Annotated in this window: 49 protein-coding genes, 1 tRNA gene, 2 pseudogenes and 1 riboswitch (2 of these 53 only partly in view); of the genes and pseudogenes, 13 read left to right on the plus strand and 39 right to left on the minus strand. The window is 64.9% G+C overall.

Annotated elements, in window-relative coordinates; genetic code table 11:
- From N6L26_RS09525 to N6L26_RS09535, 3 genes are all read right to left on the minus strand, one after another.
- A protein-coding gene (locus N6L26_RS09525) for an alpha/beta hydrolase (protein WP_263605348.1) crosses the window boundary here: on the minus strand, window positions 1–705 show its 5' portion. It extends 213 nt beyond the left edge of the window; 705 of the gene's 918 nt are visible here — the first part of the coding sequence; the start codon lies at window positions 703–705; its stop codon lies off the left edge, out of view.
- 13 nt (window positions 706–718) lie between these two features.
- Window positions 719–1,168, minus strand: coding sequence for a PaaI family thioesterase (locus tag N6L26_RS09530; protein WP_263605349.1), 450 nt, complete (start codon window positions 1,166–1,168; stop codon window positions 719–721).
- Window positions 1,169–1,349: 181 nt separating this feature from the next.
- Window positions 1,350–1,928, minus strand: coding sequence for a fasciclin domain-containing protein (locus N6L26_RS09535; protein WP_263605350.1), 579 nt, complete (start codon window positions 1,926–1,928; stop codon window positions 1,350–1,352).
- Between the two features lie 245 nt (window positions 1,929–2,173).
- Here N6L26_RS09535 and N6L26_RS09540 point away from each other — a divergent pair, with 245 nt between their 5' ends.
- Window positions 2,174–2,413, plus strand: coding sequence for a DUF2061 domain-containing protein (locus tag N6L26_RS09540; protein ID WP_263605351.1), 240 nt, complete (start codon window positions 2,174–2,176; stop codon window positions 2,411–2,413).
- A 15-nt stretch (window positions 2,414–2,428) separates the two neighbouring features.
- Here the strand turns inward: N6L26_RS09540 and N6L26_RS09545 are convergent, their stop codons facing one another.
- Window positions 2,429–2,773 (minus strand): HPF/RaiA family ribosome-associated protein, encoded by a 345-nt coding sequence (locus tag N6L26_RS09545; protein WP_263605352.1) that lies wholly within the window; start codon window positions 2,771–2,773, stop codon window positions 2,429–2,431.
- A 197-nt stretch (window positions 2,774–2,970) separates the two neighbouring features.
- Between N6L26_RS09545 and N6L26_RS09550 the strand changes: the two genes are divergently transcribed.
- Window positions 2,971–3,447 carry a YaiI/YqxD family protein gene (locus N6L26_RS09550; protein WP_263605353.1) on the plus strand — a complete coding sequence of 159 codons (477 nt, stop codon included), beginning with the start codon at window positions 2,971–2,973 and terminating at the stop codon, window positions 3,445–3,447.
- 43 nt (window positions 3,448–3,490) lie between these two features.
- On the opposite strand, the gene N6L26_RS09555 is transcribed toward N6L26_RS09550, so the two are convergent.
- The gene (locus N6L26_RS09555; protein ID WP_263605354.1) at window positions 3,491–3,643 is read right to left on the minus strand and encodes a hypothetical protein; all 153 of its coding nucleotides are present in this window, start codon (window positions 3,641–3,643) and stop codon (window positions 3,491–3,493) included.
- A 470-nt stretch (window positions 3,644–4,113) separates the two neighbouring features.
- Here N6L26_RS09555 and N6L26_RS09560 point away from each other — a divergent pair.
- Window positions 4,114–4,366, plus strand: a pseudogene (locus N6L26_RS09560) (DUF188 domain-containing protein); the annotation flags it as partial.
- A 257-nt stretch (window positions 4,367–4,623) separates the two neighbouring features.
- Here N6L26_RS09560 and N6L26_RS09565 read toward each other — a convergent pair.
- The 7 genes and pseudogenes from N6L26_RS09565 to N6L26_RS09595 form a co-directional block, all read right to left on the minus strand.
- The gene (locus tag N6L26_RS09565; protein WP_263605355.1) at window positions 4,624–5,373 is read right to left on the minus strand and encodes a hypothetical protein; all 750 of its coding nucleotides are present in this window, start codon (window positions 5,371–5,373) and stop codon (window positions 4,624–4,626) included.
- Between the two features lie 454 nt (window positions 5,374–5,827).
- Window positions 5,828–6,412, minus strand: coding sequence for a hypothetical protein (locus tag N6L26_RS09570; RefSeq protein WP_263605356.1), 585 nt, complete (start codon window positions 6,410–6,412; stop codon window positions 5,828–5,830).
- 3 nt (window positions 6,413–6,415) lie between these two features.
- Window positions 6,416–6,583: pseudogene (locus N6L26_RS09575) on the minus strand (hypothetical protein); the annotation flags it as partial.
- A gap of 7 nt (window positions 6,584–6,590) precedes the next feature.
- A complete protein-coding gene (locus N6L26_RS09580) occupies window positions 6,591–7,076 on the minus strand; it encodes a Rid family hydrolase (protein WP_263605358.1) in 486 nt (161 codons plus the stop codon).
- 199 nt (window positions 7,077–7,275) lie between these two features.
- Window positions 7,276–7,806 (minus strand): hypothetical protein, encoded by a 531-nt coding sequence (locus tag N6L26_RS09585; protein ID WP_263605359.1) that lies wholly within the window; start codon window positions 7,804–7,806, stop codon window positions 7,276–7,278.
- Window positions 7,806–9,695, minus strand: a complete 1,890-nt coding sequence (gene thiC, locus N6L26_RS09590) for a phosphomethylpyrimidine synthase ThiC (protein WP_263605360.1) — start codon at window positions 9,693–9,695, stop codon at window positions 7,806–7,808. The genes N6L26_RS09585 and thiC overlap by 1 nt, the downstream gene beginning before the upstream one ends.
- Window positions 9,696–9,728: 33 nt before the next feature.
- Window positions 9,729–10,127, minus strand: a complete 399-nt coding sequence (locus tag N6L26_RS09595; protein ID WP_263605361.1) for a hypothetical protein — start codon at window positions 10,125–10,127, stop codon at window positions 9,729–9,731.
- Between the two features lie 38 nt (window positions 10,128–10,165).
- Window positions 10,166–10,274: riboswitch (TPP riboswitch) on the minus strand.
- A 143-nt stretch (window positions 10,275–10,417) separates the two neighbouring features.
- On the opposite strand from N6L26_RS09595, the gene N6L26_RS09600 reads away from it, so the two are divergent.
- The 4 genes from N6L26_RS09600 to N6L26_RS09615 are packed head-to-tail and all read left to right on the plus strand — an operon-like array spanning window position 10,418 to window position 16,518.
- Window positions 10,418–12,523: a TonB-dependent siderophore receptor gene (locus tag N6L26_RS09600; RefSeq protein ID WP_263605362.1), complete on the plus strand. Its 2,106-nt coding sequence runs from the start codon at window positions 10,418–10,420 to the stop codon at window positions 12,521–12,523.
- On the plus strand, window positions 12,523–13,098 hold the full coding sequence (locus tag N6L26_RS09605) for a hypothetical protein (protein ID WP_263605363.1): 576 nt from the start codon (window positions 12,523–12,525) through the stop codon (window positions 13,096–13,098). Before N6L26_RS09600 ends, N6L26_RS09605 begins: the two co-directional genes overlap by 1 nt.
- On the plus strand, window positions 13,095–14,411 hold the full coding sequence (locus N6L26_RS09610) for a PepSY-associated TM helix domain-containing protein (RefSeq protein ID WP_263605364.1): 1,317 nt from the start codon (window positions 13,095–13,097) through the stop codon (window positions 14,409–14,411). Before N6L26_RS09605 ends, N6L26_RS09610 begins: the two co-directional genes overlap by 4 nt.
- A 52-nt stretch (window positions 14,412–14,463) precedes the next feature.
- The gene (locus N6L26_RS09615) at window positions 14,464–16,518 is read left to right on the plus strand and encodes a S9 family peptidase (protein ID WP_263605365.1); all 2,055 of its coding nucleotides are present in this window, start codon (window positions 14,464–14,466) and stop codon (window positions 16,516–16,518) included.
- Between the two features lie 71 nt (window positions 16,519–16,589).
- Here the strand turns inward: N6L26_RS09615 and N6L26_RS09620 are convergent, their stop codons facing one another.
- From N6L26_RS09620 to N6L26_RS09635, 4 genes are all read right to left on the minus strand, one after another.
- Window positions 16,590–18,362 carry a DUF885 domain-containing protein gene (locus N6L26_RS09620; RefSeq protein ID WP_263605366.1) on the minus strand — a complete coding sequence of 591 codons (1,773 nt, stop codon included), beginning with the start codon at window positions 18,360–18,362 and terminating at the stop codon, window positions 16,590–16,592.
- Between the two features lie 10 nt (window positions 18,363–18,372).
- Window positions 18,373–20,148, minus strand: a complete 1,776-nt coding sequence (locus N6L26_RS09625; RefSeq protein ID WP_263605367.1) for a DUF885 domain-containing protein — start codon at window positions 20,146–20,148, stop codon at window positions 18,373–18,375.
- 101 nt (window positions 20,149–20,249) lie between these two features.
- Window positions 20,250–22,052, minus strand: a complete 1,803-nt coding sequence (locus N6L26_RS09630) for a flavin-containing monooxygenase (RefSeq protein WP_263605368.1) — start codon at window positions 22,050–22,052, stop codon at window positions 20,250–20,252.
- A gap of 160 nt (window positions 22,053–22,212) precedes the next feature.
- Window positions 22,213–22,299: transfer RNA gene (locus tag N6L26_RS09635), tRNA-Leu, on the minus strand.
- 172 nt (window positions 22,300–22,471) lie between these two features.
- On the opposite strand from N6L26_RS09635, the gene N6L26_RS09640 reads away from it, so the two are divergent.
- Complete coding sequence (locus tag N6L26_RS09640; RefSeq protein ID WP_263605369.1) at window positions 22,472–23,422, plus strand: complex I NDUFA9 subunit family protein; 951 nt, start codon at window positions 22,472–22,474, stop codon at window positions 23,420–23,422.
- A 13-nt stretch (window positions 23,423–23,435) separates the two neighbouring features.
- On the opposite strand, the gene N6L26_RS09645 is transcribed toward N6L26_RS09640, so the two are convergent.
- The 3 genes from N6L26_RS09645 to N6L26_RS09655 form a co-directional block, all read right to left on the minus strand.
- Window positions 23,436–23,897 carry an NfeD family protein gene (locus N6L26_RS09645; RefSeq protein ID WP_263605370.1) on the minus strand — a complete coding sequence of 154 codons (462 nt, stop codon included), beginning with the start codon at window positions 23,895–23,897 and terminating at the stop codon, window positions 23,436–23,438.
- 11 nt (window positions 23,898–23,908) lie between these two features.
- The gene (locus tag N6L26_RS09650; protein WP_263605371.1) at window positions 23,909–24,916 is read right to left on the minus strand and encodes an SPFH domain-containing protein; all 1,008 of its coding nucleotides are present in this window, start codon (window positions 24,914–24,916) and stop codon (window positions 23,909–23,911) included.
- A 62-nt stretch (window positions 24,917–24,978) separates the two neighbouring features.
- Window positions 24,979–25,848, minus strand: coding sequence for a dienelactone hydrolase family protein (locus N6L26_RS09655; RefSeq protein WP_263605372.1), 870 nt, complete (start codon window positions 25,846–25,848; stop codon window positions 24,979–24,981).
- Between the two features lie 126 nt (window positions 25,849–25,974).
- Here N6L26_RS09655 and N6L26_RS09660 point away from each other — a divergent pair, with 126 nt between their 5' ends.
- Window positions 25,975–28,146: a PQQ-dependent dehydrogenase, methanol/ethanol family gene (locus tag N6L26_RS09660; RefSeq protein ID WP_263605373.1), complete on the plus strand. Its 2,172-nt coding sequence runs from the start codon at window positions 25,975–25,977 to the stop codon at window positions 28,144–28,146.
- Here the strand turns inward: N6L26_RS09660 and purU are convergent, their stop codons facing one another.
- From purU to N6L26_RS09680, 4 genes are all read right to left on the minus strand, one after another.
- Entirely contained in the window at window positions 28,147–29,001 is an 855-nt protein-coding gene (purU, locus tag N6L26_RS09665; RefSeq protein ID WP_263605374.1) for a formyltetrahydrofolate deformylase, read from the minus strand.
- Window positions 29,002–29,073: 72 nt separating this feature from the next.
- Entirely contained in the window at window positions 29,074–29,400 is a 327-nt protein-coding gene (locus N6L26_RS09670) for a hypothetical protein (protein ID WP_263605375.1), read from the minus strand.
- 1 nt (window position 29,401) lies between these two features.
- On the minus strand, window positions 29,402–30,418 hold the full coding sequence (locus tag N6L26_RS09675) for an NAD(P)H-dependent flavin oxidoreductase (RefSeq protein WP_263605376.1): 1,017 nt from the start codon (window positions 30,416–30,418) through the stop codon (window positions 29,402–29,404).
- Window positions 30,419–30,459: 41 nt separating this feature from the next.
- Window positions 30,460–31,257: a LytTR family DNA-binding domain-containing protein gene (locus N6L26_RS09680; protein WP_263605377.1), complete on the minus strand. Its 798-nt coding sequence runs from the start codon at window positions 31,255–31,257 to the stop codon at window positions 30,460–30,462.
- A gap of 160 nt (window positions 31,258–31,417) precedes the next feature.
- On the opposite strand from N6L26_RS09680, the gene N6L26_RS09685 reads away from it, so the two are divergent.
- The gene (locus N6L26_RS09685; RefSeq protein WP_263605378.1) at window positions 31,418–31,954 is read left to right on the plus strand and encodes a DUF2306 domain-containing protein; all 537 of its coding nucleotides are present in this window, start codon (window positions 31,418–31,420) and stop codon (window positions 31,952–31,954) included.
- Between the two features lie 6 nt (window positions 31,955–31,960).
- On the opposite strand, the gene purT is transcribed toward N6L26_RS09685, so the two are convergent.
- Both purT and N6L26_RS09695 read right to left on the minus strand, forming a co-directional pair.
- Window positions 31,961–33,121 carry a formate-dependent phosphoribosylglycinamide formyltransferase gene (gene purT, locus N6L26_RS09690; RefSeq protein ID WP_263605379.1) on the minus strand — a complete coding sequence of 387 codons (1,161 nt, stop codon included), beginning with the start codon at window positions 33,119–33,121 and terminating at the stop codon, window positions 31,961–31,963.
- On the minus strand, window positions 33,118–34,398 hold the full coding sequence (locus N6L26_RS09695; RefSeq protein WP_263605380.1) for an aspartate kinase: 1,281 nt from the start codon (window positions 34,396–34,398) through the stop codon (window positions 33,118–33,120). The genes purT and N6L26_RS09695 overlap by 4 nt, the downstream gene beginning before the upstream one ends.
- A 53-nt stretch (window positions 34,399–34,451) precedes the next feature.
- On the opposite strand from N6L26_RS09695, the gene ubiG reads away from it, so the two are divergent.
- Entirely contained in the window at window positions 34,452–35,210 is a 759-nt protein-coding gene (gene ubiG / locus N6L26_RS09700; protein WP_263605381.1) for a bifunctional 2-polyprenyl-6-hydroxyphenol methylase/3-demethylubiquinol 3-O-methyltransferase UbiG, read from the plus strand.
- Here the strand turns inward: ubiG and N6L26_RS09705 are convergent.
- From N6L26_RS09705 to N6L26_RS09725, 5 genes are all read right to left on the minus strand, one after another.
- Complete coding sequence (locus N6L26_RS09705) at window positions 35,191–36,225, minus strand: glycerophosphodiester phosphodiesterase family protein (RefSeq protein ID WP_263605382.1); 1,035 nt, start codon at window positions 36,223–36,225, stop codon at window positions 35,191–35,193. The genes ubiG and N6L26_RS09705 overlap by 20 nt on opposite strands.
- Complete coding sequence (locus N6L26_RS09710; RefSeq protein WP_263605383.1) at window positions 36,204–36,554, minus strand: ArsC family reductase; 351 nt, start codon at window positions 36,552–36,554, stop codon at window positions 36,204–36,206. The genes N6L26_RS09705 and N6L26_RS09710 overlap by 22 nt, the downstream gene beginning before the upstream one ends.
- 95 nt (window positions 36,555–36,649) lie before the next feature.
- A complete protein-coding gene (locus tag N6L26_RS09715; RefSeq protein WP_263605384.1) occupies window positions 36,650–38,977 on the minus strand; it encodes a TonB-dependent receptor in 2,328 nt (775 codons plus the stop codon).
- A gap of 155 nt (window positions 38,978–39,132) precedes the next feature.
- Complete coding sequence (ruvC, locus tag N6L26_RS09720) at window positions 39,133–39,600, minus strand: crossover junction endodeoxyribonuclease RuvC (RefSeq protein WP_263605385.1); 468 nt, start codon at window positions 39,598–39,600, stop codon at window positions 39,133–39,135.
- Between the two features lie 52 nt (window positions 39,601–39,652).
- The gene (locus N6L26_RS09725) at window positions 39,653–40,399 is read right to left on the minus strand and encodes a YebC/PmpR family DNA-binding transcriptional regulator (protein WP_263605386.1); all 747 of its coding nucleotides are present in this window, start codon (window positions 40,397–40,399) and stop codon (window positions 39,653–39,655) included.
- Between the two features lie 140 nt (window positions 40,400–40,539).
- Here N6L26_RS09725 and N6L26_RS09730 point away from each other — a divergent pair, with 140 nt between their 5' ends.
- The gene (locus N6L26_RS09730) at window positions 40,540–41,187 is read left to right on the plus strand and encodes a type II CAAX prenyl endopeptidase Rce1 family protein (RefSeq protein ID WP_263605387.1); all 648 of its coding nucleotides are present in this window, start codon (window positions 40,540–40,542) and stop codon (window positions 41,185–41,187) included.
- 1 nt (window position 41,188) lies between these two features.
- Here N6L26_RS09730 and N6L26_RS09735 read toward each other — a convergent pair whose 3' ends face one another.
- From N6L26_RS09735 to N6L26_RS09745, 3 genes are all read right to left on the minus strand, one after another.
- A complete protein-coding gene (locus N6L26_RS09735; protein ID WP_263605388.1) occupies window positions 41,189–41,536 on the minus strand; it encodes a heavy metal-binding domain-containing protein in 348 nt (115 codons plus the stop codon).
- Window positions 41,537–41,588: 52 nt separating this feature from the next.
- Window positions 41,589–41,825, minus strand: a complete 237-nt coding sequence (locus N6L26_RS09740; protein WP_050601763.1) for a DUF2312 domain-containing protein — start codon at window positions 41,823–41,825, stop codon at window positions 41,589–41,591.
- Between the two features lie 81 nt (window positions 41,826–41,906).
- Window positions 41,907–42,221 (minus strand): DUF1244 domain-containing protein, encoded by a 315-nt coding sequence (locus N6L26_RS09745; protein ID WP_263607286.1) that lies wholly within the window; start codon window positions 42,219–42,221, stop codon window positions 41,907–41,909.
- Between the two features lie 49 nt (window positions 42,222–42,270).
- Here N6L26_RS09745 and pyk point away from each other — a divergent pair, with 49 nt between their 5' ends.
- Complete coding sequence (gene pyk / locus N6L26_RS09750) at window positions 42,271–43,737, plus strand: pyruvate kinase (RefSeq protein ID WP_263605389.1); 1,467 nt, start codon at window positions 42,271–42,273, stop codon at window positions 43,735–43,737.
- A 43-nt stretch (window positions 43,738–43,780) separates the two neighbouring features.
- On the opposite strand, the gene N6L26_RS09755 is transcribed toward pyk, so the two are convergent.
- From N6L26_RS09755 to rpoB, 6 genes are all read right to left on the minus strand, one after another.
- Window positions 43,781–44,080, minus strand: coding sequence for a hypothetical protein (locus N6L26_RS09755; RefSeq protein WP_263605390.1), 300 nt, complete (start codon window positions 44,078–44,080; stop codon window positions 43,781–43,783).
- A 449-nt stretch (window positions 44,081–44,529) separates the two neighbouring features.
- Window positions 44,530–45,825, minus strand: coding sequence for an NADH:flavin oxidoreductase/NADH oxidase family protein (locus tag N6L26_RS09760; protein WP_263605391.1), 1,296 nt, complete (start codon window positions 45,823–45,825; stop codon window positions 44,530–44,532).
- A gap of 13 nt (window positions 45,826–45,838) precedes the next feature.
- Window positions 45,839–47,188 carry a glutamate--tRNA ligase gene (gltX, locus tag N6L26_RS09765; RefSeq protein WP_263605392.1) on the minus strand — a complete coding sequence of 450 codons (1,350 nt, stop codon included), beginning with the start codon at window positions 47,186–47,188 and terminating at the stop codon, window positions 45,839–45,841.
- Between the two features lie 40 nt (window positions 47,189–47,228).
- On the minus strand, window positions 47,229–49,595 hold the full coding sequence (locus N6L26_RS09770; RefSeq protein WP_263605393.1) for a putative bifunctional diguanylate cyclase/phosphodiesterase: 2,367 nt from the start codon (window positions 49,593–49,595) through the stop codon (window positions 47,229–47,231).
- 191 nt (window positions 49,596–49,786) lie between these two features.
- Window positions 49,787–54,115 (minus strand): DNA-directed RNA polymerase subunit beta', encoded by a 4,329-nt coding sequence (rpoC, locus tag N6L26_RS09775; protein WP_263605394.1) that lies wholly within the window; start codon window positions 54,113–54,115, stop codon window positions 49,787–49,789.
- 59 nt (window positions 54,116–54,174) lie between these two features.
- Window positions 54,175–56,052 carry the 3' end of a DNA-directed RNA polymerase subunit beta gene (gene rpoB / locus N6L26_RS09780; protein ID WP_263605395.1) on the minus strand. It continues 2,343 nt past the right edge of the window, so 1,878 of the gene's 4,221 nt are visible here — the last part of the coding sequence; its start codon lies off the right edge, out of view; the stop codon is at window positions 54,175–54,177.

The following is a 56,052-nucleotide window of genomic DNA, read 5'->3' on the forward strand; positions in this document are numbered from 1 at the left end:
CAATCCCTCCAGCGGTCCGAACAGCGGGCTGACGCGCGGATCGTCGATTGCCAAATCGCCGCGATACATATCGCCGCAGGCCTTGAGCCCGCTGACCGCCAGCATCCCGTCGCGTGGTTCGATTTCGCGCTGCCCTTCGGCGGTGGCGGTCGCATCGAGCCAAGGCGAATAAAGCACGAGGCTGCCGGGCAGCGGCTGGTCCGCAGACTTGAGCATCTGCGCCAGCGCCAGTGTCATGCCGCCGCCCGCGCTGTCCCCCATCACCGTGACCCGATCCGCGCCATAGCGCTCGGCCACTTCGAGATAGAGCGACCGCATGGCCTCCAGCGTCTCATCCGCCTTATGTTCGGGCGCCAGCGGGTAAAGCGGCACCGTCGCCGAAGCGCCCAGCCGCTCGCACAGATCCGCGACCGCATCCCAATGCACGCCGGCGATGTCCATCACATAGCCGCCGCCATGCAGATACAGCAGATGCGGCGCGCCGCGCTGGGCCCCGCCCTTGGGCTCGAGCGTGACCACCGGAAACCCGCGACTGGCATGTTCGCGAATATCGAAGCGCTTGCTCCACTTCGCACGCGGGCGGATCGGCTTGGCCGCTCGCAGCTTGGCGATCCGTTCGTCGAACTTGTCGGGCTGCGAGAAGAACCGCTTGATGCCGAGCAGCGGCAGCGCGAGTTTGACAAGGCGGGCGCGAATACTGGTCATATGACTCTTTCCTTCAGGTCCGACCGGACCAGTCGTGGCTCAGCAGCTTGACCGTGACGCGGCCCGTGGCGACCAGCGCGCCATCGGCATCGTGCATCGGCACATCGGCGGTGTAGCCCGCGCTGCCCTTGCGCTCGAGATCGGCCTCCAGCGCGGCGATATCGCTATCGGTCAGCTCGTATTCGCCGGTGACGTCGCTGGCGGCCATGCGATGAAAGTCCACCGCGATATCCTTGATGATCGGAAAATGGCGCGCAGTGTCGAGGATCGAGATCCCCGGCCCTGCCGCAATCGCTTCGGCGAGCACGCAGAACGCGCCGAGATACATCACGTCGACATGGTTGGCATTGCCGTCGAGCGGCATCAGCAGTTTCGAATATCCGCGCCGCTCCTCGATCCGGCGCATCCCGGTGCGCTCGACAAAGGGTACGCTGTAAACCGGTTTCTCGGCGGCTACGCCCATCGCTGTTCTCCTCTCGCCCGCGCAAGACGCTAGCGCGCCGCGCCGCAGGTGCAAGCTTCGAAGCATGGAGTTCGCCGATCTCCCCGTTTTGTATGACGCATTGGGGACGCTGCAGGACAGCGCCTACGAAAAAGGCGGCCCCCTGAAGGAGCCGCCTTTCGCGAGTAACAGTGCGATCGCCTTACTGCGGCATCAGCACGGTATCGATGACGTGGATCACGCCGTTCGAGGCGGTGACGTCGGTTGCGGTGACGGTGGCGGTACCGCCAGCGGCATCGGTCAGCACGACATTGCCATCGACCACGGTCGCGGTCAGCGTGCCGCCATTGACGGTCGTGATGGTGTAACCCGCATCGCCTGCATCGGTGATCGCCTGCGTCAGCGTCGCTGCATCCACGTTGCCTTCGACCACGTGGTAGGTGAGGATGTTGCCGAGCGTTTCGGTGTCATTGGTGGTCAGCTCGGTCAGCGTCGCCTCGGGGATCTTGGCGAAAGCGTCATTGGTCGGCGCGAAGACGGTGAACGGGCCGTCACCCGACAGCGTGTCTCCCAGACCGGCGGCGGTCACCGCGCTGACGAGCGTCGAGAAAGTCTCGTCGCCCTGCGCGACGTCGACCACGGTGCCGATCTCGGCTTCGGCATTGACCATCTGGTCGGCGGCGGCGGTGTCTTCATAGGCAGCGGTTTCTGCGGGTTCTTCGGCGCAGGCGGCGATGGCCAGCGATGCGGCCGAGGCGAGCGCGATGGTAAGCTTGTTCATATCCATTCCCTTTGTTCGGTAGTCCTGGGTATTGTCGCAGCCGACGGTATCCGACTGCTGCTTCAAGATACGAACGTCGGGGCGATCCGGATGTTTCGAATTTGGGCAAGAATGTGGCAGGGCGACTGGCGCGTGCGACGGATGGAGTGTCCAGCAGCGGCAGAGCGTTAGTTTCTCGCAAAGCTGATCACTCTAAGCGCTTATCATCGCTTCAATCGATCAAAGGCCGCGCCTATCTGCGGTGAATGAAACGCAACCTGTCCAAGACGCTGAGCTTTCTCGTCCTCCACCTGCTGGTCGGGTTCACGGTCGCCTATCTGTTTACCGGGTCGGTGATGGTTGCAGGCGGGATCGCGCTGGTCGAACCGCTGGTGAACGCGGTGGTGTTCTTCTTCCACGAACGCGCCTGGGAACAGAAGGACCGCCCCGCGCTGCTCGACGTGATGCTGCATCGCCATGGCGCCGAGGAGCGCTCGACGCCCTGACGAGGCCGCACCGCCTTACATGACCTTGTCGGGCCGCGGGTCGTGGCTGTGCTTGGCTTCCTTGCCGAAATGCCGTTCGAGCCGCTGGCTGAGCGTGGCCGCCGCCTTGCGTGCGGCATCGTCGACGGTGGCGGCATGTTCGGTCACGCCGATCGCCTTGCCGCCGCGCGGGCGCGCCTCGATCGTGCAGCCCTTGTCATCCGCCCCGCCCTTGGCGCCGTTCTCGTCGCGCACGTGGATCTCGATCCGGGTAAGCCGCTCTTCGAACCGCGCGAGCTTCTCGCGCACGCTCGCCTCGATGCGTTCGGCGACGTTTTCCGTGCCCATGACCGAAGAGTCGGAATTGAACTGGACCTGCATAGCGGAAGGCTCCTCTCGTTGGTTTCTTGCCTGACCTCGAGATGGGTATCCGCGCGCGTGTTTCCAGCGGTTTGATGGAACAGGTGGAATATGCTCCCGCGACAGGATCTGCCGATGGTCACCGAGCGCCGGGCCCATTGATCCCTCCGCCGATCACAGGGCTGGTTCACGCGGGCGCCGATGGCTAGGCAGGCGCGATGCCCAGCGCCAGCCCCACAGCCACCCCCGTCACGATCCTGGTCGATGCCGACGCCTGCCCGGTGAAGGAGGAGATCTACCGCGTGGCCGAGCGTTTCGGCGCGCAGGTGCGCGTGGTCAGCAACAGCCCCTTCCGCGTGCCGGTGAGCGCGCGGGTCCAGCGCGTGGTGGTGAGCGACGGCTTCGATGCCGCCGACGACTGGATCGCCGAACATGCGGACGCCCGCAGCGTGGTCATCACCGCCGACATCTTGCTTGCCGAGCGCTGCCTGGAAGCGGGCGCGCGCGTGCTCAAGCACGACGGGCGCGCCTTCGATGCCGCGAGCATCGGCAGCGCGGTGGCCACCCGCGCGATCATGGAAGATTTGCGCGCCGGGATGGACGGTGCGCAGGGCGGCCCCCCGCCCTTCAGCAAGGCCGACCGCTCCAACTTCCTGCAAGCGCTCGACCGGGTGATGGTGCAACTGCGCCGCTAGCGCGCGGCGTCCACCCGCAAGGGCGCTGCCGGAAAGCGGCGCGCTAGGCCTTCTTCGCCTTATGCGCAGCAATCGCCTCGTCGATCGCGATAATCCGCTGCCGCTCGGGCGTACCCTTGGCCAGCCCCTTGAGACGGCAGGTCGCCCACAACTGGCGGCGTTCGGATTCGAGGTTCTTGAGATAGAGATCGGCCATGCGCGGCCATATGGGCGTGTTGGGGACCGGTGGCTAGGGGGCGCGAGGTTGCGCGTACTGTCCCCCGAATTGCGGAAACGCTGCAGGCGCTGGCCCGCGTGCCGGTGAAGCGCGCACGCGCGCAGGCGGCATGTAGGACATATGGAGGATTTCCCCCCTGCCAGTCCCATCACATGGACCGCATGGACCACAGTCCATTGCGAAAAAAGTGCGGGAGCGCGCGCGGGTGCCTGGCGGAGGGGTTTCGCGAGGGGCCGGAGCGCGTGCATGGCCCGCAGCAAGACAGGTTTGGGCGGAGTAGGAAAGCCCTCAGCCGAGGTGTCGGCGGAACCAGTCGGCGAGTTTTTCCTTGGCGCGGTCGGTCATCCCGTCATCCCAGCGCAAGCTGGGATCTGGTGCGGTCGCGCGAAACGATGGCGATCCCAGCTTTCGCTGGGATGACGAATACGGGTCAATTCGCCATTCTGCGAAGCGTGGTGATCACCGCCGAAATCCTGCTTGCCGAACGCTGCCTCAAAGCTGGCGCTGCGGTTCTCGCGCACAACGGCAAGGCTTTTAACGCCGCCAGCATCGGCAGTGCCATCGCCACCCGCGATTATGGCCGACCTGCGCGCCGGGATGGACGGAGTGGGAGGCCCGTCGCCGATCAGCAAGGCGGATCGGTCACGGTTCTTGCAGGGGCTGGACCGGGTGTCGGTCCGGATGGGGCGGGGGTACAGTTAAATAGCAAGCACGTAGAAGGGGAACCCAATATTTCGGACCCATCTACGTGGGTGACCCGACTGATTCCGGTTCGGGTACGACGCCAGTTCCGCCGCAGTGCTCACACTCGATTTTCTTGCCTTCTGGCAGTGACATCGCAGGAATAATGTCCTCCGCCTCGTATCGATAACCCATGCCCCAACAAGCAGTGCAGCGCTCTCTGATCTTATCCATACTAGCTCCTGTCGAAGGCTCGGCGCGATGGCTGAGTGCCCTCGTTAGTCCACAATCTCTTCGTCGTCAGGCAAGAGAATGGCGAGAGCCTCTAGCTTCTGGATGAATGCCTTGAGTTCCGATGCAGAGTTCGTAGCACCGGTCACGGCCAAGCCTGCTGACGAGAGGTTGAAATCTAGATCGTCTTTATTCCAAAAGACCGCTGCGCCGATTGCTGTCCTGCCGCCCGTTTCCTGCTCATTTCGTGATGGTTCCACAGTTTCCTTCTCCTGAGTATCCGAGTCAGGAGTGGAAGCTGAGGCAGCGGAGACCTCACTTCCATAACTTTCGGCAACGCCATTCATCTCTAGATAACGGTTAGTGGCCAAAAAATTCTTGAGTGCTTTTTCCGCACCGTCGTTCGTAAAGCCGCTCTGTATCAGGAAAGACCGGACGGCATTCTCTCCGGGTATTGCGCCCTCAAAGCGATCAAACACAGCTTGGAACAAGGCTGGGGCGTGCCCTGCCTTGTGGAGAGCCTCTTTCTTCTTCTCTTCAGGTATGCCGTGCAAGATGTCCTCGGCGATCTGGGTTACCCTGCACTCCCCCTTGGATGTATTCTCTAACAAGTCGTATTGTACTAGCGCGCCGAGAACCTGCATCGAGCGACCTGTGAGACCTGTGTATCCGATGTCCTTGGCCGCATCCTCGCGCATGATGACTGCTTTTCGATTCTTGCCATAGATCGATTCTACAGCCTTGACTGCATCTTCCAACGTCATCGCAGGAAAGTTCGGGCTTCGCATCCGCGCCATAGCGTTTCTCCTAACTGAAGAGAGGTTGTAGAGCCTGCAACACTCTTGTCAACCGCTAACCGCCAGTTAGCAGTTGACGGGTTTCTCGAAGTGTGCTGAAAGGCTGTTGCCGAGTCCCGCAGAAGGACAAGCAGAAAGGCGGTGCATGCGATGAGAGATGGTTAGACGAGACCGGTAACGATAGCCGGAAACAAAAAGGCCCGACCTAGTGGCCGGGCCTCTGGCTCCTCGGGCGGCGGCCGCCTCGATTTACTCTCTGTGGAAAGAAGTAGGTCGCATCTTCGCCGCCCCAACGCAAGGAAAATGCGATGACTTGGGTTATGGCCTACGTCCGTTTCCGCTTTGGCCAGTGGGAGCACGTTCGTGCTCACTGGCGCTCGCTGCCGTAGAGCAGTGAGCTGCGCCGTATAGCCAAGGCTTCGCCTTGGCTTTTTCTCACCACTTCGCCCCGCAGTTATTCTGCGGGGCTTTTTGTTTCAGGCTCGATCTTTTGAAGCAGTCCGTCCAAAACGAGTTGGCTGATCTTTCGGGGCAGTTGAGGCACACCCTTTTTGCTCGTCACGCCTTGCAGCTTTCCGAATGGTCGGAAGCCGGCTTTTGTGAAGAATTCCGTGTTGAGATATTCAGCATACTCGAGACACTTGAGTATTGCCTCTTGGATTTCCGCTTCGGTCTTATCTCGGCCGTGCATGATAGCATCACGCACGAACTCCGCCGGGGCGATCAGTTCACGCCCAGTCTTACTAAGCTTTTTCCCCGAGATTTTTTGAAAGAGGAGCGGGAAGTTCCTCCTTGTAATGTCGATTCGATCTACTGCATTCCAAGTCAATTCACTGTCTGTACGGTACTCGCGCATTATTAGCGCATAAAGGCCCATACGCTGGCCACTCTCGATCAATTGAAAGCTATATGCCAAGGCGGGGCTTGCGGTTGATACACCATCCAATACCTCGGGCAGCACACTGAAATACCACTTCAGCCCATCGTCCTGTTTGGCAAGGTTGGTGTCAATCTTATCTCGGGCCGATTTTCGAGCCATTACTCAACTCCCCTCTGGCAAATACAACCTCTCGCCCTTCTCACGGTACACTTCGCTCATCTTCTCCATGCCCGCGCGCGCTTCCTCGGCCTCTTCGGCACTCGTCTCGCGCTTGATGTTCTCGCTCGCGAGGTAGCTGTCCGAGTTCGGCTTGGCGGCGAAGTCGCGCACCCCCGCGCTACTCCTCGCCCGCAGACGGATTTCGGACGGTGAGCCGGATCTCGACCAGCGCGGTCGGCTCGTAGAGTTCGGTCACGCCCACCGCGGTCCAGGCGGGAAAGGGTGCCTTGATGTAGCGGTTCTTGACCGGCACCAGCGCGTCGAGCTGCGGGCCCATCGGCCCTTGGTGGAAGGTATCGAACACCAGCACATCGTCCCATGTCGCGCCAAGCCGTTCGAGCGTGCGGGTCAAATGGTCGAACACGCGGGTGAAGGCGGGCTCCATCCCCTCCTCGCCTTCGAGCGGGCCCGCGACCACGCCCGAAAGATAGATGGTGTCGCCGTGGATGACCGCTTCGGAATAGCCGACCTCCTCCTGGAAGGCGCGCGGGCCTGCATCTTCGGGCATCAGCACCTGCTTGGGCGGTGCCTCGCGCGCGCCCGCGCCGGTGGCCGCCAACGCCGCCAGCGTGAGCCCCGCAGCAATGTTAAAGCCGGTCTGCATCGTTCTTCCCCCTGTCCCGCAAAGGAGGGGAGACTGCGCCAGCGCGCGCGATCTAGCAAGGGCGGAGGCGGATAGGCCCGGTCAGTCGGCCCCACCCTCCGGCTGATACAGCTTCTCGCCCTTCTTGCGGTAAACCTCGCTCATCTTCTCCATCCCCTCGCGCGCTTCCTCGATGGGCAGCTACCGCGTGGTCCGAGAGCTACTCGGCGACGGCCTCCGCCTCGCTCACCTCGATATGCACCGGGTGGGTCGCGGTTACGCCGCCGATCTCATCGGTGAGCGCAAGTTCGACGGTGTAGGTTCCCAACTGTTCGCCATCCTCGATCGTCAGTCCGATCGACTGCGGAGCGAGGCCGATCGATCCGGGTGGCGCACTGGGTCCAAGTGGGAGCGCTTCGAACATCATCGGTTCGCCATATGCGGTACCATCCGGCGCGGTGATCGTAACATGGGCGGTGAGGTGACACCGCCCCAGATCATCGCGGCTGCAATTCGCATAGAGGATGAACTGATGGATTGGCTCGTTTCGCCGCGCCTCGGTGGTCACCCTCAGATTCGGAGGAGTCGGCTGCGACCAGGCTTCCATCATCGCTTCCGGATCGGTGGTCCAGACATGGATCAGCCGCAACTCGCCCGCCGCAGCCTCATACGGTGTGGGGGGCTCGGCGAAGCCGGATACAGGCGCAATCGCAAATGCCAGCGCAGCGGCTGTGGAAGCTCGACGCAGCATTATTCGGCCTCGCCTTCGGGCAGATACAACCTCTCACCCTTCTCGCGGTAGACCTCGCTCATCTTTTCCATGCCCTCGCGCGCTTCCTCGGCCTCTTCGGCGCTCGTCTCGCGCTTGATGTTCTCGCTCGCGAGATAGCTGTCCGAGTTCTGCTTCGCCGCGAATTCGCGGACTTCCTGCGTGATCTTCATGCTGCAGAACTTGGGGCCGCACATCGAGCAGAAATGCGCGGTCTTGGCGCCTTCTGCGGGGAGCGTCTGGTCGTGGTACTGCTCGGCGGTTTCGGGGTCGAGGCTGAGGTTGAACTGGTCGCGCCAGCGGAAGTCGAAGCGGGCTTTGCTCAGCGCGTCATCGCGGACCTTGGCGGCCGGGTGGCCCTTGGCGAGGTCGGCGGCGTGCGCGGCGAGCTTGTAGGTTACCACGCCGACCTTCACATCGTCGCGGTCGGGCAAGCCGAGGTGTTCCTTGGGCGTGACGTAGCAGAGCATGGCGGTGCCGTACCAGCCGATCTGCGCCGCGCCGATGCCGCTGGTGATGTGGTCGTAGCCGGGCGCGATATCGGTGACGAGGGGCCCCAATGTGTAGAAGGGCGCTTCGCCGCAGGCCTCGAGCTGCTTGTCCATGTTCTCCTTGATCTTGTGCATCGGCACGTGGCCGGGGCCCTCGATCATCACCTGCACGTCCTGCTCCCACGCGCGCTTGGTCAGTTCGCCCAGCGTGTAGAGCTCGGCGAACTGCGCTTCGTCATTGGCGTCGGCGATACTGCCGGGGCGCAGGCCGTCGCCGAGGCTGTAAGCGATGTCATAGGCTTTCATGATCTCGGTGATCTCGTCGAAGCGCTCGTAGAGGAAGCTCTCCTTGTGATGCGCAAGGCACCATTTCGCCATGATCGAGCCGCCGCGGCTGACGATGCCGGTGACGCGCTTGGCGGTCATCGGGACATAGGGCAGGCGCACGCCGGCGTGGATGGTGAAATAGTCGACGCCCTGTTCGGCCTGTTCGATCAGCGTGTCGCGGAACACTTCCCAGGTGAGGTCCTCGGCAATGCCGCCGACCTTTTCGAGCGCCTGGTAGATCGGCACGGTGCCGATGGGGACGGGGCTGTTGCGGATGATCCATTCGCGCGTGTCGTGGATGTTGCGGCCTGTGCTGAGGTCCATCACCGTGTCGGCGCCCCAGCGGATCGACCAGACCATCTTGTCGACCTCGGCAGCGACATCGGATGCGACCGCGCTGTTGCCGATATTGGCGTTGATCTTGACGAGGAAGTTGCGCCCGATCGCCATCGGTTCGGTTTCGGGGTGGTTGATGTTGTTGGGAATGATCGCGCGGCCGCGGGCGATCTCGTCGCGGACGAATTCGGGAGTGACATATTCGGGGATCTCGGCGCCCCATGAATTGCCGTCGAGCTCGCGCGCGACCTGTTCGCGGCCCAAGTTCTCGCGCTCGGCGACATATTCCATCTCGGGGGTGATGATGCCCTGCCTTGCATAGTGCATCTGGCTGACATTGGCGCCGGGCTTGGCGCGCAGCACCGTCTTGGCGACATTGGGGAAGGCGGGGACGCCGCCCGACCGGTCGGGGCCGAGCTGGCCGTTATCCTCGGGCTTCACTTCGCGCGCGGCGTATTCCTCGACATCGCCGCGCGCCATGATCCATTCGCGGCGCTTCTGTTCGAGGCCGGCGCGGATGTTGATCGTGACATCGGGGTCGGTATAGGGGCCGCTGGTGTCGTAGACGCGCACGCTGGGTTCGCCGCCCTCGAGGTCGATCTCGCGCATGGCGACGCGCACGCCGCTGCCGCTTTTCGCGCCGATCTGGACCTTGCGGCTACCGCGGATGGGGCCGGTGGTGACGCCGATGTCGAATTTGGAGTTGATGTCGGCCATGAATGGACCTTCCTTAAAAAAGAGCGAGAAGCGTTAGAGACGCAGCAGCGCGGCGACGATGAGCGCCGCGCCGAGCAGGAGCGAGAGACCGGCCCACAGCCGGTTGGCAGCGCCCATCAGGCGCCGCGCGAAAGCGAGGAAATTGTCGCCAAAGGCGAGGATCAGCGCGCCCTCGACGACCATCCCGCCGCCGATGACGGTGACCAGCACCGCGAGCCAATCATCGGGCCGCCAGGGCGAGACGAGGTAGATCGCGGCGCCAAGGCCGAGACAGACGATGCCGGTGAGAAAGCGCAGGCCCATGTCGCGTTCGAAATGCGCGACCATCCCTGCCCAGCCGCCCGGATGGCGCAATTCGCCGATCGCGGCGCTGGCCGAATAGAGCCCGACGAACAGGGCGATCCAAGCGGGAATATCGATACCGTCGGCCATGCGAAATCTCTCCTCGCGACGGATGGAGAGCAGGGCCCTGCACGGGTACCGCCCACTCCCTCCGCCGATGCTAATCGGTTCAGGTTCGACGGGTCGGGCGGTGCTACGCGCCCCTCTCAGCCTGAGCAGGCTCCCCGGGGATGGCGTGGTTGTAGGCGTGTTAGCGCGCCGCGTCCAGCGAGGGAAAAACGCCGCACCCGCCGCTTTATTTGCAAATGATTCTCACTATCCTTGACTCGTGCGATTAATTCGCAATAGCGGCACGAAAAGTTCAGATGAGGAAATCGTTCATGCCCACCGCTTCCCCCGCCGCGCGCCTGCTCGCCTGCACCGCGCTTGCTCCCTGCCTGTTCGCTGCCGCGCCCGCGCTCGCCGAAGAGGCCATGGACAGCGCCACTGCCGCACCGGGTATCGTCGTGCTGGGGGAACGCGATGAAGACCCGCCGCGCAGCGCGACCAAGCTGCCGCTGGAAGTGATCGACACGCCGCAGTCGGTCTCGGTCATCGGCCAGGACCTGATCGAGGACTTCGGCTTCGACGAGATCAACGACGCGCTGGCAGTGGTCCCGGGAATCAATGTCGAGCAGGTCGAAACCGACCGCACCTATTACACCGCGCGCGGCTTCGACATCAGCTGGCTGATGGTCGACGGGCTGGCGACGCCCAATGTCTATGGCCCGACCAGCGGCGCGCTCGACACGGTGTTCTACCAGCGGGTCGAAGTGGTGCGCGGTGCCAATGCGCTGCTGTCGGGGATCGGCAATCCGGCGGGCACGATCAACTTCGTCCGCCGCCGCCCGACCGGCGAAACCGGCGGTTCGGCCGCGCTCAGCTATGGGTCGTGGGACACGATCCGCGGCGAGGCCGATCTCGACATCGCGCTGGACGAAACCGGCAGCTGGGGCCTGCGCGCCACCGGAGCGATTACCACGGGCGATTCGCACCTGCGCGACTACACCTCGGACCGCTATGCCGGGCAGCTGATCCTGGCGGGCGAGATTACCCCGACGTTGTCGCTCGCGATGGGGTATTCGCACCAGCAGAACAATGCCGACAACGTGCTGTGGGGCGCGCTGCCGCTCTTGTTCACCGATGGCACGCCGACCGATTATCCCGCCGGCACCTCGACCACGCAGGACTGGACTTATTGGGACACGACCAACACCCGCGGTTTTGCCGAAGTGGCGTGGAACCTCGCGCAGGACTGGACGCTCAAGACGGTGCTGACGCGGCAGGACACCTCCAGCGATTCCGAACTGTTCTATGTCTATGGCACGCCCGATCGCGACACCGGGCTGGGGCTGCTGGGCTATCCCGGCGCCTATCAATACGACACCGGCGGCTGGGTTTCGGATACCGAGCTGAGCGGCCGCTTCGGCGCGTTCGGGCGCGAGCACGATGTGACCGTGGGCGTGCAATATAGCGACACCAGCTTCGGCTATCTCGGACGCCAGGCCCCGTTCACCGATCCCGCCTGGGGCCCGCTGCCCGCGCTGCCCGACTGGACCGGCGAGGAAGTCGGCCGGCCCGCCTATGGCGCGGTGCAGGTCGATGCCGATTTCGATTACCGCATGTGGCGCGCATTTGCCGCGACCCGGCTGCAGTTGACCGATCGGCTGAGCGTGATCGGCGGCGCCAATTACATCGACGTCGAATCCGAGGGCGTCAGCTACGGGGTCGACTTCGGCCGCAGCGAAAGCGCGCTGAGCCCGTTCGCGGGCGTGACCTTTGAGGCGATCGACGGGGTCAATCTCTACGCCAGCTATTCGGACATCTTCCTGCCGCAGCACGAAACCGGGACCGACTATGCCCCGCTGGGCGCGGCCAAGGGCGAAAGCATGGAAATCGGCCTCAAGGCGCAGACCGCCGACGGGGCGCTGCTCGGCACGGTGGCGCTGTTCCGTGCCGAACAGTCGAACATCGCCGAATCCGCCGGGCTCGATCCGGCCACCGGCCAGACGCTCTACAATGGCATCGACGTGGTCAGCGAAGGCGTCGAGTTCGAGATCACCGGACGTCTGGCCGAAGGGCTGTTGCTGCAGGCCGGCCTGACGCATCTGTCGCTCGAGGATGGCAATGACGGCAAGGTGCGCACCTATGTCCCGCGCACCACTGCCGATATCGCGCTGCGCTGGCAGCCGACCACGCGGCTGTCGCTGGGCGCGGTGCTGGGCTGGCAGGACGACGTCTATCTCGACACCGCGCTGGGGCGGATCGACCAGGACGCCTATGCCACGCTGCAATTGCAGGCCGGTTACCAGCTGACCGACAATCTCGAGCTGCAGGCGAACATCGCCAATGTCGCGGACGAGAAGTACCTCACCAGCCTCTATTGGGAGCAGGCCTATTACGCCGCGCCGCGCAATTACACGCTGACGCTGCGGGGCAGCTTCTGATGGCAGGAGACGGCGCACTCTGGCTCGGCTGCGCGCTTGCTGCGGCGGGCGTGGCCGGGCTGCGCCTGTCCTGGGGGCGGAGGGGCAAATCGCCGCAGCTCTACATGCTCGGCTGGGCCGCGCTTGCCGCGGGCTGCATCGCGGCGGGCATGGCGAGCGGCGCCTGGGGCGTCGCCGTCGCCGCCTTGGTGGCCACCGCCATGGCCTGCCTGGTCCTGACCCACGCCGCGTTCGAACAACCCCGCACGCCGCGCCGGGCCGCCGAACCCGAAAGCGCCGCCGCCGCATCTGCGCCGGGCACGTTGAGCCGGGGCGTGATCACCTTCGCGCTGACCGGACCGGTCGCTTTGGCGGTGGCGGTCGTGCTCGCGCTTGGGATGCGCACCGTGGCGCTCGCCTGGCCAGTGGCAGAGGCGGATGCCAATGTGATGGTACTCGCGCTGGTCCCGCTGTTCTGGCCGCTGCTCGCTTTCGCCATGCTGATGGCCGAGAACCGGCGGCCGCAAATCGCGATGCTGGCCGTGCCGCTGATCGCTGCATCGCTGCCACTGCTTGCTTTGGGGAGCCGGCCATGACCGCGCTGTTTTCGAAAGACACTGTCCGCCGGGGGATCGCGGCGCATTCGGCGATCGGGCTGATCTGCTGCGCGCTGCTCTATCTCATCTGCGTCAGCGGCACTGCCATCGTGCTGTATGAGGAATGGCAGCGGTTCGAACAGCCGAGCGCGCCCGAGATGGAGAGCATCGCGCCGGAGGCGGTCGAGCGCGCCATTGCCAATGTCGTGGCGACCGAAGCCGGACAGACGCCGACCACGCATCTCTATGTCCATATGCCCACCGAGGCGCTGCCGCGAACGACGGTCACCACCGACACGCAGGCGGTGCATGTCGATGCGGATGGCACCATCGCCGCGCCCGAGGAAAACGCCTGGGCCGAATTCCTGCTTGGTCTGCATTATGCGCTCAACCTGCCCCCGGTCCTGGGGATGACGCTGGTCGGCATGTTCGGCGCGATGATCGTCGCGCTCGCGGTGTCTGGCATCGTCGCGCATCCACGGATTTTCCGCGATGCCTTCCGCCTGCGCGCGCGGCGGAACGACGATGTCGCAACACTCGACTGGCACAACCGGTTGGCGGTGTGGACGCTGCCCTTCGCGCTGGTGATCGCGCTGACCGGGGCGATGATCGGCCTGTTCTACGTCTCGGGCGCCAGCCTTGCCGAAACCGCCTATGACGGCGATGGCGATGCGGCGCTGGCACCGGTCTTCGGTTCGGAGCCCGAGGGTGACGCTGCCCCTGCCCCGATACCCAGCGTGGCCCCGGTGCTGACCTATATGGACCGCGAATATCCCGGAGTGCGCGTCTCCTACCTGATCCTCCACGATCCCGGCACGCGCGGCCAGCATGTCCAGGTGGTCGGCGAGCACGAGCGGCGGCTGATCTTCGGCGAGTATTACGCCTTCGGCGCGGATGGCAGCTTCAAAGGCACCGCAGGCCTTGCCGATGGCGCCACCGGCCAGCAATTCGCCGCCTCGATCTACAAGCTGCATTTCGGCAATTACGGCGGGCTGCCGGTGAAGATCGCCTATATCGTTTTTGGCCTCGCGCTGAGCGTGGTGGTGACGACGGGGACCTTCATCTGGCTCAACAAGCAGGCGCGCAAGGGCCGCCCGCGCCCCATGATCCGCGCAGGCTGGTGGGGCGCGACGATCGGTGTCCCGGTTGCGGTCCTCGTCACGCTGGTAGCCCGGCTGACCCTGGGCAATGGCGCGCCGTTCGTCGCGATATTCTGGGGGGTAACGCTCGCCATAATGGGCGCCGCGATCCTGCGTTCGCGCAAGTCGGGGCAGCGCGCGGTGCTCGCCACCGCCCCCGGATTTGCCCCTTAGCGCAGCATCGGTATAGCAGCCCTCACCATTTCCCAGGAGAGGATTGCCGACCATGACCCTTCGCGCGCCGCTTACCGCCGCCGCCCTGCTTGCTACCGCCTCGCTTGCCGCGCAGGCGCAGGCCCGGCCGATGACGCCGGAAGACGTTGCCCAGCTCGAAAGCGTGGGCACCATCGCCGTTTCGCCCGATGGCAGCCGGATCGCCTACACCACCGCCAGCCTGCCCGATGTGACCGAAGGCGAGAAAAACGGGAGCACCCAGCAGCAGCTCAAGCTGGCCTTTGGCCCGGGCAATGCGCGCGACTTCCTGCCCGACGATATCAATGTATCGGGCGTGACCTTCTCGCCCGATGGCCGCATGGTCAGCTTCGTCTGGGCGGACGAGGACGAGAAGCGCGCTGTCTGGGGCATACCCGTCGATGGCGGCGCGCAGCGCAAGCTGGCCGCAGTAAAAGGTGCTGCGGTACGCTCCTATGCCTGGTCGCCCGATGGCAGCACGCTGTGGATGCTGGCGGGTGCCGAGGAAGACAAGGCGCGCGAAAGCGAGGCCAAGGCCGGATTCAATTCGGTGGTCTATGAGGAAGAAGCCAAGCTGACGCGGTTGTTCTCCGCGCGTGTCGCGGGCGAAGTGGACGCCGACCCCAAGCCGGTCACCATCCCCGGCTATGTCAGCGCCTTCAAGGTCGCGCCCGATGGCCGCCATGCAGTGGTCGACAGTGCGCCCACCCCGCAGATCGACGATGCCTATACCGCCAAGCGCGCGCATGTGCTCGACCTCACCAGCGGCAAGGTGGTGCGCGTGGTCGAGACGCCCGGCAAGGTCGGCGATATCGAAATCTCGCCCGATGGCACGCAGCTGTCGATGATCGCGGGCGTCGACATGAACGACCCAGCGGCGACCACACTGCATCTGGTCGATGTCGCGACCGGCGCCTATCGTGCGCTCAATGCGGGTGCGCCCGAAGCCGCGGTCGATGCCGAATGGCTCATCGACGGTCGTCTCGCCGCGGTCATCCACAAGGGCGCGCAAAGCGCGCTGCGGATCTACAATGCCGATGGCTCGGTGGCTGCAGAGCATGACGGCGGTGCGCTGATCCTCACCAGCGTCGAGGCCGGCGGTGGCACGCTGGCGGTCGAGGCCAACAGCCCGCAGCACCCGGGCGAGCTGTTCGTGTGGAAGGACAGCGCATTCCAGCGCTGGACGCAGCACAATTCCTGGCTGTCGGAGATCGACTTTGGCGCGCAGCGCGCATTCACCTATACCGCGCGCGACGGGCAGGAAGTCGAGGGCGTGCTGATCGAACCCGTCGGCGGCGCTCCGCGCGGCGGCGCCCCGCTGATCCTCAATGTCCACGGCGGACCCGAAGCGCATGACAGCAATGGCTGGCAGACCGCCTATTCCAAGCCCGGCCAGGTGGCCGCGGGCCAGGGCTATGCGGTGTTCCTGCCCAATTATCGCGGTTCGACCGGCTACGGCACCGCGTTTTCCAAGCAGCACACGGGAAATTACACCGATCCCGAGTTTACCGATCTGGTCGATGCCAAGCGCGCGCTAGTCGAAGCGGGGATTGCCGATGGCGAGCGCACCGGCGTGACCGGCGGCTCCTACGGCGGCTATGCCACGGCATGGTCTTCCACCCGCTGGAGCGAGGAATTCGCCGCGGGCGTGATGTTCGTCGGCATTTCCAACCAGGTCAGCAAGTTCGGCACGGGCGACATCCCTTACGAGATGTACAATGTGCACAGCGGCAAATGGCCGTGGGACGACTGGATGGCGATGCTCGAAATCTCGCCGATCTTCCATGTCGACAAGGCCAGCACGCCGCTGCTGATCATGCATGGCGAGGAAGACACGCGCGTCGACCCGGGCCAGAGCCTTGAGCTGTACCGTGCGATGAAGATCCGCAAGCCCGACGTGCCCGTGCGGCTGGTGTTCTATCCCGGCGAAGGCCACGGCAACCAGAAGGCTGCCGCGCGCTATGATTACAACCTGCGCATGATGCGCTGGTTCGACACCTATCTGAAGACCGGCGACCGCGATGCACCGCTGCCGGCCGAGCGCCCCGTTCTTCCCGCGGGCACCACCGGTGTTTCCAGCGACGACTGATCGCCCCGAACGGGCATGAAAAAGGGGCCGCGCGGCATGCCACCGCGCGGCCCCTGCTTTTTTGGACCGGACTATTTCCCGCCGGCGGCGATCCAGTCGTCGATCTTGGCTTCGAGCACGGTGAGCGGGATATTGCCGCTGTCGAGCACCTGTTCGTGGAAGCGGCGGATGTCGAACTCATCGCCCAGCGCGGTTTCGGCGCGCGCGCGCAGTTCCTTGATCTTCAATTCGCCGATCTTGTAGCCCAGCGCCTGGCCCGGCATGGCGATATAGCGCGCGACCTCGTTTTCCGAATAGTCGCGCGGGTTGCCGTTCTCGACCATGTATTCGACCGCCTGCTCGCGGGTCCAGCCGAGCGCGTGGATGCCGGTATCGACCACCAGCCGCACCGCGCGCTTCAATTCGCCATCCTCGAGCGCCTGCAACCGGTCGACCGGATCGTCATACAGGCCGAGTTCGTAGCCGAGGCTCTCGGCATAGAGCGCCCAGCCCTCGCCATAGGCAGTGAACCAGCCGTGCCGCAGCAGATCTGGCAGGCTTTCGTCCTCGACCGCGAACATCACCTGGAAGTGATGGCCCGGATTGCCTTCGTGCATATAGAGCCGGACGGACGGGCTCAGTTCGCGCTCGGCGGCATTCCAGCCGCTGAAATAGAAGGTGCCGGGGCGCGATCCGTCGGCCTTGCCCGGCTGGTAGGACGCGGCGAGGAAGAACTGTTCGCGATAGGGTTCGTATGGCTCGATCCGCAGCTCGGTTTCGGGCTGGCGCAGGAACAGCGGACCGATCTTCGCATCGACCTTCCGGCCGACTTCATACCATGCCTCCTGCAGCGATTCCTTGGTCTTGTAGACCGGCGGGCGGCGGTCGCCGCGTTCGGCGATCGCCTGCTGGCGCGCCTCGTTGATCCGCGCGACTTCGGACAGGCCCAGCCGGTGCACCTCTTCCGCGGTCAGCGGCAGCGTGGTCATTTCGGCGATCCGGTAGGCGTAATAGGCATCGCCGCCGGGTGTCTCTGTCGCACCGATGCTGGCGCGGGCGTGCGGCAGGTAGCTGTCCGCCAGATAGGCGCGCAGCTTGCGCATTGCCGGATAGAGCGTGCCTTCGACCGCCGATATCAGCGCAGTGCGCGCCTGCCCCTTCTGCGCTTCGGTGAAGCTTTCGGGCAGCTGGCGCAGCGGCGCGTAATAGGGATTGCTATCCTCGGGCGCGCCCAGCTGCGTGTCGAGCTGTTCGATCATCAGCTCCACCGTCAGCCGCGGCAGGGTGATGCCCTGTTCCAGCCCCGTGTCGAAGCGCGCGATGACATCGTCGACCATCTGCGCATAGGCGGCATGCCGTGCGACATTGTCGGCATAGTCTTCAACCGCCGCGAAGGGCATCACCCCATCGGGCGCCGACAGGCCGGGATAGGACCCCTGGATGCCCTGGAAATGGTCGAGCGGCAGCGCGAGGATCGTCTGCAGCACCGCCGGTTCGGTGGCGGCGAGCATACGCTCCTTCGAATAACGGAAGGTGTCGTAGGCGATCTGCTCGCCCGGCGTCAGCGCCGCGCGGTCGATCGTCGCGAGCGCGGCAATGTCGCACATCGCTGCCGCGCGTTCGGTTTCATAGGCCGCGGGGGAGAAGTCGCCCAGGCTGCCCGCATCGGAAAAATCGCCGCGATAGAACGCCGCGCGCGGGTTCCGGTCGAGGAAGGCGGCGTCGCTTTCGGCCATCAGCGTGCGCAGCCGCTGGCTGTCGCTCTGCGCGGCCGCGACCCGGTCGCAGGCTTGCGCCGCGGGGGCCGCCAGCGCGGCGCCGGCCATCGCCAGCGCCGAGGCGAGTTGCAGGACCCTATATTTCATAGCCATGCCCTTACTGCCCCCCGCCCGCGATCCAGGCGTCGATCTTGGCCTCCAGCACGGGCAGCGGGATATCGCCAGTGTTGAGCACCTGTTCGTGGAAGGCGCGGACATCGAAGTCCTCGCCCAACGCGTCCTCGGCGCGTGCGCGCAGTTGCTTGATCTTCAATTCGCCGGTCTTGTAGGCCAGCGCCTGCGCGGGCATCACGATATACCGCGCGCTCTCGCTTTGGGCGAAATCGCGCGCCGCGCCGTTGGCGACCATATATTCGATCGCCTGCTCCCTGGACCAGCCCAGCGCGTGCATGCCGGTGTCGACCACCAGCCGCACCGCGCGCAGCATTTCGCCGCCCTCGAGCGCTTTCAGCCGTTCGACCGGATCGTCATAGAGACCGAGTTCGTAGCCGAGGCTCTCGGCATACAGGCCCCAGCCCTCGCTGAAGGCGGTGAATCCGCCATAGCGCATGAATTCGGGCAATGCCTCGTTCTCGATCGCGAACATCGACTGGAAGTGATGCCCCGGATTGCCTTCGTGCATATAGAGCGAGACCGATGTGCCCAGCTCGCGTTCGGCAACGTTGTAACCACTGAAATAAAAGGTGCCCGGACGCGACCCGTCGGCCTTGCCCGCCATATAGCTGGCGGCGAGGCTGAATTTCTCGCGGTAAGGTTCGTACGGTTCGATCCGCAGCTCGGTTTTTGGCTGGCGCAGGAACACTTCGTCCATCAGCGGATCGACCTGCTCGGCCACTTCGTACCACGCAGCCTGGAGGTCGGCCTTGCTGGTGTAGGTTTCGCCGGTGCGGCCATCCGCTTCGGCTTCGGCGGCGTCGATCGCGGCATTGATCCGCGCGACTTCGGCCAGCCCGATCTCGTGGACCTGCTGTGCGGTCAGCGGCAGCGTGGTGTTTTCCTCGATCCGGTAGGCATAATAGGCCTCGCCGCCGGGATTGTCGGTCGCGGCAATGCTGGTGCGCGACTGTTCGAGGTACTCGCTCGCCAGGTAATCGCGCAGCTTCTGCAGCGCGGGCATCAGCGTGCCCGTGAGCACCGCGCGATGCTCGCCGATCAGGCGCTCGCGCTCGGAGGCGGAGAAGCTTTCGGGAAACCGGGCCGCCGGCGCCCAATAGGGGCTCTGCTCGATCGGTGCGCCAAGCTGCAAATCGAGCTGCTCGATCATCAATTCGACCGACATGCGCGGCAGCGTGATGCCCGCTTCAGCCCCGGTGCGGAAACGCGCAATCGCCTGGTCGACGATGTCCGCCATCGCCCGGTGACGACTGAAATTGTTCTCGTAATCCTGCACCGTGTCATAGGGCATCAGCGCGCCGGGTGCGGAAAAGCGCGGGTAGAAGACATGCAGCCCGCGGAAATGGTCGATCGGCAGCGCGAGCACGGTGGGCAGCACGTCGGGCGCGGTCTGCGCCAGCGTGCGCTGCTGCGTATATTCGAACACGTCGTAGGCGATGCGGTCGGTTTCGCCCAGCGCCGCGCGGTCGATCGTCGCCAGTTCGGCCAGATTGGTCTGCGCCGCCGCGCGGTCCGCGGCATAGCTGGCGGGCGAATAATCGCCCAGCTGGTCGGCATCGGAAAAGTCGCCGCGGAAGAAGGCCGCGATCGGATTGCGATCGAGCATGTCCGCTTCGCTGCGTTCGAACAATGCGGTAAGCCTGGCGGCGGCTGCGGCTTGCGCTTCGGCCTGTTGCGGCTGCGCCAGTGCGGCGGGCGCGGATACGGTAGCGCAGGCAATGGCCAGCGCCGATGCGAGGCGCGCGAAAGTGGTAGTCATGATGTGCAGTCTCCCCTGAGATCGTGGCCCGACGCTAGCCGTGCATGCAATCGCCGCAAAGCCCCTTCGACAAAGCGTTTTCCCAGACCCGTGAACGGTGTTCAGGCAAACTCGAGCCCTTCGAAAGCGCCCGATCGGCGCCATTGGTCGATATGGTTGAAGAACCCCAGCGCGCCCGCCGGATGGCCCAGCGCAAAGCGCTCCTGTTCGCCATAGCCCTGCCCTTCATTGTTGTAATAGCCGGGCGTGCATTCGGTGCTGCCCAGTCGCGCGGCGGGGCCGGTCAGCAGGAAGTCGAGCCATTGCTGTTCGGCCTCCGCCCTGGGCTCGACGCTGGCGTGCCCCCGCGCCTCGGCATGCGCGACCACCGCGGCGACCGTTTCGGCATGGTCGACGAGGTTGTGCGGGTAATTGGCGATAAAGGCCGCCGCCTGGTTCTGCTGGACGAAGAACATGTTGGGGAAGCCATGGACATGCAGGCCGTGAAAACTGCGCATGCCGCCCGCCCAATAGTCCGACAGCAGCCGCCCGCCGCGACCGGTCACGTCATAGCCCGCGCGCTCGGTGAAATCGGTGCCGACCTCGAAGCCCGAGGCATAGACGATGCAGTCGACGTCATATTCCTTGCCACTGGCTATGACGCCCTTAGCGGTAATCCGTTCGACGCCCTTGCCATCGGTATCGACCAGATGCGTGTTGGGCCGGGTGAAGGCCTGGAGATATTCGTCGTGGAAGCACGGGCGTTTGCACAGCTGGCGATACCACGCCTGCAGCTTTGCCCCCGCCTCGCCGCCGACGATCGCCTCAGCGCGCGCGCGGATCTCGCTCATCTTGGCGTTATCGGCATCCTCGAATGCGGCCATGATGCCTTCAGGCGTGCGCTGTTCGGGCGGCATATCGATCACCTGCGCGCGGATGCGCTTGCCCAGATCGGTCCAGCCATCGTCGACCAGGTCTTCGGCGGGAAAGCCGATGCCCAGATTGGCGACGAAGTTTTCCTGCCATTTCTTCTGCCAACCGGGTTCTGCAACCTCGTCGAACCAGTCACGGGTCAGCGGGCGGTTGTTGCGCTCGTCCACGCTCGACGGCGTGCGCTGGAAGACCAGCAGTTCCTGCGCATCGCGCGCGACATTGGGCACCACCTGCACTGCGGTCGCGCCCGTGCCGATCACTGCCACGCGCTTGTCCGACAGCCCGGTCATCGGCTCGCCCTCGGGCGTGCCGCCGGTATAGCCATAGTCCCACCGGCTGGTGTGGAAGCTCTTGCCTTCGAACTCCTCGATCCCGGGCAGGCCGGGCAGCTTGGCGACATGCAACGGGCCGGTGCCCATACCGACATATTTGGCGGTAAATTCATCGCCGCGATCGGTCCGCACGATCCACACTTTGCGGGCATCATCCCATTCGAGATCGGTCACCTGCGTGTGGAACAGCGCATTGTCATAGAGATCGTACTGCCGGCCGATATTACTGCAATGATCGCGGATTTCGGGCGCATGCGCGTATTTCTCGCTCGGCATGTGCCCGGTTTCCTCGAGCAGCGGCATGTAGATCATGCTCGCGGTGTCGCATTGCGCGCCGGGATAGCGGTTCCAGTACCAAGTCCCGCCGAAATCGCCGCCCTTCTCGACGATGCGATAGTCGGTGACCCCCGCTTCCTTGAGCCGCGCACCCACGACCAGCCCGGCAAACCCGCCGCCGATAAAGGCGAAGGTGACATGATCGGTGACCGGCTCGCGTGCCTCGCGCGGGGTGTAGGGATCGGCGGCAAGGTCGGTGAACTCGCTTTCGAGCCGCTTGTACTGCCCGGCCCCGTCGGTCCGCAGCCGCTTGTCGCGCTCCGCCGCATAACGGCGCCGCAGCGCCTCCTTGTCGATCAAGCCGTCCTTGTGGACCGTAGCCATATCCCTCTCCCCGCCGCGCCAGTCTCGATTCGCAACCCATCCATCATGTCGCGCGGCGACGCTATCGACAAGGGTGCGGTATCAGGGTGTGCGAAAGAGCGCAGTTGGCGCAGCCCGTGGGGGCGATTGCGCGGCGCGGCTATGTCAGAGGAAAAAGCAGTGGTGCCCAGAAGAGGACTCGAACCTCCACACCCTTGCGGATACATGCACCTGAAGCATGCGCGTCTACCAATTCCGCCATCTGGGCACACTGTCGCTGGCCGGTCGTCGAAGCACGGCTGCGGGTAGGCGCGGGCCACTAGCGAAGCAGTGGCTTACCTGTCAACGCCTTTCACACCCGCCGGAACGCTTGCGGCGCAGCGGGGGTTGGGGCTAGGGGCGTGGCGACAATTCTCCCTTCGAGGAAACAGGCGAATACCATGGCGAAAAGTGGCGCGTTGAACGGCAGGCTGGTAGTGCTGATGGGCGGCAGCGGCTTTATCGGCAATTACGTGGCGCAGGCGCTGCTCGAACGCGGTGCGCGGGTGCGGATCGCCAGCCGCAACCCCGAAAAGGCGTTCAAGCTCAAGCCACTCGCCAACCTCGGTCAGATACAATTCGCGCGCTGCGATGCGAGCGATCGCCAGTCGGTCGAGCGCTGCCTCGTCGGGGCGGATGCGGTGATCAACCTCGTCGGCGCGTTCGGCGGCAATCTGCGCCGGCTGATGGGCGAAGCGCCGGGCTGGATGGCCGAGGCCGCCGCCAAGGAAGGCGCGAGCGCGTTCGTCCATGTCAGCGCGATCGCGGCAGAGCCCGAAGACGACACCGAGATCGAATATGCCGCAGCCAAGAAGCTGGGCGAGGTGCGCGTGCTCGCCGCCTTCCCCAAGGCAACCATCCTGCGGCCGAGCATTCTGTTCGGCAAGGACGACAATTTCATCAACATGTTCGCCGGGCTGATTTCGACGCTACCCGTGCTGCCGGTCTTCGCGCCCGAAGCGAAGCTGCAGCCGGTCTATGTCGACGATGTCGCGGAAGCTGCGGTGCGCGCGCTCGAGGACCCCGGCACGTTCGGCGGCAAGATCTATGAGCTGGGCGGACCCGAGCAGATGTCGATGATGCAGATCAACGAAGCGATCGCCGCAGCGCAGCAGCGCAAGCGGACCTTCCTGGCGATGCCCGATGCGCTCTCGGCGACCTTTGCCGCGCTGCCGGGCACACCGATGGGCAGCGATCAGTGGAAGCTGCTCAAGCAGGGCAATGTCGTCTCGGGCGAGTTTCCGGGTTTCGCCAAGCTGGGTATCGAGCCCAAGCCGCTCGCCCTGTTCCTCGACAAATGGATGGTGCGCTACCGCAAGCACGGCCGCTTCACCGAAGCGCTGAGCGGCTGAGCTAGGCCCCGTCTTAGGGCGGGGTATCGTCTTCGAGCAGTGCGACCGGCTCGACCAGCAGTTCGGCGCCATTGCTGCCGATAATGCGCACGCGCGCACCCGCCGCCGTATCCGCACCGCGCGCGATCCATTCGCTATCGCCCACCTTCACCCGGCCCGAGCCGCTTTCGATCGCCTGCGTCACCAACGCGGTTTCGCCGTGGAGCCGGCCGACGCGGTTGTTGAGCAGCGGGTCGGAGGAGCTGGCCGGGCGGTCGCGCAGCCAGCGCTTGGCCGAAAAGGCGAGGATCAATGAGAGCGACAGCCAGGCGACGATCTGCAGCGCCAGCGGGGGCGCAGAGACGAAGGCCAGCACCGCGATGCCCAGCGCCGCCATCGCCAGCCAAATCAGGTAGACCCCGGGCACGATCATCTCGAGCGTGGCCAGTGCCAGGCCGATGATCAGCCAGATCCAGTAGGATTCGATACCATCCATCGCAGTTCCGCTCACTCGCCCCGCGAACGCGGAACGCTGGTCCGGCGCGTGGGAGCGGTGTCGCGGCTGGCAGGTATCGGCATGCCGCTATCCACCGTGCCCTCGGCGCCGTCGAACGTGCCCTTGATCAGTTCGCCGATACCACCGAGCGAGCCGATCAGCTGGGTTGCCTCGACGGGGAACAGGATGGTCTTGGCGTTGGGGCTGTCGGCGAACTTGCCCACCGCCTTGGTATATTCCTGCGCGATGAAGTAATTGATCGCCTGATTGCCCGAAGAGGCGATGGCGTTGGAAACCATCTCGGTCGCCTTGGCTTCGGCCTGCGCCGCGCGTTCGCGCGCTTCGGCATCGCGAAACTGCGCTTCGCGCTTGCCCTCGGCCTCGAGGATGGCGGATTGCTTGCGGCCCTCGGCGCGCAGGATCGAGCTGGTCTTGTCGCCTTCGGCCTCGAGGATTTCGGCGCGCTTGAGACGCTCGGCCTTCATCTGCCGCGCCATGGCTTCGGAGATATCGACCGGCGGGCGGATATCCTTGATCTCCACGCGGGTGATCTTGATCCCCCAAGGCGAGGTGGCGTGATCGACCACGCTGAGCAGCCGGGCGTTGATCTCGTCCCGCTTCGACAGCGTCTCGTCGAGATCCATCGAGCCCATCACGGTGCGCAGATTGGTGGTCGTCAGCGCCAGGATCGCGTTTTGCAGGCCCGACACTTCATAGGCCGCCTTGCCCGCATCGAGCACCTGGAAGAACACCACCGCATCGACGCCGACCATGGCGTTGTCCTTGGTGATGATTTCCTGCCCGGGAATATCGAGCACCTGCTCCATCATGTTGATCTTGTGACCGACGCGATCGATGAAGGGGTAGATGATATGCAGGCCGGGATCGGCGGCGAGGTGATATTTTCCCAGCCGTTCGATGGTGTAGACGAAGCCCTGTTTCACGATGCGCACGCCCATCACCAGGAACATGACAACGACCAGGACCAGCAGCATCAAGACAAGCGTACCACCAAGCATCACGACCCTCCTCAATTCGCCCGCATCGTAGCGCCCGCGGGGCTGGCGGCAAGCGAAAGCGGTCAGAGCGCCTCAGCGTAGGTTGCCAGCAAGCGCGCCCGGGCCCGCTCGGCCTCGGCTTCGTCGTAGGACGGCGAATCGGGCACGCACCAGCCGTGGTCAGCGGGATAGACCTCGACCTCCGCCGCCGCGCCGATCGCCTCGGCGGCCGCGCGGAATGCGGTCTTGGCCTCGGGCTCCTTGGCATCGTCGTTCTGCGCGATCGCGATCAGATAATGCGCATCCTCGCGCAGCATGCGGTGCGGGCTGTCCGCGCCCTCGCGTACCAGGCCGCCGCCGTGGAAGCTGGCCGCGGCCTTCATCCGCGGCACCGCCGCCGTGCTCCACACGGTGAACGGACCGCCCATGCAATAGCCCTGCGTGCCGATCCCGCGCGCCGTATCGACCCCGTCCTGCGTATCGAGCCAGGCGGTTGCCGCGCGGGCATCGGCCTGGATAGCCGCGGTATCGAGCTTGGCACGCCACGGGCGGACTTTCTGGAACCCTTCGGCGGCGGCGAAAGCCGCGAAATCGGCGAACTGCTGGCCTGCGACATCGCGGTAATAGGGATTGGCGACGAAGACCGCATAGCCCGCGCCCGCCAGCCGCCGGGCCATCTGCCGCTTGGCTTCGCGCAAGCCCGCGATATCGGGCCAGAACAGCACCAGCGGGCTGGCTGTATTCGCCGGGTGGACGAAGAACCCGTCCATCGTGCCACCGGGGGCGGCGAAGCTGACCATGCGCTCGGTCAGTCCGCCGGCGAGTTCGGGCCGCTGGACATCGGTGTCGACCGGCGCGCAGGCCGCCACGCCCGCTGCCAGCGCACCGCCGCCAAACGCCCGCCGCGAGACTTTACCGCGCGCCCAGCGCGCCAGATCCTGTTCGTCGCACATCGCCGTCTCTCCTGGTCGCATCCAATCGCCGCCGATCCTCGCAGGGCGCAGCCATATGGACAAGCCTGCCCATGCACGGCAGGATAGGTTTCATAGAGCGACGCAAATGTCGCCGGGGAGAGGATGATGCGACGGATCGGTTGGGCGGCAGTGGCCGTGCTGGGGTTTTGCGGGACGCTGGCTGGCTGCAACATGGGCGCTGCGGAAACGCCCGAGGGCGGGATCGACGCCGTCCGGCTGATCAATGCGGGCGACGACCCGGCCAACTGGATTACGCACGGCGGCGGCTATGCCGAACAGCGCTTCTCTCCGCTCGCGCAGATCGACCGCGACAGCGTGGGCGATCTCGGTCTCGCCTGGTTTTCCGACATGGACACCGCGCGTGGGCAGGAAGCGACCCCGCTGGTGATGGACGGCAAGCTCTATGTCACCAGCGCATGGAGCAAAGTCTTCGCCTTCGACGCCGCGACCGGCGAGGCACTGTGGAGCTACGATCCCGAAGTACCCGGCGAAACCGGGGTCAAGGCATGCTGCGACGTGGTCAATCGCGGGCTCGCCGCCTGGGGCGATCACCTGTTCCTCGGCACGCTCGACGGGCGGCTGGTCGCGCTCGACCGCGATACCGGCGCGGTGGCGTGGGAGAAGGTCACCGTCGACCAGGACAAGAGCTATACGATTACCGGCGCGCCGCGCGTAATCGACGGCAAGGTGCTGATCGGCAATGGCGGCGCTGAGTTCGGCGTGCGCGGCTATATCGCCGCCTACAGCGCCGACGACGGCGAGGAGCTGTGGCGCTTCTACACCGTTCCCGGCGACGAGGGTGACGACGCGCCCGAATATCTGAAGGACGCGGCAGAAACCTGGAGCGGCGATGTCCTGTCGAGCGAGACGGGCATTGGCGGCGGCGGGACGGTGTGGGATTCGATGGCCTACGATCCCGAACTGGACCTGCTCTATTTCGGCGTCGGCAACGGATCCCCGTGGAACCGGGCCTACCGCAGCCCCGGCCCCGACGGGCGCGGCGAAGGCGACAATCTCTACCTCTCCAGCATCGTCGCGATCCGCCCCGATACGGGCGAATATGTCTGGCATTACCAGACCACTCCGGGCGAGACCTGGGACTACACCGCCACGCAACACATCGTGCTGGCCGATATGGAGATCGACGGGCGCAGCCGGCAGGTGCTGATGCAGGCACCCAAGAACGGCTATTTCTACGTCCTCGACCGCGCGACGGGCGAATTCATTTCCGCCGAGCCCTATATCCCGCTCAACTGGTCCACCGGAATGAGCGCGGATGGCCGGCCGCAGATGAACCCCGAAACGCGGATCGACATTACCGGCCAGCCCGCGCTGGTGATGCCGGGGCCGCTGGGCGGCCACAACTGGCATCCGATGGCGTATCATCCGGGCGAAAACCTCGTTTACATCCCCGCCTTCGAAGCCGCGATGCTCTATGCCCCCGAAGCGGACTGGAAGCCCGACCGCGCGCGCGGGTTCAACATCGGCTTCGACCTGGGCGCGGGCGATTTGCCGCCCGACCTGGGCATCCGCCGCGAGGTGCAAGGCACGATCAAGGGCAAGCTGGTTGCATGGGACCCGGTGGCGCAGGAAGCACGCTGGAGCGTCGAACATCCCGGCCCGTGGAACGGCGGCCTGCTGGCGACCGGCGGCGGGCTTGTCTTCCAGGGCAATTCGGGCAGCGAGTTCGCGGCCTACAATTCGGCCAATGGCGAGCGGCTGTGGAGCTTCGCCGCGCAGACCGGCGTGGTCGCCCCGCCGATCACCTACACGGTGGACGGCGAACAATATGTCGCGGTGCTGGCCGGCTGGGGCGGTGCCTTCGCGCTGTCTGCCGATGGCGCGCTGATCGATAATATGCGCCCGGTGCGCAACATCAGCCGGTTGCTGGTCTTCAAGCTGGGCGGCACGGCGCAATTGCCCGCAGAACCCGACTTCACGCTGGCCGCGCTCGACCCGCCGCCGTCGCGTGCCAGCGCGGCAACCATTGCGCTGGGGGGCAGCAAATACGCTCGCTATTGCGCGGTCTGCCATGCGCCGGGAGCGGTCGGTTCGACCGAACTGCCCGACCTGCGCCGCTCGGGCGCGCTGGAAAACCGCGCGGCGTGGATGCAGATCGTCCATGGCGGCGCGCTGCAGGACAATGGCATGGCCAGCTTCGCCCCCTCGCTGTCCGAGGACGAGGTCGAGGCGATCCGCCAATATGTCATCAAGCGCGCCAATGAAGACAAGGCGATGGAGGCGGAGCGCGCCAAGACCCGCGTCACGCGGCGCTGATCAGCCCCTGAAGACCACGGTCCGCTGGCCGTTGAGCAGGACGCGCTCTTCCAGGTGGAGACGCACCGCTTCGGCGAGCACGCGGCTTTCGATGTCGCGGCCCTTGCGCACCAGCGCATCAGGCGTGTCGGCATGGCCGATGCTTTCGGCATCCTGGTGGATGATCGGGCCTTCATCGAGATCGCCGGTGACGTAATGCGCGCTCGCGCCGATCATCTTGACCCCGCGCTCATAGGCCTGGTGATAGGGCTTGGCGCCCTTGAAGCCGGGGAGGAAGCTGTGGTGGATATTGATGCAGCGGCCAGCAAAATGCGCCGCGTGTTCGTCCGACAGGATCTGCATATAGCGCGCCAGCACGATGAGTTCGGCACCGCTTTGCTCGGCAATCGCGCGCACCTGCGCTTCCTGCGCGGGTTTGGTGTCGCGGGTGATCGGCAAATGGTGGAACGGGACGTCGCCCAGATCGGTATGCTCGATCGCGGCGCGCGGATGGTTCGAGACGATAGCCACCGGGTCCATCGGCAGTTCGCCGATCCGCCAGCGATAGAGCAGGTCAGCCAAGCAGTGATCGAACTTGCTGACCATGATCAGCACACGCCGCGGGCGGTCGCGCAGCGACAGCTTCCACTCCATCGCGAACTCGCTCGCCAGCGGGGCGAACTCCGCGCGGAAGGCATCGCGCGAGATCGCGCCCGGATCGAATTCGACGCGCATGAAGAAGGCGTCGCTCATCCGGTCGTTGAACTGCTGCGCTTCGAGGATGTTGCCGCCGCGCTCGAACAGGAAGGAGGTGACGCGCGCGGTAATCCCGGGGCGATCGGCGCAGGACAGGGTCAGGACGAATGGGTCGGGCATGCGCCCTCATGTGCGACCCGCGCCCGCCCGCGCAAGCGCAAACGCGCTTGGCCCTGCGCAATACAGGCTTGATCAGTCGATCTCGAAGACCACCGTCTTCATGCCCGATTGGTGCAAGGCGCTTTCCACGACGTAGCGTTCGGATTCGTCGAGCGCGGTTTCGCACCCCACCACATGCGCGATCGGATCGCACAGCATGAAAGCCCTGTCCTCATGCGCGAGCTGGCGGATCGCGCGGACGATCGTGTCTTCCAGATAACGGGGTTCGGCGACTACCGAGGTCGCGTTCGAAAACTCGTGATTGGCGCGCTGGTCGGCAAAGGTGGCGGTGGCGCGATTGGTGACCTGCACGCGATCGCGATAGATGGCGACATCGAGGTCGAGCGGGCGATGGACCATGTCAGCGGCGCGCGAGCGCTGCTTCGCTTTGGGCCATCAGCTTGTCGATGATCGCGGCGACCGGTTCTTCTTCCTTGAGCATACCGACCGATTGCCCGGCCATGAGGCTGCCGCTTTCGACATCGCCGTCGATCACCGCGCGGCGCAATGCGCCCGCCCAGTAATGCTCGATCTGCAATTGCGCCTCGTTCATCGCGATCTCCTCGCGGTCTAGAACGCCGGCAACCTCGATCTGTTTCCGGGTAAACAACTCACTTCCCTTGTTTTTTAGCGCGCGGACCGGGATTACCGGCAGGCGCGGATCGACCTGCACGCTGGCCACCGCATCGCGGGCCGAAGCGCGGAAAAACGCCTTCTTGAAATCGGGATGCGCGATGCTTTCCTGCGCGCAGGCGAAGCGCGTGCCGAGCTGGACGCCCGCCGCACCCATTTCCAGATAGCCCGCGATCGCCTGGCCCCGGCCGATGCCGCCGGCAACAAAGATAAGGTGATCCTCGGCCAGTTCGGGCAGCATTTCCTGCGCCAACACGCTGGTCGACACGGGGCCGATATGGCCGCCGGCTTCCATCCCCTCGATTACCAGCGCATCCGCGCCCGAGCGCAGCAGCTTCTTGGCCAGCGCCAGTGTGGGGGCGAAACAGATCACCTTGGCGGGATTGTTGCCGCCCTTGATCGCCTCGACACTGCCCTTGGGCGGAATGCCGCCCGCCAGCACGACATGGCCCACTGCGTGTTTCTCGCATACCGCAATGAGGTCGAACAGATCGGGGTGCATGGTGATCAGGTTCACGCCGAAGGGCTTGTCGGTCAGCGCCTTGGTCGCGGCGATCTCGGCATCGAGCAGATCGGGGGTCATCGCCCCGCAGGCAATCACGCCGAAGCCGCCCGCATTGGAGATGGCGGATACGAGGCCGCGCTCGGAAACCCAGCTCATCGCGCCGCACAGGATCGCGGTTTCGCTGCCGAGGAATTCTGCGCCGCGCTGCATCAGGCCGGCCGTCTTGGGATATTTGCTCATTGCTGGGCGCTTACGGCGCGCGCTGCGCAACGGCAAGCGGCTTAGAACCAGCCCGCGCCGGCCAGCTCGGCCACCCGGCTGCGCGCGACCGGTGCCGCGATCCCGCGCGGCAGCACCAGCCGGACGCTACGCCCGTCACGCTCGACGCTCTCCACCGCATCGCGCGCCACCCACCAGCTGCGATGGACCTGCGCGCCGTCGATCCCGTCGAGCTCGCCCAGCGCATCGCGCAGGCGCAGCAGCACCAGATGCGACCCCAGCGCAGTATGCGCGCGGACATAATGGTCCTCCATCTCGAGCGCGATCAGGTCGGAGCCCAATTCGGCGGGGAGGCGCTGCAGGAAAGCGGGCCGCGGATCGTCTTGCCGGGCGGGTTGCGCAACCGGCGGCGTTTCGCTGGCTTGCGCAGGCCCATCCGCCTTGCTGCGCTCGAGCAGGTAGAACACCACGGTGATACAGGCCCCGATCACCAGCACGTTGAGATAGGCGAGCAATGCATCCTCGACCGTGGGTGCGGGGATCGGCCCGGGAAGGAATTCGATGATCCAGATCGCCACAGTCAACGGCACGGTGGCAAGCATGGTCAAGCCGATCCACAGCCCGACCTTGGGCAGTTGCAGCCGCACATGCAGCCACGCGACCAGCGGCGCCAGCGGACGATAGAAAGCATAGCCGACCCAGGCGAGCCCGACCCAGCTCACCATCCGCAACGCGAGCGGCGCTGCCGCCGTCCCGAACGGGCCGATGATCGCCAGGACCAGCCCGATCACGGTCATGATCGACAGGTCGATCACGAGCTTGCGGGCGATACGCGCGGAAGCGGGCTGGGGCTGGTCCATGGCAGTGCAGACTAGTGCCCGTTCGCGCTTCGTAAAGTGGCCAGGCGCCCGATTTGCGCCCCTTTTGCGAAGCGGGTGGCCCGTACGCGCATGTCCGCTTGCCCGCGATTGGCGCGCTGCCACCAAGGCAGATGCAACGACCCGTCATGGAGACCTACCGATGTTCGCACTCGCGCTTCCCGCCCCCTTCACTGCCCGCAAACCTTCCACTTTCGATATCGGCCCGGTCAGCCGCGCGCTGGTGACAATCGTCGGCACCGTGATGACGCTGCTGTGCGTGATCGCGATCGGTCGCGCGCTGGGCGGACTGACGCCCGAACTGCCGCGCCTGCGCAATTTGGCGATCGCGATCCATGTGGTGTCGGTGCTGCCCGCGATCCCGCTCGGCGCCTATGTCCTGCTGACGCGCAAGGGCGATGCGCGGCACAAGCAATTGGGCAAGATCTGGCTGGCGCTGATGCTGCTGACCGCGTTCTCGGCGATCTTCATCAAGACAAGTGGCAGTTTCGGCCCGATCCATGTCTTCGTGCCGCTGACGATCTTTTCCGCCTGGCGTTCGGTCGCGACCGCACGGCGCGGCGATATCGCCAGGCATAAGCGGCAGCTGGTGTTCACCTATCTCACCGGACTGGTCTTCCCCGGCCTCGCCGCATTCCTGCTGCCGGGCCGGCTGATGAACGTGATTCTGTTTGGCTGAGGTCGGCTAGTCGCCGTAGACGATCCGCACCTTATGCGCCGCCTCCCGCGCGGCGCGGCGGGCCTCGTCAGTGTCGCCCGCGGTCGCCAGCGCCACGCCCATGCGGCGATAGGGACGGCTGCTGGGCTTGGCGAAAATGCGGATGTCGGCATCCTCCGCCATCGCCTCGGCCAGCCCCTCATAAGCCAGCGCCTCACTGTCGCGCTCGGCGAGGATGACCGCGCTGGCAGCGGGGCGTGCGCGCAGGACGGGCGGGACCGGCAGCCCCATCACCGCGCGGGCATGCAGGTCGAATTCGGTGAGGTTCTGGCTGACCAGCGTGACCATGCCCGTATCGTGCGGGCGCGGGCTGAGCTCGGAAAAGATCACTTCCTCGCCCCTGACGAAGAACTCGACCCCGAACAAGCCAAAGCCGCCGAGGTCGTCGACCACGGTGCGCGCCATGTCCTGCGCCTTGGCAATCGCGGCATCGGTCATCGGCGTCGGTTGCCAGCTTTCCTGGTAATCGCCGCGTTCCTGCCGGTGGCCGATCGGCGGGCAGAAGCTGATCCCGTCCTTGTGGCGCACGGTCAGCAGCGTGATCTCGTAATCGAAATCGACGAATTGCTCGACGATCACGCGCTGGCGATCGCCGCGCATATTGGCGCAGGCATAGTCCCATGCCGCTTCGAGCCCGGCGTCCTCGCGAGCGGTCGACTGGCCCTTGCCCGATGACGACATGACCGGCTTGATCACGCAGGGCAGCCCGGTGTGTGCGGCCGCCGCCTTCACTTCCTCGAGGTTCTTGGCGTAGCGGTATTTCGAGGTCACGAGGCCAAGCTCGTTCGCCGCCCGATCGCGGATCGCATCGCGGTTCATGGTCAGCTGCGCCGCGCGCGCCGAGGGGACCACGGTGAAGCCTTCCTGCTCGAGTTCGGCGAGCACCGAAGTGCGGATCGCCTCGATTTCGGGGACGATGTAATCAGGCTGGTGCTTCTCCGCGACATGCCGCAGCGCTTCGCCATCGAGCATCGAGAGCACTTCGCGTGCATCGGCCAACTGCATGGCCGGCGCATCGTCATAGGCATCACAGGCCACGACATAGGCGCCAAGCCGCTTCGCCGAGATGACGAACTCGCGCCCCAGCTCGCCCGAACCGAGCAGCAGGATCCGGGCGGTGTGGCTCATGCCGCCTCGTCGGCAGCATCCAGCCCATAGGCGGTATGAAGCACGCGCACTGCCAGTTCGGTCTCGTCCTCGTCGATCAACACGCTGACCTTGATCTCGCTGGTGGTGATCGCCTGGATGTTGATCGCGCGGTCGGCCAGCGCCTTGAACATCGTGCTGGCGACACCCGCATGGCTTTTCATGCCGACGCCGACGACGCTGATCTTGGCGACCTTGCTGTCGGTGATCAGGCGGTTGTAGCCGATGTCGTCGCGCTTGTCCTCGAGCAGCGCCTGCGCGCGGGCGAGATCGGCCTGCGGCACGGTGAAGGTCACGTCGGTTTCGCCCTTGTCGCGGCCGACGTTCTGGATGATCATGTCGACATTGATGCTGGCCGCGGCGAGCGGTTCGAAGATATGTGCCACCGCGCCAGGCTTGTCGGGGACGCGGGTGAGGATCACCTTGGCCTCGTTCTTGTCATGCGCGATGCCGGTCACGTGCTGGCGTTCCATATCGCCCTTCTCCACCAGTGCGTTCATTTCTTCCTCCGACACGATCATCGTGCCGGGGTATTCGTCTGCGGGAACCGCGTCGTCGCCGACGAAGCTGGAGAGGACCTGCACGCGCACGCCCTCCTTCATCGCCAGCCCGACCGAGCGCGTCTGGAGCACCTTGGCCCCGACGCTGGCGAGTTCGAGCATTTCCTCATAGGTCACCGCGGTCTGCTTGCGCGCCTTGGCGACGATCCGCGGGTCGGTGGTATAGACACCGTCGACATCGGTATAGATGTCGCATCGATCGGCGCCGATTGCTGCAGCCACCGCCACTGCGGAAGTATCCGACCCGCCGCGGCCCAGCGTGGTCAGCCGGCCCTCGCCCGACAGGCCCTGGAAGCCGGGGATCACGGCAATCTCGCCGCGCTCCATGCTGGCGATCAGCGCGTCCGCATCGATGCTGTCGATCCGCGCCTTGGCATGCGCCTCGATCGTGTTGACCGGCATCTGCCAGCCAAGCCAGCTGCGCGCTTTGCAGCCAAGCGACTGCAGCGTCAGCGCCAGCAGCCCGCTGGTCACCTGTTCGCCGCTGGCGACCACGACGTCGTATTCCGCCGGGTCGTAGAGCGCATTGGCCTCGCGGCAGAAATTGACCAGCCGGTCGGTTTCGCCAGCCATGGCCGAAACGACCACCGCGACCTCGTGTCCGCGCGCCTGTTGTTTGCGCACGATGTTGGCCACGCGCCGGATACGCTCGGTCCCGGCCATCGAGGTGCCGCCAAATTTCATCACGATACGGGCCAAGCGTAGGGGTCTCCGTGCTGGAATGCGCGAGGTTAGGCTGCTAGCCAGAGGGCATGAGCGATGCAACCACACAGCCGCGTAGCAATACTTCAGGCGGTCAAACGATCCGCGCCGACGAAGCAGCGCATTTCGGCCGGTTGGCCAAGGACTGGTGGGATCCCAAGGGGTCCTCGGCCATGCTCCACCGGCTCAATCCCGTGCGGCTGCAATTCCTGCGCGAGGCGATCGACCTGCACTGGGCGGGCGACATCGAGGGGCGCCATCCGCTCGCGGGCAAAACCGCGCTCGACGTGGGCTGCGGTGCCGGCTTGCTGTGCGAACCGCTGGCGCGGCTGGGGGCGGACGTCACGGGCGTCGATGCCGCGCCCGAGAACACCGCGGCGGCGGCAGTGCATGCCGAAGGCGCGGGGCTCGATATCCGCTATATCGCGGACGAGATCGGCGCGTTGGATATCGGTGACTTCGACCTGGTCACCGCGATGGAAGTGATCGAGCATGTCGCCGACAAACGCGCCTTCGTGGCAGCGCTGGCCTGCCGGCTGGCGTCCGGCGGGCTGATGGTGCTGTCGACTCCCAACCGCACCCCGCAATCGCGCCTGCTGATGATCGGCGCGGCCGAAGGCATCGGTTTGATCCCCAAGGGCACGCATCACTGGGACGATTTCATCACCCCCGAGGAACTGGGCGAATTGCTCGACGACGCGGGCCTCGACATGGGGACCCCGCGCGGGATCGGCTTTTCACCCGCCAAGGGGCTGCATCTGTCCGGCGACCTGTCGCTGAACTATATCGTCACCGCCCGAGCGCGCTAATCACCAGCGCGGGGTCATCGGTGAAGACACCGTCGGCCCCCGTCGCCACGACCATTCCCACCAGCGCCGCCAGATCGCCCGGCGCGCTTTCCATCGTGCCCCGGCGGAGCGCGGCTGGCAGGAACGCGTTCTCCTTGCGCAGCGTCCACGGGTGGACTTGCAGCCCCGCGGCATGCGCATCGGTGATGAGCGCGGTCGGACTTCCATCCGCAGCGAGAACATGGCCCAGATAGGGGCCGATACCATCGGCATAGGTGGCGACTTCCGCCAGCCCCGTCGGAGTCGTGATCTCGGCCCAGCTCATCACAGGTTCGTCATAGGGGCCGCCAGTGGGAGCGATCAGCAACACCAGCGGGGTCTCGACCAGCGCGTCCAGCCGCTGCAACGGGCCGATTTCGAACGCCTGCACGAAGACCCGGTCATCGGCGTCGTCGAGATCGGCCTTGCGCAGCGCGGTGACGAGCAGGTCCACCGTGTCGATCCCCTCTTCCTGCAGCAGCCAGGTGGGATGCTTGAGCTCGGGATATATCCCGATCGCGCGGCCCGTCTCGGCTTCCTTCGCGCGCACCAGCGTTAGGATCTCCTCGAAGGTCGGGATCTGGTAGAGCCCGTCGAACCGCGCATTGTCCGGGCGCAATCCGGGTAGCCGCTCCTTCACGCGCAGGCTGCGCAATTCGGCCAGCGTGAAATCCTCGGCGAACCAGCCGGTCACCAGCTGTCCCTCGATCGTCTTGGAGCGCTTGCGATCGGCAAACTCCTCGCGCGTCCCGACATCGGTCGTCTCGCCGATCTCGGTTTCGTGCCGCGCGACCAGATGCATGTCCTTGGTCGCGACCAGGTCGGGCTCGATATAGTCCGCCCCTTGGTCGATCGCGCGTTCATAGGCGGCCAGCGTATGCTCGGGGCGTTCGCCGCTGGCGCCGCGATGCGCGATGACAAGGAAATCCTCGGGCGCGGACGCGGTCGCCGGGACAGCGGCGAGCGCCGCGAGGATCAGGAGAAGTGCGCGGACCATTCGTCTTCCTTGAAACCGACCAGCAGGGCCCCGCCGTCTTCGACGATCGGGCGTTTGATCATCGACGGATTGTCTTGCAGCAATCTGACGGCCTTCGCCGCATCGACATCGGCCTTGTCGGCATCGGGCAGCTTGCGCCAGGTGGTCCCGCGGCGGTTGAGCACGATATCGACGCCCGCAGCCTCGATCCAGGCGGCAAGTTTGGCCGGATCGGCGCCCTGCTTCTTATAGTCGTGAAACGCGTAATCGACGCCCTGTGCATCAAGCCATTTGCGCGCCTTCTTGACCGTGTCGCAATTGGGAATGCCGTAGAGGATAGTGTCAGTCACTGATCTGCCCGCTTTTCGTTGGAACGCGCCTCGCTAACGGCTTGCGCAGCGCTTGAACAGGCCGCCGGGGTGCGAACCCCGGCGGCCCTTGCGGATCAGTCGCCGAAGCGCGCGGTCAGCTGCACGCCGAAGAAGCGCGGTTCCGCCGGGATGAAGGTCGGGATGCCGAAGGCGCCGCCGGTATTGCCCGCATCGAGCAGATATTCTTCGTCGAAGGCGTTGCGGATGAATCCGGCGATCTCGTAGCGGTCATCGGCGAAGCTCACCCCCGCGCGGGCATTCACCAGCGTGACCGGGCCTTGCGAGGTCAGTTCGCTATTGGGCACTTCAAAGTAGATTCGGCTGCGATGTGTGATGCTGGGCGTGGCGAACAACCTTGTCCCGCCGCCCAGCGGGTAGTCGACCGTGAAGCCCGCCGCCGCCTGCCATTCGGGCTGCAGACGGAAACGCGCACCCGAAAATTCGGGCGCGAAGCTGTTATCCTCGTCGATCCCGCCATCGATATAACCGACATTGCCGAAGAAGCTCAGCCAGTCGGTCGCCTCGACCGCGATTTCGGCCTCGACCCCGAGATTGGATGCCGATCCCGCGCTCTGGGTGATGAAACCGCCGGTCGGATTGCCATTGTCGTCGAGCTCCTCGACCGAGACCTGGAAGTTGTCATAGACCTGGTAATAGACACCCAGCGAACCCGAAACGCCGCCGCTGGCGAGCTTGATGCCGCCCTCGTAATTCCACACCGTTTCTTCGGGCACCAACTGCAGCGCGATCGACTGCTGCACCACCGGCGAGCGGCGCCCCTTGGAGACGGTGGCGAAGACGTTCACATCGGGGGTGATGCGATAGAGCACGTTGAAACGCGGCAGCCACGCATCGAAGCTCTCTTCACCGGTGAAGGTCTCGCGATTGGTATCGACCTGCCCCGGGATCAGCGGTGCGCCGGAAAGCACTGCATCGGGCACCACGGTGCGATAGGCCGAGCTGCGGTCTTCCGAGATATAGCGCAGGCCCGCCGTCAGCTCGAGCGAGTCGCTGGCGAGGAAGGTGACATCGGCGAAGACCGAATAGCTGTCGTTCTGGCCCTGATTCTCGAACAGCGAGGCATAGGGGATGGCTGTGGCCGCGCCGCCCGTCACTAGCGCTGTGACTCCGGTGGCGGGCACGCTGCCATCGGGGGCGACACAGGGAACGCCCGGGACCAGCGGCGCGCCGAACAGCGTGGTCAGGCACTGCAGGAAGGTGCCTTCCTCGGTCGCGAAGGGGACGTTCTGCAAGCCGTCTTCGGTAAAGTAGTTCCACCCGAACGACCCGCGTAGGTTGGACCCGGCATAGCTGAAGCGGCCTTCATGGCTGAACTGATGGCCCTGCGCGATCTCGGCGAATTCGAGGAACGGCGCCGCCGAACCGTCGGCATCGAACACCTCTGCGCTGTCGAACTCGCGATAGCCATTGACCGTGGTGAAGGTCCAGTCGTCGGCAAACTGATATTCGGCAGTCAGATTCACATCGTACACTTCGCGGTCCAGACCGAGCTGGTCATCGCCCAGCGCAGCAGCCCCGGCCGGATAGCCGCCCAGATTGGCATCCTCGAAGGCATTGCCCGCACCGCCCGGAGCGCCTGCGAAAGCGGGGAGCGTGCCCGAAATAAACGGCGTGCCACCATTGCGCTGCTGATCATACGTGCCGATCAGGTCGATCGTCAGGTCACTGGTCGGCGTATAGCGCAGCGAGGCGCGCACCCCGAGCTGGTCCTGCGCATAAAGCTCTTCTTCCTGGTTCGGGCTGAGGTTTTCGACATAACCATCGCGTGTGCGCCATTCGAAGGCGACCCGGCCCGCCAGCACATCCGAGCCGGCATTGAGGAAGCCGCCGAGCAGCGTCTGGTCGAAATTGCCGTAACCGCCGGTGATCTCGCCCGAGAAACCTTCGCGCGGGCGCGCCGAGATGAGACTGATCGCGCCGACCGCAGAAGCGGTGCCGAACAGCGTTGCCTGCGGGCCCTTGATCACTTCGACGCGTTCGAGATCGTAGATCGTCTGGTACGAACCGCGCGAGCGCGAGATATCGACGCCGTTATAATAGAGCGTGACACGCGGCCCCTGCTGCGACGAACCGGAATCCGAGGTGATCCCGCGGATCACGATGCCGGGATTGTTGGCGCTCTGCTCCTGAATGTTGAGCCCGGGGACGTAGTTCGACAGCTCGTCGAGGTCGGAAACACCGAGGTCCTCGATGCGTTCGCCGGTCACCGCCGAGATCGTGATCGGCACATCCTGCGCGCGCTGCTCGATCTTCTGCGAGGTGACGATAATCGTATTGCCCGTGACGATGGCGTCGGGTTCGGGCTGCCCCTGCGCCAGCAGCGGAGCGGGAACGAGAGCAATGGAAGCAAGCAAGGCGCTGCGAAGAGCTGGAAATGTCATGAAAGGCCCCTGGGTCGTTGGACTGGATTGCAACGCGCCCTAGCCTCGCCCTGTGACACACCGGCGGCGAAAGTCTTTCAATTATAAGAAGGAATTGGGACCGCCATTGGACATCGGGCGACCGCGCACCCGGTCGGGGCAGCCGAAAGCGGCGACTAGGCCAGATGCGCGTCGGCGATCGCCACGGCCAGCGCATCGGCGGCATCCGCCCCCGCAATCTGCGCACCCGGCAACAGCACCTTGAGCATCGCCTGCACCTGCGTCTTGTCCGCCGCGCCGGTGCCGACAACGGCCTTCTTGACCAGCCGTGCGGCGTGTTCGTTCACTGCCAGCCCCGCCGTCCCGCAGGCCGCCAGCACGCAGCCGCGCGCCTGCGCCAGCTTCAAAGTCGATTGCGGGTTCTTGTTGACGAAAACCTCTTCCGCCGCAGCGCGGTCGGGCCGGTGCGTGGCGATGACCTCCGCCAGCGCTGCCTGCAAACCCGCCAGCCGCTGCGCCATCGGCGCCTTCGCATCGGTCGGCACCTGGCCATTGGCAACATGCGCAATCCGCGATCCCTCGGCGCGGATGACGCCCCAGCCGGTACAGCTGAGCGAAGGGTCGAGGCCGAGAATAAGCGTCATCGACCCGTGCCGCAGGATGTCCGCCGGGACCGGAGGCGCACCCCGCGAAGGCTCATCCCTCGAGCTTATCCATCACCTCGTCGGAGATGTCGTAATTGCCCCACACGGTCTGGACATCGTCATCATCGTCGAGCGCGTCGATCAGCTTGAGCAGCGTGCTCGCGGTCTTTTCGTCCATGTCGACGGTGAGGTTGGGCTTCCACGCCAGCTTGACCGTTTCGGCCTCGCCCAGCGCCTTCTCGAGATCGGCGGCAACCTGGTGGAGGTCTTCGGCGGCGGTCCAGATCTCGTGGCCGTCATCGCTCGAGGCGATATCTTCCGCGCCCGCTTCCATCGCCGCTTCGAGGACCTTTTCCTCGCCACCCGCCTCGGCGGGATAGAAGATGAAGCCGAGCCGGTCGAAGCCATGCGCGACGCTGCCCTCGGTACCGAGATTGCCGCCGTTCTTGCTGAAGGCGGTGCGTACGGCGGTGGCGGTGCGGTTGCGGTTGTCGGTCAGCGCTTCGACGATGATCGCGCTGCCACCCGGGCCATAGCCTTCGTAGCGCACTTCTTCGTAGCTCTCGCCGTCCTGCGCGCTGGCCTTGTCGATCGCGCGCTGGATATTGTCCTTGGGCATCGACTGCGCTTTGGCGGCATTGACCGCCAGCCGCAGGCGCGGGTTCATGTCGGGATCGGGCATGCCCATTTTGGCCGCGACGGTGATTTCGCGGCTGAGCTTGGAAAACATCGCGCTGCGCTTCTTGTCCTGCGCGCCCTTGCGATGCATGATGTTCTTGAATTTGGAATGACCGGCCATGGTTTCGCTTTGCGTAGCTAAAATGGTTGGAATCAGAGGGTCGCCTTAGCCTCATGCACGCCGCAACGACAAGCCTTGCGCCCGCGAATTCGATGCGCGGCGAATGGACGCAATTCGCCGCTTTCCTAAAGCGGCCAACCTTGCCCGCACGCGCGCCGATGCCGCGGCTGGCGAGCCTCGGTGCCGTATGGCGGCTGTTCGTGCTCGATCTGGCGGTGATGGGCGCGTTGCTCGGGATTGCCGGGCTGGTCATGGCGACCGGTATCACCATGCCCGAAACCGCATTAGCGGGGATCGAAATCGGTCCGGCGGTGGTGTTCGCGGTGGTGGTCTTCGCTCCACTGGTGGAAGAGATCGCGTTTCGCGGCTGGCTGTCGGGTCGGCCTGGCCATGTGCTGGCGCTGATCGTCCTGCTGGGCGCCGCATTTGCCGCCATCGCGCTGAGCGGTAGCGGGACGATCTACGCTGCGCTCGTCGGGGGAGCCGGGGCGCTGGCCGCGCTGGCGATCCTCTTCGCGCTGCGCAGGCGGCCCGCCATGGGCTGGTTCGCGCGCTTCTTTCCCGTATGGTTCTGGCTGAGCACGCTGGCTTTTGCGAGCGTCCATCTGTTCAATTTCCCTGCCGAGGACATGGCAATGGCGCTGCCGCTGGTCCTGCCGCAATTCGCGACCGGGACCATGCTCGGCTATCTGCGCGTCCACTACGGCCTATGGGCCAGCGTGCTGCTGCACCTATTGCACAATGGCGCGTTCATTTCGCTGGTGCTGCTGGCGGGCAGCGCGGGCTAGCTCAGATCTTCACTGCGGTACCGCTGGCGCTGACCATCAGCATCGAGCCGGTGTCACCGATGACCTCGTAATCGAGATCGACCCCGACCACCGCATTGCCGCCGAGCGCACCGCATTCGGCCTGTACTTCCTGGATCGCCTGTTCGCGCGCGTCGCGCAGGATGCGCTCGTAACTGCCCGAACGCCCGCCGACGATATCGCGGATATTGGCGAACAGGTCGCGGAAGAGGTTGGCGCCCACGATCACCTCGCCGGTGACGATGCCGAGATAATCCTGGATCGGCCGCCCTTCGATGGTCGGCGTGGTCGTCACGATGATCCCGCGGGCATCTTTCCAGGGGCTGGGCATGTCCTCATTCTCCTCCAGGTGTATTATGAATGTAGGGCACGCTCCGTCGGAATCAACCCATGCCGAGAGCGGCCTTGTAGGTGTCGAGGATGGTTTCCTGTTCGCTGCGCTCGTCGGGCTTCATCTTCCGCAGGCGGATGATCTGCCGCATGATCTTGGTGTCGTAGCCCACCGCCTTCGATTCCGCGTAAACGTCGCGAATGTCGTCGGCGATGCCCTTCTTCTCTTCCTCGAGGCGCTCGATACGCTCGATCAGCAGGCGCAGGCGGTCGTCGGTGGCTTCGGCCATGGTCGGGTGTACTCCGGTAAAATGAGAATCGGTTGACGGCTCGATAGCCAGCCAGCCTGCGCGGGTGAAGGCGGCGACTCGTTACTCCACGCGATTTTTCGCGACGCTCGCTTCCATGAGCGCCAATTGCTCTTCGGTCGCGGGCGTCTGCCGGGTGGCCTTCCATTCATCCTGCGGCATGCCGTGGATCAGCTCGCGCGCGGCCAGCTTGTCGCCTTCGAACCCCGCCTCGCGGATCCAGTCGGCGAGGCAATTGCGGCAGAAGCCCGCCAGCCCCATCATCTCGATGTTCTGCGCGTCGTGGCGATGACGCAAATGGCGCACCAGCCGGCGGAACGCTGCCGCCGCTACGGCATCGGGCAAATCGTCAAGCGGGTCGCGTGCATTCGTTATCATGATCGTATGGTCCTTGCTTTGTCGCACACCGCTGCCATAGGCGATGTCCATGGCCAACCCCGCTCCCAAGCTCGATCCGCGCGGCCGCAAGGTCAAGATCCTCGCCACCGTCGGTCCGGCAAGCCGTTCGCCAGAAATGCTCGCCCGCCTGTTCAAGGCCGGGGTCGACGCCTTCCGCGTCAATATGAGCCATGGCGAACATGCCGACCATGCGCAGACGATCGAGACGATCCGCGCGCTGGAAAAGCAGTTCCGGCGCCCGATCGCGATCCTTGCCGATCTGCAGGGTCCCAAGCTGCGCGTGGGCAAGTTCAAGGACGGGCAGGCGGTGATCCGCCACTCGGGCCATTTCACGCTCGACCGCAATCCCGAGCCGGGCGACGAAACCCGCGTCGAACTGCCGCATCCCGAACTGTTCGGCCTGCTCGAAAAAGGGCAGCGGCTGCTGATCAACGACGGCAAGATCCGTCTCAGGGTAATCAGCGCGGATGCGGACACAATCCACTGTTCGGCCGAAGTCGGCGGGGTGATCTCCGACCGCAAGGGCGTCAATGTGCCCGATGCCGAAGTGCCGATCCCCGCGCTGACCGACAAGGACCGCAAGGACTTGGCTTTTGCAGTGGCAAAGGGGGTCGACTGGATCGGCCTCAGCTTCGTCCAGCGCCCCGAGGATCTGGCCGAAGCGCGCCGGTTGATGGGCGGGCAGGCCTCGCTCTGCGCCAAGATCGAGAAACCCAATGCGGTAAGCCGCCTGGCCGAGATCATCGAGGCATCGGACGGGATCATGGTTGCGCGCGGCGATCTGGGGGTCGAGCTGGAACCGCAGGAAGTCCCGCCGCTGCAGAAGCGGATCGTCAACGAGACGCGTCTCAAGGGCAAGCCGGTGATCGTGGCGACGCAGATGCTCGAAAGCATGATCGAAAGCCCCGCCCCGACCCGCGCCGAGGTCTCCGACGTCGCCAATGCGGTCTATGACGGCGCCGATTGCGTCATGCTCTCGGCCGAAACCGCCGCGGGCGACTGGCCCGAGGAAGCGGTGACGATCATGCACAAGATCGCGCGCCAGGTGGAACGCGACGAGGCCTATATCGAACGCGTGCGCCTGCTCGACACGCCGCCCGATTCGACCACTGCCGATGCGCTCGCACATGCCTGCATGACCGTGGCCGACACGGTGCCGGTCAGCGCGATCACGGTCTTCACCGGGTCCGGCTCGACTGCAAGGCGCGTGGCGCGCGAACGCCCCAGCGTGCCCATGCTGGTGTTGACGCCCAGCATGAGGACCGCGCGCCGGCTGGGCCTGCTGTGGGGCGCGCATGCGGTGGCGACCAAGGATATCGGCAGCTTCGAAGAGATGATCGCCAAGGGCAAGCGCATGGCGCTGCGTCATGGCTTTGCCGAGGCGGGCAGCAAGCTGATCGCGCTTGCCGGGGTCCCCTTCGGCACGCCGGGATCGACCAACCTGCTCCATGTCGTCACCATCAGCGGCGACGAACTGGACAAGCACGACGACTAACCGCGGCTGGCAGGCGCGTTCTGCCCCCACCAGCCGCATCGGCTCAACCGCCGAGCGCGAGAAAGGCGATCACCCCCAGCGACAAGATGCTGCCGAGGATGATCGCAGCCAGTTCGACCGCGCCCAGTCGGTCGATATGCTCGGACCGGAAAGCGCGGTATTGCTGGCGTAGCTCATCCTTGCTCGACAGGCTGGCGACTTCGAAGGCCGAAGCTTCCTTGGTGAACCAGCGTTTGAGATCGGCCAGTTCGGTTTCGGCGATCTCGGGATAACGCAGCAGCAGTGCCTCGATCTGGTCGAAGCGATCGTGGACGGCGGTGGCGCCGTCGGTGGAACGTGTCATGGTATATATCCTGTCTGAAACGGAAAGACGCGCCGGTCGCGGGCGCGTGGCGGTTCAGATCAGGTGCGGGGGTCCGCGAGCGTCGGCGATCGACTGGGGCGGTGGCCGCCGCGGTGGGCCGCGAACACGATGTGCCGCCCAGCGCTGGAGTGAGATCGGCCCTGCATCGAGCGCGAGCGGGGGACGTGTCCGTGCAAGGGCCGCATAGGTTTTCGGACAGGGGGCTGCGACGGTGCAGACCAGCCCCGCCTCCCCTTCACGCGGCGGGAGCGTAACCTCTGCAGTTGCAGCACTGAACACCGGGCCGCGACCGCGGTCGAGGGATATCGGCTGATGCGGCAAGGCCTGCGCACACAGGACCGCCAGCAACAGCGCGACGCACGCGCGCAAGGGCCATCGGTAGAGTGCAGCAAGCATGATGGCGGAGAGTTAGGCGTAGCGCCTGCCCGCTACAAGAGCGCGGCCCGTTCCTTCATGATGCGCTTGCTGCGCGCATCGACCAGCCGGAACGCCTTGAACACGGGAAAGCCGCGGTCGGTGCGGCCTTCGTGGCCGAGCAGCCAGAGCTGCTGGTAGAACCAGTAGATCCCCGCGAAACCGCTGATCGCCTTCACCACGCCGAACCGCTTGAGGAAGCCAAGCCACCCGGGCAGAAGCTCAAGGCTGTCTTCGTAGCGCGCCAGTTCGTCGGCACCCTTCAGCAGCTGCGCGGGCGCATCGGTGTCGACGCAGAGCGGGCGGCCCAGCCCGATCACATCCGCCGCCCCGCTGCCGAGCGCCTGTTCCATCGCGGCGCGGGTGCGGAAGCCCCCGGTGACCATCAGCGGGACCGAAACCTCGGCCTGCATCGCCTTGGCAAAATCGACGAAATAGGCTTCGCGCGCAGCGGTTGAGGGCGCGACCTGCGGCGCCTCTTCGGCTTCCTGCCCGGCGACACCCAGCAGTTTGGGCTGTTCGTAGGTGCCGCCCGAAATCTCGATCAGGTCGACCGATGCGGCCTCGAGCCACTGGACCACTTGCAGGCTGTCGGTGAAATCGAACCCGCCCTTCTGGAAATCGGCGCTGTTGAGCTTGACCGAGACGGGGAAGCCCGGCCCCACTGCCGCGCGCACTGCGGCGACGATCTCGAGGAGGAACCGCGCGCGGTTCTCCAGGCTGCCGCCATATTCGTCGGTCCGCCGGTTCACCCGCGGGGAGAGGAATTGCGAGACGAGATAGCCATGCGCACCGTGCACCTGCACGCCGGTAAAGTCCGCATCCTTGCACGCACGCGCGGCCAGCGCCCAGCGCTCGACCAGATCGGCGATTTCCGTCTTGGTCAGCGGCGTCGGCTTGCCGAATTGCCCGCCGGGCAGCGCCACCGCGACATCGGAGGAAGACTTGGGATGCGCATTGACCACTTTCTGCGTCTGGCGCCCGCCATGGCTGATCTGCGCCCAGAAATGGTTGCCCTGCCGCGTCGCCGCAGTTGCCCAGCGGGCCAGCCGCGCCTGCATGTCGGCATCGGGTTCGCGGTCGATCACCACATTGCCGGGCCGTTCGAGATGGTCCGCATCGACGATGATATTGCCCGACAGAAGCATGCCCGACCCGCCATCGGCCCACAGGCCGTACAGCCGCTCGAGTTCGGGCGTGGGGCGCCCGTCGGGGGTGGCCAGCCCTTCGGTCATCGCCGCCTTCGCCAGCCGATTGGGCAGCACGGCGCCGCACGGCAATGTCAGTTCGGATGCCAAAGTTACGGCCATGATCGCGTTTCCCCTACCCCTGCGCGGCTTGCTCCAGCCGCTCGCGTGCGCGCGTCTCTCCGATCAGCGGCAGCAATTCCCCCATGTCGGGCCCATGGTCCATCCCCGTCAAGGCCTGACGCAGCGGGAGGAACAGCGGCTTGCCCTTGCGGCCGGTGGCTTCCTTCAGCGTGGCAGTGAGTGCGCGCCAGGGATCGTCTCCCCATGCAAGGCTCCGCGCAGCCTCGGCCAGATAGGCGCGGTCTTCTTCCGAGAACGGACGGGTATCGATCGGACCGGTCACGAGCTGCCACCATTCTGCGGCCTCGGAAACATATGCCAGATTGGGCCGGATCGCGTGCCACCCGGCTTCGTCCATACCTTCGGGCAAGCGCTGGGCGACCGCGGCATAGTCCATCTGGTGGACAAGGGCGGCGTTGATCCGTTCGAGCTCGGCATCGTCGAACCGGGCGGGAGCGCGGCCGAAGGTGGCAAGGTCGAAGCTTGCCAGCAGCACTGCGCGATCCGCGATCGGCTCGACCGGCAGCGAAGTGCCCAGCCGCGCCAGCAGCGCGACGATCGCCTGCGGTTCGAACCCGCGCTTGCGAAACGCATCGCAGCCGAGCGAGCCGAGCCGTTTGGAGAGCTTGCCCTCCGCCCCGACCAGCAGCGCCTCATGCGCGAATTGCGGCATCTGCCCTGCACCATCCTGTGCCGCGATCAGCGCGGTGAACATCTGGATCTGCACCGCGGTATTGCTGACATGATCCTCGCCGCGCAGCACCTGCGTGATACCCATGTCGAGATCGTCGACTGCACTGGGCAGCATGTAGAGCCAACTGCCGTCGGCCCGGCGGATAACCGGGTCGGACAATTGCGCGGGATCGAATTTCTGCGGTCCGCGCACGCCATCGTCCCAGGTGATCGGCGCGGTGTGATCGAGCTGGAAACGCCAGTGCGGGGCGATGCCCTCGGCTTCCTTGGCGGCGCGCTCGGCTTCGCCCAGTTCCAGAGCCCCGCGATCGTAGATCGGCGGCAACCCCCGCCCAAGACGAATCTTGCGCTTGAGTTCGAGCTCCTGCTGCGTCTCGTAACAGGGATAGACGCGGCCCGCCTCGCGCAATGCCGCAAAGGCGCGCTCGTAAAGCGCAAGCCGCTGCGACTGGCGGGCCTCGCCATCGGGGGTCAAGCCCAGCCATTCGAGGTCGGTGCGGATCGCCTCCACATAGTCCTCGCGGCTGCGCTCGGCATCGGTATCGTCGATACGCAGCAGGAAGCGTCCACCGGTCTGCTTGGCGAGCATCCAGTTGTGCAGCGCAGTGCGGATATTGCCGACATGGAGCCGCCCGGTGGGCGACGGGGCGAAGCGGGTGACATGGGTCATGCGCGCGCCGATAGCCGAGGGGCGCGCGCTTGGCGAGAGGTCAGCTGGCCCGCGACGAGCGCCGCCTGAGCGCCGCCTCGCGCGCCTTGCGGTAATCGAGGATGCCGCTGGCGTCGCCCTGCATCGCCGCCTGGACCGCCGCGGGGGTGGCGAAGTTTTCGCCCGCGACCGGCTGGCAGATCAGATAGCCCTGCGCTTCCTGGCAGCCGAGCTTGCGCAGCAGGTCGAGCTGCGCACGCGTTTCGACGCCTTCGGCGGTCGCGGCCATGCCCAGCGCATCGGCCAGCCGCGTAATGCTGGAGACGATTGCCTGATTGTCCGCAGAGGCTTCGATCCCCTCGACGAAATCCTTGTCGATCTTGATCCGGTCGAAGGGGAAGCGGCGCAGATAGCTGAGCGAGGAATAGCCGATCCCGAAATCGTCGAGCGCGACCTTGGTGCCGAGCTCGCGCAGCTTTGCCAGATTGCCTTCGCACAGATCGCTGTTCTGCATCAGCACATGCTCGGTGATCTCGAATTCGACCCGGTGGGGCGCGATCCCGTGGGCATGGATTGCCTGCGCGACCACATCGGCAAGATGGGGGCTGCGCACCTGCGTCGGCGACAGGTTTATCGCGATACGGAAATTGCCTTCCCACTGCCCGGTTTCGGCCAGCGCCTGCCGGATGACCCATTCGCCGATGGGCACGATCATCCCGGTTTCCTCGGCCACGTCGAGGAAATCGTCCGGTTTCACGATTCCGCGCTTGGGATGGTACCAGCGCAGCAGCGCCTCGTAGCCCGCGACCTCGCCCGAATCGAGATCGATCACCGGCTGGTAATGGAGATGGAGCTGATTGCGGGCGAGCACTTCGCGCAGATCGGTTTCGATATCGCGCCGCTCGCGCGCCACCCGGTCGAGCTCCTCGTCGTAAAGCGCCAGCGTATCGCGGCCCTTGGCCTTGGCCGCGAAGAGCGCGATATCCGCGCGCCGCATCAGTTCTTCCGCATCGCTGTCGCCATCGGCGCCCTTGGCGATGCCGATGCTGCCCGAGATGCGATAGACTTGCCCATCGAGCTCGAAGGGGTCGCGGATCACCGAGAGGAAGCGATGCGCGCGTTCGATCAGCATACCCGCGCCCGCGCGCGTTTCGAGCAATACGGCGAATTCGTCCCCGCCCAGCCGAGCGACGAGATCCTGTCCGCGTACCTCCTGTTCGAGCCGGGTTCCGACTTCGCGCAGTAGCCGGTCCCCGACCAGATGGCCGCGGGTGTCGTTGACCGCCTTGAAATCGTCGAGGTCGAGATAGAACAGCACGACGTTGCGCACGCGGTCGTGCTGCGCCAGCGCGGCACGCAGCCGTTCGTTGAAGAGGTAGCGATTGGCGAGGCCGGTGAGGTTGTCGTAATGCGCCATAAAGGCGACGCGGTCCTCGATCAGCCGGTCGTTCGTGACGTCGCGCGCGACCCCGCTCATCCGGCCATCGCTGCGCGGGCGCGCCGACAGCTTCCAGTATCGCACCGCCCCGTCGACCCGGAGCTTGAGCACGAGATCGCGAAACCGGCTGCGCTCCATCAGATGGCGCGCGAGACGGTCGCGGTCGTCCCCCGGGGAGAACATGGCGATCAGCGGCGTGACTTCGAGCGCGTCTTCCGTCTTGCCTGCTGCCGCCGCGAACCGCGCGGGGACGTCGCGCAAATTGCCGCCGGCATCGACGGTCCACAGCCAGTCGGACGAATGCTCCTCGTAATCATACAGCAGCATGCGGACGGTGCCCGCCGCTTCGCGGCGGCTGATCTCTGCCTCGGCCCCGCTGATGATCTGCTTTTCCTGCTCGCGCGTCGAACCAAGCAGCGCGATGACGAACAACGCGAGCAGCGTCAGCGCGGGCCAGCCCGCACCGTCGGTCTGGATCCATGTCGCCGCGGTGATCGACACCGTCATCACGACGATATGGAAGACGGCCGCCTGCGGCGCAGTGCGATGGACCAGCAGGACCCCGCACAGGATCGCAATCGCAATGGCCGCCAGCACGGCGGCGTCGAACCCGGTCGCAACCGTGGCGAGAAAGGGAAAGATGGCCGCCCAGATCAACGAGCCGACCCATTGCAGCGCGATCAGCCGGCGCCAATGGCGCTGGAGTTCCCCCAGCGGAGCCTCCGCACAATCGAACTGCCGCTCGAGCAGGACATAGGTCACCAGCAGCGCGAGCTGCATTCCTGCCCAGCCGAGCAGGAATGCAAAGGGCACCTGCCCAAAAAAGGTGAACAGCAGCGCGGCGAGCGATCCGATCGTAGGCAGCAGCGCCAGCCGCGCCCCGGCCATGAAATCGTCCAGTCGGCGTGTCAGCAGCAGACGTCCCACCGCATCCGCCCCGGCAAGACCGGGCTCGGCACGCAGTTCGGTATCGGGCACGTCTGTGGCCACGAATTCCCCTCGGTCGTTGCCCACACCCCCGATGCGGCCACGCGGGTCACATCGTGCAACCCCCGCAACTCAAGGTCAAGTAACATGCGAAGCAGAGTTAATTAACGCGGCGCAAAGGCTGTTTGCCAAAGAAAAGGCCCCGCCGGATCGCTCCGGCGGGGCCCAATACCTTTATGCGATTTAGGCGCGGCTTATTCGCCGTCCTTGGCGTCCTCGTTGAGGTATTCGCCCGCATCGGCATCGGTGCCGTGCGTTTCGCCTTCCATCACTGCCAGCGGATCGTCGCCGATCGCCGCTTCGGGGCCCTGGGCGAGCTCCGCCGCGTGCTCTTCTTCGGCGGTCTGGGCAGCGATGATCGCTTCCTGTGCCTTCTTCCACTGGGCACGCAGCGCAGCATCGCGGCTGGTAGCGGTGATGCGCATGCGGTTCATGCCCGCGCCGGTACCGGCGGGGATGAGACGGCCCACGATCACGTTCTCCTTGAGCCCGACCAGCGTGTCCTTCTTGCCTTCGACCGCGGCCTGCGTGAGCACGCGCGTGGTTTCCTGGAACGAAGCGGCCGAGATGAACGAACGCGTCTGCAGCGAGGCCTTGGTGATGCCGAGCAGGATCGGGGTGCCCTTGGCGGGCTCCTTGTTCCGGCCGAGCTTGGCATTGGTCTCGTTGAGCTCTTCCAGATCGACCTGTTCGCCGGGCAGCAGCACGGTGTCGCCGCCGTCCTTGATCTCGACCTTCTGCAGCATCTGGCGAACAATCACCTCGATGTGCTTGTCGTTGATCTTCACGCCCTGGAGTCGATAGACTTCCTGGATTTCGGTGCAGAGATATTCAGCCAGCGCCTCGACGCCCAGGACTTCGAGGATGTCATGCGGGTTGGGCGAACCGGAAATCAGGGTGTCCCCCTTCTTCACGAAGTCGCCTTCCTGCACGTCGATCACCTTGGTCTTGGGGATCAGGTACTCGACTGCATCGCCTTCTTCCGGAACGATCGCGATCTTGCGCTTGGCCTTGTATTCCCGAACGAATTCGATCTTGCCCGAAATCTTGGCAATGACCGAATTGTCCTTCGGCAAGCGTGCTTCGAACAGCTCGGCAACCCGCGGCAGACCGCCGGTGATGTCGCGGGTTTTGGCAGCTTCGCGCGATGCACGGGCGAGGATGTCGCCGGCATCGACCTGCTGGTTGTCCTCGACCGAAAGCACGGTGCCCGGCGCCAGCATGTAGCGCGCGGCTTCCGTCTCGTCGCCCGCATCGTTGAACAGGGTCAGGCGCGGACGCAGATCCTCGTTCTTCTTGCGGCCCGACGTCTTCGTATCGATGACCACACGCTGCGCGATGCCAGTGGCATCGTCGACGCGCTCTTCCATGGTCGTACCGTCGATCAGGTCCTGGAATTTCGCCACGCCCGAAGTTTCGGTGATGATCGGCAGACTGAACGGATCCCATTCGGCCAGACGATCGCCTTCCTTCACCTTGCCGCCATCCTTGTGCATCAGCACGGTACCGTAGGGCACCTTGTGGATTTCGCGTTCGCGGCCCTCGGCGTCGATCACTGCCAGTTCGCCATTGCGGGCGAGCGACAGGATCCGGCCCTTCTTGTCGGTGATGGTGGGCATGTCGCGATAGACGACCTTGCCGTCCGACACGGCTTCGAGATGCGAAGTCTCGTTGAGCTGTGCGGCACCGCCGATATGGAAGGTACGCATGGTCAGCTGCGTGCCCGGTTCACCGATCGACTGGGCGGCGATGACGCCGACCGCCTCGCCGATGTTGACCGGCGTACCGCGGGCAAGATCACGACCGTAGCACTTGGCGCAGACGCCCTGCTGGGCTTCGCAGACCAGCGGCGAACGGATCTTGGCGACCTGCACTTCGGCTTCCTCGATGACCTTGATCATCGGCTCGTCGAGCAGCGTGCCCGCCTTGGCGATGACCTCGTCGGTCGCCGCGTTGACGATATCCTCGGCCACCGTGCGGCCCAGGATACGCTCGCCGAGCGACGCGATCACGCTACCGCCCTGGACGATGGCGCGCATGTCGAGCGAGTTGTCGGTCTTGCAGTCCTCGACCACGATGGTGCAGTCCTGCGACACGTCGACGAGGCGGCGGGTCAGGTAACCCGAGTTCGCCGTCTTCAACGCCGTATCCGCGAGACCCTTACGGGCGCCGTGGGTGGAGTTGAAGTATTCGAGGACGTTGAGGCCTTCCTTGAAGTTCGAGATAATCGGGTTTTCGATGATCTCGCCCGACGGCTTGGCCATCAGGCCGCGCATACCGGCGAGCTGCTTCATCTGCGCCGGGCTACCACGGGCACCGGAGTGCGCCATCATGTAGATCGAGTTGATCTCGGCCTGGACGCCGTCCTTGCCGATCGGGCGGGCCTTGATCTTTTCCATCATGGCATCGGCCACCTGGTCACCGCAACGGCTCCAGGCGTCGATCACCTTGTTGTACTTTTCCTGCTGGGTGATCAGGCCGTCCTGATACTGCTGTTCGTAATCGGCGACCATGTTCTTGGTCGTCTCGACCATTTCGATCTTCTCTTCGGGGATGATCATGTCATCCTTGCCGAAGGAGATGCCGGCCTTGAACGCGTGGCGGAAGCCGAGCGACATGATCGCGTCGGCGAACAGCACCGTGTCCTTCTGACCGGTGTGACGATAGACCTCGTCGATGACGTCGGCGATGTCCTTCTTGGTCAGCAGGCGGTTGACGATGTCGAACGGAACCTTGTGGTTCTTGGGCAGACATTCGCCGATCAGCATGCGGCCGGCAGTCGTTTCGAACCGCGACATCGCGATCTTGCCGGCCTCGTCCGCCTGCGGAACGCGGGCGAGGATCTTGGTGTGCAGCGAGACCTGCTTGGTCTCGAGCGCCTGGTGAACCTCGGCCATGTCCGAGAACATCTGCAGCTTTTCGACCTTGTTGCCGTCGCTGTCCTCGACGAATTCGGGCGTCTTCTCCTGCCGCTCCATCGAGAGGTAGTAGAGACCCAGGACCATGTCCTGCGACGGCACGATGATCGGCTTGCCGTTGGCGGGCGAGAGGATGTTGTTGGTCGACATCATCAGCACGCGCGCTTCGAGCTGGGCTTCCAGCGAAAGCGGGACGTGGACGGCCATCTGGTCGCCATCGAAGTCGGCGTTGAAGGCGGCGCAGACCAGCGGGTGCAGCTGGATTGCCTTGCCTTCGATCAGGACCGGCTCGAACGCCTGGATGCCGAGACGGTGAAGCGTCGGCGCGCGGTTGAGAAGCACGGGGTGTTCGCGGATGACTTCATCCAGAATGTCCCAGACTTCCTTGCGCTCCTTCTCGACCCACTTCTTCGCCTGCTTGAGGGTCATCGAGAGACCCTTGGCATCGAGACGGGCGTAGATGAACGGCTTGAACAGCTCGAGCGCCATCTTCTTGGGCAGGCCGCACTGGTGCAGCTTGAGTTCGGGACCGGTCACGATGACCGAACGGCCCGAATAGTCGACGCGCTTACCCAGAAGGTTCTGACGGAAGCGGCCCTGCTTGCCCTTGAGCATGTCGGACAGCGACTTCAGCGGACGCTTGTTGGCGCCCGTGATCACGCGGCCACGGCGGCCGTTGTCGAACAATGCGTCGACGGCTTCCTGCAGCATGCGCTTTTCATTGCGGACGATGATGTCCGGCGCGCGCAGTTCCATCAGCCGCTTGAGGCGGTTGTTACGGTTGATCACCCGGCGATACAGGTCGTTGAGATCCGAGGTCGCGAAACGGCCACCGTCGAGCGGCACCAGCGGGCGCAGTTCGGGCGGAATGACCGGCACGACTTCGAGGATCATCCATTCGGGGCGGTTGCCGCTTTCGATGAAGCTTTCGACGACCTTCAGGCGCTTGATGATCTTGGCCGGCTTGAGCTTCGACTTGGTCGTCGCGAGCTCTTCCAGAAGATCGGTCTTTTCCTGCTCGAGATCGAGATCCATCAGCATGGTCTTGACCGCGGCGGCACCGATATCGGCGGTGAAGGCGTCCTCACCATATTCGTCCTGCGCTTCGAGCAGTTCGTCCTCGGTGAGGAGCTGGAACTTCTCGAGCGGCGTCAGGCCGGGTTCGGTGACGATGTAGCTTTCGAAATACAGCACGCGCTCAAGCTGCTTGAGCTGCATGTCGAGCAGCAGGCCGATGCGCGAAGGCAGCGACTTGAGGAACCAGATATGCGCGACCGGCGCGGCCAGTTCGATATGGCCCATGCGTTCGCGGCGGACCTTGGTCACGGTCACTTCGACGCCGCACTTTTCGCAGACGACGCCCTTGTACTTCATGCGCTTGTACTTGCCGCACAGGCATTCGTAATCCTTCACCGGACCGAAGATGCGCGCGCAGAACAGGCCGTCGCGTTCGGGCTTGAACGTGCGGTAATTGATCGTTTCGGGCTTCTTGATCTCGCCGAAGGACCACGAGCGGATGCGCTCGGGGCTGGCGATGCCGATCTGGATCTCGTCGAAGGTTTCGGGCTTCGCGAGCTGGTTGGTGAATTTGGTCAGTTCGTTCATGACTTATTCCCTTAGCGGGTGAATTCCTTGGGGCGGTGGTGGGGAGCGCTAGGCTCCCCTTATTCCGCCGCGATCGCGAGGCCGTCGTCGTCCTCGTCGCCTTCGCTGAGCGACTTGAGTTCGACATTCAGACCCAGGCTGCGCATTTCCTTGACGAGCACGTTGAAGCTCTCCGGAATGCCCGCCTCGAAGGTATCGTCACCCTTGACGATCGCTTCGTAGACCTTGGTCCGCCCGATCACGTCATCCGACTTCACGGTGAGGATTTCCTGCAGCGTGTAGGCGGCGCCGTAGGCCTGGAGCGCCCAGACCTCCATTTCCCCGAAGCGCTGGCCACCGAATTGCGCCTTACCGCCCAGCGGCTGCTGGGTGACGAGGCTGTAGGGGCCGATCGAACGGGCGTGGATCTTGTCGTCGACGAGATGGTGCAGCTTGAGCATGTAGATGATGCCCACGGTGACCTTGCGGTCGAAGGCTTCACCCGTGCGTCCGTCGAACAATACCGACTGGCCCGAGCTGTGCAGACCGGCCTTTTCAAGCTCGATCGTCACATCGCCTTCGCGCGCACCGTCGAATACCGGCGTGCCCATCGGGACACCCGTCGTCAGATTGCCCGCCAGCTCGATCACTTCGGCGGTCGACCGGTTGTCGATCGCGTCGTGATACTGCTCGCCGTAGACTTCCTTCAGACGGTCGATGATCGCTTCGGGCGGCTTGGCCTTGGCGTAATCTTCCGACGCATTCGGATTGGCGCGCTTCCAATCCTCGAGCTGCTCGCCGATCTGGTGACCCAGATTGCGGGCCGCCATGCCGAGGTGCGTCTCGAAGATCTGACCGACGTTCATACGCGAGGGCACGCCAAGCGGGTTGAGCACGATATCGACCGGGGTCCCGTCCTCGAGAAAGGGCATGTCTTCCTGCGGCAGGATGCGCGAAATCACACCCTTGTTCCCGTGACGGCCGGCCATCTTGTCGCCCGGCTGCAGCTTGCGCTTCACCGCGACGAAGACCTTGACCATCTTGAGCACGCCCGGAGCGAGTTCGTCGCCGCGTTCGAGCTTTTCCTTACGGTCTTCGAACTTCTCTTCGATGAACTTGACCGCCTCGTCATACTGCGACTTGACCGCTTCAAGCTGCGCCTGGCGGCCATCGTCGGCCACGGCGAACTTGAACCATTCGTGCCGGTCGATCTCCTCGAGCAGCTCTTCGCTGATCTCGGTGCCCTTCTTGACGCCCTTGGGCGCTGCCGAAGCCGTCTGGCCCGTGAGCATGTCGCGCAGGCGGTTGTAGGTCGCCCGGTTGAGGATCGCACGTTCGTCGTTCGAGTCCTTGCGGAGACGTTCGATTTCCTCGTTCTGGATCGCGCGGGTACGGTCGTCGATCTCGATGCCGTGACGGTTGAACACGCGCACTTCGACGACGGTCCCGGCAACACCCGGCGGCAGGCGAAGCGAGGTGTCGCGCACATCGCTGGCCTTTTCACCGAAGATGGCGCGGAGGAGCTTTTCTTCCGGCGTCATCGGGCTTTCGCCCTTGGGCGTGATCTTGCCCGCCAGGATATCGCCCGGGTGCACTTCGGCGCCGATGTAGACGATGCCCGCTTCGTCGAGGTTGCGCAGCGCTTCCTCGCCGACATTGGGAATGTCGCGGGTGATGTCTTCGGGCCCGAGCTTGGTGTCGCGCGCCATGACTTCGAATTCCTCGATATGGATCGAGGTGAAGACGTCGTCCTTCACGATGCGCTCGGAGATGAGGATACTATCCTCGTAGTTGTAGCCGTTCCAGGGCATGAAGGCGACGAGGCTGTTACGGCCCAGCGCCAGCTCGCCGAGATCGGTCGAAGGACCGTCGGCGATGATGTCGCCCGGCTCGACCGTCTCGCCCACCTTCACCAGCGGACGCTGGTTGATGCAGGTGTTCTGGTTCGAACGCTGGAA

This window comes from Qipengyuania sp. SS22 (assembly GCF_025736935.1).
GTDB lineage: Bacteria > Pseudomonadota > Alphaproteobacteria > Sphingomonadales > Sphingomonadaceae > Qipengyuania.

What these genes read in the sequence shown, in the direction of transcription:
- N6L26_RS09530 (WP_263605349.1), bottom strand. Translation starts at nt 1,168, where the DNA reads ATGGGCGTAGCCGCCGAGAAACCGGTTTACAGCGTACCCTTTGTCGAG.
- N6L26_RS09535 (WP_263605350.1), bottom strand. Translation starts at nt 1,928, where the DNA reads ATGAACAAGCTTACCATCGCGCTCGCCTCGGCCGCATCGCTGGCCATC.
- N6L26_RS09540 (WP_263605351.1), top strand. Translation starts at nt 2,174, where the DNA reads ATGAAACGCAACCTGTCCAAGACGCTGAGCTTTCTCGTCCTCCACCTG.
- N6L26_RS09545 (WP_263605352.1), bottom strand. Translation starts at nt 2,773, where the DNA reads ATGCAGGTCCAGTTCAATTCCGACTCTTCGGTCATGGGCACGGAAAAC.
- N6L26_RS09550 (WP_263605353.1), top strand. Translation starts at nt 2,971, where the DNA reads ATGCCCAGCGCCAGCCCCACAGCCACCCCCGTCACGATCCTGGTCGAT.
- N6L26_RS09555 (WP_263605354.1), bottom strand. Translation starts at nt 3,643, where the DNA reads ATGGCCGATCTCTATCTCAAGAACCTCGAATCCGAACGCCGCCAGTTG.
- N6L26_RS09565 (WP_263605355.1), bottom strand. Translation starts at nt 5,373, where the DNA reads ATGGCGCGGATGCGAAGCCCGAACTTTCCTGCGATGACGTTGGAAGAT.
- N6L26_RS09570 (WP_263605356.1), bottom strand. Translation starts at nt 6,412, where the DNA reads ATGGCTCGAAAATCGGCCCGAGATAAGATTGACACCAACCTTGCCAAA.
- N6L26_RS09580 (WP_263605358.1), bottom strand. Translation starts at nt 7,076, where the DNA reads ATGCAGACCGGCTTTAACATTGCTGCGGGGCTCACGCTGGCGGCGTTG.
- N6L26_RS09585 (WP_263605359.1), bottom strand. Translation starts at nt 7,806, where the DNA reads ATGCTGCGTCGAGCTTCCACAGCCGCTGCGCTGGCATTTGCGATTGCG.
- thiC (WP_263605360.1), bottom strand. Translation starts at nt 9,695, where the DNA reads ATGGCCGACATCAACTCCAAATTCGACATCGGCGTCACCACCGGCCCC.
- N6L26_RS09595 (WP_263605361.1), bottom strand. Translation starts at nt 10,127, where the DNA reads ATGGCCGACGGTATCGATATTCCCGCTTGGATCGCCCTGTTCGTCGGG.
- N6L26_RS09600 (WP_263605362.1), top strand. Translation starts at nt 10,418, where the DNA reads ATGCCCACCGCTTCCCCCGCCGCGCGCCTGCTCGCCTGCACCGCGCTT.
- N6L26_RS09605 (WP_263605363.1), top strand. Translation starts at nt 12,523, where the DNA reads ATGGCAGGAGACGGCGCACTCTGGCTCGGCTGCGCGCTTGCTGCGGCG.
- N6L26_RS09610 (WP_263605364.1), top strand. Translation starts at nt 13,095, where the DNA reads ATGACCGCGCTGTTTTCGAAAGACACTGTCCGCCGGGGGATCGCGGCG.
- N6L26_RS09615 (WP_263605365.1), top strand. Translation starts at nt 14,464, where the DNA reads ATGACCCTTCGCGCGCCGCTTACCGCCGCCGCCCTGCTTGCTACCGCC.
- N6L26_RS09620 (WP_263605366.1), bottom strand. Translation starts at nt 18,362, where the DNA reads ATGAAATATAGGGTCCTGCAACTCGCCTCGGCGCTGGCGATGGCCGGC.
- N6L26_RS09625 (WP_263605367.1), bottom strand. Translation starts at nt 20,148, where the DNA reads ATGACTACCACTTTCGCGCGCCTCGCATCGGCGCTGGCCATTGCCTGC.
- N6L26_RS09630 (WP_263605368.1), bottom strand. Translation starts at nt 22,052, where the DNA reads ATGGCTACGGTCCACAAGGACGGCTTGATCGACAAGGAGGCGCTGCGG.
- N6L26_RS09640 (WP_263605369.1), top strand. Translation starts at nt 22,472, where the DNA reads ATGGCGAAAAGTGGCGCGTTGAACGGCAGGCTGGTAGTGCTGATGGGC.
- N6L26_RS09645 (WP_263605370.1), bottom strand. Translation starts at nt 23,897, where the DNA reads ATGGATGGTATCGAATCCTACTGGATCTGGCTGATCATCGGCCTGGCA.
- N6L26_RS09650 (WP_263605371.1), bottom strand. Translation starts at nt 24,916, where the DNA reads ATGCTTGGTGGTACGCTTGTCTTGATGCTGCTGGTCCTGGTCGTTGTC.
- N6L26_RS09655 (WP_263605372.1), bottom strand. Translation starts at nt 25,848, where the DNA reads ATGTGCGACGAACAGGATCTGGCGCGCTGGGCGCGCGGTAAAGTCTCG.
- N6L26_RS09660 (WP_263605373.1), top strand. Translation starts at nt 25,975, where the DNA reads ATGCGACGGATCGGTTGGGCGGCAGTGGCCGTGCTGGGGTTTTGCGGG.
- purU (WP_263605374.1), bottom strand. Translation starts at nt 29,001, where the DNA reads ATGCCCGACCCATTCGTCCTGACCCTGTCCTGCGCCGATCGCCCCGGG.
- N6L26_RS09670 (WP_263605375.1), bottom strand. Translation starts at nt 29,400, where the DNA reads ATGGTCCATCGCCCGCTCGACCTCGATGTCGCCATCTATCGCGATCGC.
- N6L26_RS09675 (WP_263605376.1), bottom strand. Translation starts at nt 30,418, where the DNA reads ATGAGCAAATATCCCAAGACGGCCGGCCTGATGCAGCGCGGCGCAGAA.
- N6L26_RS09680 (WP_263605377.1), bottom strand. Translation starts at nt 31,257, where the DNA reads ATGGACCAGCCCCAGCCCGCTTCCGCGCGTATCGCCCGCAAGCTCGTG.
- N6L26_RS09685 (WP_263605378.1), top strand. Translation starts at nt 31,418, where the DNA reads ATGTTCGCACTCGCGCTTCCCGCCCCCTTCACTGCCCGCAAACCTTCC.
- purT (WP_263605379.1), bottom strand. Translation starts at nt 33,121, where the DNA reads ATGAGCCACACCGCCCGGATCCTGCTGCTCGGTTCGGGCGAGCTGGGG.
- ubiG (WP_263605381.1), top strand. Translation starts at nt 34,452, where the DNA reads ATGAGCGATGCAACCACACAGCCGCGTAGCAATACTTCAGGCGGTCAA.
- N6L26_RS09705 (WP_263605382.1), bottom strand. Translation starts at nt 36,225, where the DNA reads ATGGTCCGCGCACTTCTCCTGATCCTCGCGGCGCTCGCCGCTGTCCCG.
- N6L26_RS09715 (WP_263605384.1), bottom strand. Translation starts at nt 38,977, where the DNA reads ATGACATTTCCAGCTCTTCGCAGCGCCTTGCTTGCTTCCATTGCTCTC.
- ruvC (WP_263605385.1), bottom strand. Translation starts at nt 39,600, where the DNA reads ATGACGCTTATTCTCGGCCTCGACCCTTCGCTCAGCTGTACCGGCTGG.
- N6L26_RS09725 (WP_263605386.1), bottom strand. Translation starts at nt 40,399, where the DNA reads ATGGCCGGTCATTCCAAATTCAAGAACATCATGCATCGCAAGGGCGCG.
- N6L26_RS09735 (WP_263605388.1), bottom strand. Translation starts at nt 41,536, where the DNA reads ATGCCCAGCCCCTGGAAAGATGCCCGCGGGATCATCGTGACGACCACG.
- N6L26_RS09740 (WP_050601763.1), bottom strand. Translation starts at nt 41,825, where the DNA reads ATGGCCGAAGCCACCGACGACCGCCTGCGCCTGCTGATCGAGCGTATC.
- N6L26_RS09745 (WP_263607286.1), bottom strand. Translation starts at nt 42,221, where the DNA reads ATGATAACGAATGCACGCGACCCGCTTGACGATTTGCCCGATGCCGTA.
- pyk (WP_263605389.1), top strand. Translation starts at nt 42,271, where the DNA reads ATGGCCAACCCCGCTCCCAAGCTCGATCCGCGCGGCCGCAAGGTCAAG.
- N6L26_RS09755 (WP_263605390.1), bottom strand. Translation starts at nt 44,080, where the DNA reads ATGACACGTTCCACCGACGGCGCCACCGCCGTCCACGATCGCTTCGAC.
- N6L26_RS09760 (WP_263605391.1), bottom strand. Translation starts at nt 45,825, where the DNA reads ATGGCCGTAACTTTGGCATCCGAACTGACATTGCCGTGCGGCGCCGTG.
- gltX (WP_263605392.1), bottom strand. Translation starts at nt 47,188, where the DNA reads ATGACCCATGTCACCCGCTTCGCCCCGTCGCCCACCGGGCGGCTCCAT.
- rpoC (WP_263605394.1), bottom strand. Translation starts at nt 54,115, where the DNA reads ATGAACGAACTGACCAAATTCACCAACCAGCTCGCGAAGCCCGAAACC.